We start from the raw sequence: 56,521 nt of genomic DNA on the forward strand, positions 1-56,521 counted from the left end.
GCGCCCGGCGGCCCGGCCGGCAGCGGTCCCCCGCGGCGCTCGCGGCCGGCGGCCAGCGCCACCAGCGCCCGCTCCAGCAGCGGCCGCAGCGCGGCGTGGTCGGCGGCCAGCGGCGCGCCCTCCCCCGGCCCGCTCACCGTTCGTCCCCCGCGGCGGCGAACGCCTCGGCCACGGTCTCGACCACCCGCTCGGCCTGCTCGTCGGTCAGGGTCAGCGGCGGCAGCAGCCGCAGGACGCTGCCCTCGCGGCCGCCCAGCTCGGCGATCAGGCCCCGCTCCAGGCAGGCGCCGCGCACGGCCCGCGCACGCTCCGGCGCCGGCGGACGGCTGCCGAGCCGGTCGGGCTCCACGGTCGGGTCGACCACCTCGACCCCCAGCATCAGGCCGCGGCCGCGGACCTCGCCGACCAGCGGCTGGCCGGCCAGGGCCCGCCGCAGTCCGCCGGCGATCCGGTCGCCGAGCGACGCCGCCCGCTCGGCGAGGCCGTCGCGGCGGACGATCCGCAGCGTCGTCGCCCCGGCCACCATCGCCAGCGTCGTGCCGCGGAAGGTGCCGGCGTGGGCCCCGGGCGCCCAGCCGTCGAGGTCGCCGCGGTAGACGACCGCGGCCAGCGGCAGCCCGCCGCCGACCGCCTTGCTGACCACCAGCGCGTCCGGCACCACGCCGGCGTGCTCGTGGCCCCAGAGCCGGCCGGTGCGGCCGACCCCGGTCTGGACCTCGTCGATCACCAGCGGCACGCCGTGACGATCGCAGAGCGCCCGCATCCGCCGCAGCCAGCCGTCGGGGGCAGGGACCACGCCGCCCTCCCCCTGGACCGGCTCGACCAGCATCAGCGCCGCCGGCAGCACGCCGCCCTCGGGATCGTCGAGCAGCCGCTCGGCGTAGTCGGCGGCGACCTCGCCGTCGCGGTCGCCGAGCCCGAACGGGCAGCGGTAGGGATGCGGGAAGGGCAGCCGGACGACGTCGAGCGCGGCCCGCCCGAGCGCCCGTCGCGGCGCGACCCCGCCGGACGCCGCCAGGGCGCCGCTGGTCATTCCGTGGTAGCCGCCGGTGAAGGCCAGCAGCCCGCCGCGGCCGGTCGCGGTCTGGGTCAGCTTGATCGCGGCCTCGACCGCGTCGGTGCCGGCCGGGCCGCAGAACTGGATCCGCGGATCGGTGGCGAGGAAGGCCGGCGGCAGGGTCGCGAACAGCGTCTCGACCAGTTCGTCCTTCTCGGCCGTCGCCGCGTCGAGCGCCTGCATCGGCGCGCCGCGGTCGAGCGCGTCGCGCAGCGCGGCGACGACCTCCGGGTGGTTGTGGCCCAGCGGCAGCGCGCCGGCACCGGCCAGGCAGTCCAGGTAGCGGCGGCCGTCGGCCCCCTCGACCTCGGCCCCCGCAGCCCGCACCGGGACCACGTCGAGCCAGCGGGCGTAGGTGCGGGCCGAGGACTCGCGGCGCCGCTGCCGCTCGAGGATCGCCCCCGGCTCAGACCACATCGTCGGGGGTGTCGCGGTGCCGCCAGTAGCCGATCGCGTGCAGCGTCTCCGGCGGCAGCCCGCGCTCGTCCCGCAGGTGCTCGCGGACGTCGCGGATCGCCAGCGACTCGCCGGCGGCCCAGACCTTCGCCCGGCCGCTGGGCAGCGTCGCCTGGCGGACCGCCTCGACCAGCCGCGAGCCGCCGCTGGCCGGGGCGCCGTCGCGGTGCAGCCAGCGCAGGTCGAGGTCGCAGGCGGCGTCGAACCGCTGCTGCTCGGCGCCGTCGGCGACCTCGACGATCGCGACCGTCGGATGGCCGGCCGGCAGCTGCTCGACGATCGCGCCGATCGCCGGCAGCGCGGTCTCGTCGCCGACCAGCAGCGTCCACTCGGCGTCGAGGTCGGTCACCCAGTGCATCCGCGGCCCGGCGATCCCGAGCACGTCGCCGACCTGCGCGCGGGCGGCCCAGCGCGAGGCGCGGCCGTGGTCGCCGTGGAGCACGAAGTCGACCTCCATCCGCTCGCCGTGGGCGGCGAAGCGGCGGACCGTGTAGTTGCGGCTGTGCTGGTCGCCGGCCTCGGGCGGGAACCGCCAGCCCGTCTCCGGCAGCACGACCTCCCGGCCCGCGGCCGGCCAGATGAAGGTGACGATCTCGCCCGGCTCGTCGTTGGGGAACGCCCGCAGCGCCTCGCCGGCGAAGGTGAAGCGCCGCATCCGCGGGGTGACGTCCTCGATCGCGGCGACCTCGACCAGCCCGCAGGCGAGCGGGAAGCGGACGACGCGGCGCTCGATCGCGGCCTGGATCTGCTCGGCGGTGCGGGTCGGGGTCGGGGTCGGGGTGCTCACGGCGCGGCCGGCTTCCCGTTCGGGTCGACGAGCACCAGCCGCCCGTCCGGCAGCCGGTAGACGGTGCCGACGGCCTGGCCGCGGCCCTTCGCGGTCGACGGCTGCTCGGGCGTGGTCAAGGTCCGCTCCTGTCCCTGCGTCGGGCTGGTGGTGGTCGGCCGCTTCTCGACCGCGCCGGTCTTCGGGTCGATCGCCAGCCCGAGGCCGGCGATCAGGAACGCGACCGCCAGCACGATCCCGACGTCGAAGAGGTTGACGAGCCCGTCGAGCGGATCGCCGACGTCGCTGTCGAGCTGCCCGTGGCGGCCGAGCCCGACCCGCCTCATGCCTGGTGCTCCCCGACGGCGGCGGTCACCCGCTCGTGCGGCGGGGCGGCCGGGACGGCGATCGCGACCGCCCGCTCGAGCGCGGCCAGATCCTCGGTGTAGACCCGCGTCCGCCAGAGCGTCAGCGCGAACGAGGCGGTGCCGACGAGCAGGCCGACGACGGTCGCCGCGAAGGCGGTCTTGAGGTCGGCCGCGAGCCCGGCGATGTCGCCGCGGCCGAGCGCCGCGAGCCCCGGGGCGAGCGGGATCAGCGTGCCCATCAGGCCGACGGCCGGTCCGGCGCGGACCAGCATCCGCGTCCGGTCGAGCCGCCGCTGGACGCCGAGCTCGAAGTCGGCCAGCGCCGGCTCGGCGCCGTGCGGGTCGCCGGTGCCGACCGCGGTCGACATCTGCAGCACCGCCCGGCCGGCGATCGCGGTCGGAGCCCGGCGCGACAGCTCGCGGCCCTGGCGGGGGTCGCGGAGCGCGTTCAGCGCCAGGTCGACCAGCCGCTCGCGGCCGGGCCGCATCCGCCGCCAGGCCTCGACCGCGCCGCGGCCGGCCTCGAGCGCCAGCGCCAGCAGCAGCAGCAGCGCCAGCACGTGGACCGGGACCTCGAGCGCCTCGGCGAACCCGGAGAGCGCGTCGTTGACGATCTCGAGCTCGGCGACCGGCACGATCATGCGACCAGCTCCTGGCGGGCGGGGCGCCGCTCCAGCGCGCCGCCGACGACCAGCAGCAGCACCATCGCGCCGCCGAGGATCAGCGGCGCGTCGGGCCCGCCCTCGTCGCGGCCGCGCAGCGAGGGCGCGGCGCCGCCGGCCGCGGTCGGATCGCCGGAGGCGGCCTCGGTCGCGCCGACGACGGTGCCGGAGACGTCGCCGCCGCCGCTGCCCCCGTCGCCGCCGGCCGGGGTCGGCGGAGCCGCCGCGCCGCGGTCGTCGCTGCCACGGGTCTGCTGGTCGCGGGTCTCGCGGCTGCTCTGGCCGCCGTCGGCGTTGCCGTTCGACGCGGTCAGGCCGCTGCGGGGCTCGCCGCCGGTGCCGCGCGGGCCGCCGCCGGCGTCGCGATCGCCGTCCTCGCTGCCGCCGGCGGTCGAGCCGCCGCCGCCGTTGGGACGGCTGAAGACCTCTGCGTCCTCGCCGCGGTCGCTGCCGCCGTCGACATCGCCGCCGCTGCCGTTGGTCGGGCCCCGGCGGCTGCGGGCCTGGAGCGGGAAGGTCACCGCGGCCAGGCCGGGCGTCGCCTGGGCGGTCCGCCAGATCAGCGGCGAGCCGACGCTGCCGTCGTCGCGCTGGCGGCCGGCCAGGTAGTCGAGCGGGCTGCGGCCGCCGTCCGACCAGGTCAGCGGGTCCTGCCCGGCGGCCAGCGCGCCCTGGATCGCGAACGCGGTCGAGACCGGGTCGGAGGCCCCGACCGCGGAGAAGCGGATCGCCCCGTTGCGCGACTGCAGCCCGCGCAGGAACGAGACGCCGGCGTCGATCCGGGTGCGGTGGGCGGCGCGGTCGCTGACGCCGAGCGCCTGCAGCACCAGGCCGGTGACCGGCGCCTCGGAGGACGCGCCGGGCGTCAGGCCCCAGCCGTCGTCGGCCCCCTCCTGCCCGGCGAGCCAGGCGGCGCCACGGGTGGCGGCCTCACGAGCGTCGGAGCGGGCGAAGGCGAGCACGGCCCAGGCGGTCGCCTCGATCGAGGCGCCGCCGCCGGCACGGCTCGGCAGCGAGCCGTCGGCGGCCTGCCGCTCGCGCAGCGCGGCGATCAGGTCGCGGCCGCCGACGGCCTGCGGCGAGACCCCGGCGGCGACCGCGGCCAGCGCCAGCCGCGCCAGGTCGTCGCTGCCGTCGAAGTCGCGGGCGCGCCGCTCCAGGTAGGCCCAGAGGCGGGTGCCGCCGCGGACGGTCTGGTCCTGGGGGTTGATCCCGGCGGCGGCGACGGCCAGCGCCACCCAGACGCTGGTGCCCGGGTGCGAGGCGCCGCGGCGGCCGCGCGGGAAGCCGCCGTCGCGGTTCTGGGCCGCCTGCAGGTAGCCGATCGTGCGGCCGAGGGTCTTCTTCCCCTCGCTGCCGATCGCCGCGCGGCCCTGGGCGGCGGGCGCCAGCAGCGGTGGCGCGGCGACCCCGGCGAGCGCGGCGGTGCAGGTCGCCGCCAGCAGCCAACGCGGCCACGGACCGCGCGCGGGTGGCGGATCGACGCTCGTCACGGGCGCCCGACGGTACCAGAATCCGGGCCTGATCGTAGGGTGCCCAAACTCGTCCGCTGCGGGGTCGCTCACGCCGCCGCCGAACGCCCGAGCGGGATCGCCATCGGGGTCCCGGTGACCGGGTCGGGGACGATCCGGACCCGGACCCCGAGCACCCGCTCGACCAGCCCGGCGTCGACCGTCGCGGCCGGGTCGCCGGCGGCCACCACGGCGCCGTCGGCCATCGCCACCAGGTGGTCGGCGTAGCGGGCGGCCTGGTTGAGGTCGTGGAGCACCATCACCACCGTCCGGCCCTGGTCGCGGTTGAGGTCGCGCAGCAGCTCCAGCACATCCAGCTGGTGGGCCAGGTCGAGGTAGGTCGTCGGCTCGTCGAGCAGCAGGATCTCGGTGTCCTGGGCCAGCGCCATCGCGATCCACGCCCGCTGCCGCTGACCGCCGGAGAGCGCCTCCAGCGGGCGCTCGGCCAGCTCCTCGGTGGCGGTCGCGGCCAGCGCCCAGGCGACCCGCTCGCGGTCCTCGGCCGACGGCCGGCGGCCCAGCCGCAGGTGCGGGAAGCGGCCGCGGGCGACCAGCTCGCGGACGCTCAGGCCCTCGGGCGGGACCGGCGACTGGGGCAGGAAGCCGAGCCGCCGCGCCAGCGCCCGCGGGGCCAGCGCGGAGACGTCCTCCCCCGCCAGCCGCACCTCGCCCGCGCGCAGCGGCACGATCCGCGCCAGCGCCCGCAGCAGCGTCGACTTGCCGCAGGCGTTGGCGCCGACGATCGCCGTCACGCGGCCGGCCGGCAGCGCCACGTCGAGCCCGTCGAGCACGGTCCGCTCGCCGTAGGCCACGGTCGCGCCACGGGCCTCGAGGGCGGGCGTCGCGGTGGCGGGAGCGTCGTTCGGGGTCATGGCGATCGCGGGGGTCGTGGGGTCAGGCGGCGGCGCGGCTGCGCCAGAGCATGAACGCGAAGCAGGGGGCGCCGATCACGGCCACGACCAGCCCGGCCGGCAGCTCCAGCGGCGGGTCGACCGAGCGGCCGAGGACGTCGGCCAGGCCCAGCAGCAGCGCGCCGAGCGCCATCGCGACCGGGATCAGCCGCCGGTGGCTGCCGCCGGCCAGCAGCCGCGCCAGGTGCGGGGCCAGCAGGCCGAGGAAGGCGACCGCGCCGACGACCGCGACCGCGACCGCGGCGATCGCCGCGCCGAGCACCAGCACCGCGACCCGCGCGCGGCCGACCGGCAGCCCCAGCGAGCGGGCCAGCTCGTCGTCGAGCGCGAGCACGTCGAGGTGGTCGGCGACCAGCAGCGCGACGCCGGTCAGGATCGCCGTCGCCGGCGCCACGACCAGCAGGTCGGACCAGTCGGTGGCGTAGGTCGAGCCGGCCAGCCAGGTGATCGCCTGGGCCGCGGCCGGCTGGGCCTGGAGCACCATCAGGGTGGTGATCGCCGCCGTCGCCGCCGTCACCGAGAGCCCGATCAGCGCCAGCCGCTGGGGCGAGGCCCGGTGGCGGCCGGCGGCCAGCAGCACCACCAGCATCGCCGCCAGCGAGCCGGCGAAGGCGGCCGCCGGCAGCACCCAGCGCGAGGCGCCCGGGTGGACGAGCAGGACCAGGAAGGCGCCGACGCTGGCGCCGCCGGTGACCCCGATCAGCTCCGGCCCGGCGAAGGGGTTGCGGACCGCGGTCTGGAGCAGCACGCCGGAGCAGGCCAGCGCCGCCCCGGCGGCCAGCGCGACGGCCAGCCGCCCGGCGCGGCCGTCGACGATCGCCGCCGCGTCGCTGGAGCGGTCGACGATCCCCCGCAGCAGCGCGGCCGGATCCAGCACCGTCGCCCCGACGGCCAGCCCGGCCAGCAGCGCCAGCGGCGTCAGGGCGGCCAGCGCCAGCACCGCCCGCGGCCGCCAGCGGGCGATCCCGCCGGCGCGGTCGAGCGGCGGCCGGCCGCCGTCGCGCAGCCGCCGGGCGACGACGATCAGGACCGGCGCGCCGAGCAGCGCGCAGAGGATCCCGGCCGGGGTCTCCTCCTCGGTCCCCAGCAGCAGCCGCGCCAGCACGTCGGCGGCGAGCACGATCGCCGCGCCCCACGGCAGCGAGACCAGCAGCAGGCCGAGGTGGCCGCGCGGCCGGCTGAGGCGGGCGATCCCGACCGCCAGCACGCCGACGAAGGCGAACGGGCCGGCGATCCCGATCGAGACCGCGGCCAGCACCGCGGCGACCAGCACCGCCAGCGCGCGGGTACGGCCGACCCGCAGGCCGAGCGCCCGCGAGCGCTCCTCCCCGAGCACCGCCACGTCGAGCGCCCGCGTCAGCAGCAGCGCCACCAGCGCGGTGCCGGCGGCGATCAGCGCCCCGGTCCGGACCGGGCCCCAGCCGGCCTGGGCGGTGCTGCCGGCGCCCCACAGGAACAGCGAGCTGGTCTCGGTCTCGCGCAGCAGCCGGATCCCGCCGGCGATCGCGCCCAGCGCCAGCGCGATCGCCATCCCGGCCAGCACCAGCCGCACCGGGCTGCTGCCGCCGGCCAGCGCCAGCACGCCAATCAGCGCGGTCGCCAGCGCGACCCCGACGAAGGCGACGGCGATCGTCGGCGCGCCCGGCGCGACGGTGGTGAAGGCGGCGACGACGGTCACCGCCAGCGCGCCGCCGGCCGAGAGGCCGAGGGTCGCGGGCTCGGCCAGCGGGTTGCGGGTCAGCGACTGCAGCAGCACCGCCGAGCCGGCCAGGGTCGCCCCCGCCAGCGCGCCGGCCGCGGCCCGCGAGCCGCGCAGCTCGAGCGCGATGTCGACCACGAACTGCTGGTCGAGCCCGAGCCCGTCGCGGTCGCCGACCAGGCCGTGCAGGACCGCGGAGAGCGACGCGCCCTCGTTGCCCTGGGCGAGGTCGGCGAGCGCCGCCAGCAGCAGCGCGACGAGCCCGAGCGCGCCCAGCAGGACGGTCCGTGATCGCATCCCCCGGTCGCCCGCGCCGCCGCGCGGCCGGCTCAGCCGCGCCGGATGGCGCGGCTGACCTCGTCGGCGATCTGCGTGGTCGAGATCGGGCCGCCGTAGAGCCAGAGCTTGTCGGCCAGGTTGCGGTAGTGGCGCGCCCGCACGACCGGCAGCTTGGCGAACGCCGGCAGCTCGCGGAACTTCTGGATCTGGGTCCGGTACTGCTCCAGGTAGACGAAGGCCAGCCACTGCGAGGACTTGACCTTGGCCAGCGCGCCGATCCCGCTGGTGGTGAAGCCGAAGCGGGTGTTGCGGCCGCCCCAGGCGTTCCTGAGCCCGATCCGGCGGACGACCTCGGCCGCCAGCGAGTTGTTGGTCATCAGCCGCAGGGCCGGGGCGCTGGTGGTGCCGCCCGGCTCGGCGATCACGACGCCGGCGCCGTGGCGGCGCTTCTTCCGCAGCGCCTTCTTCTGGGCGGCGAAGCGCTGCTTCATCCGCCGCAGGACGGTCTCGCCCTCGCCGCTCTTGCCGACCGCGGCGGCGATCCGCCGGAAGTCGTTGACCATCGCCTGGAACTGGGCGCCGTTGCCGCCGCCGGCCGGGTACGGGGTCGTCACCAGCACGGTGGCGATCTTCCGCAGCTCGGCCAGGTTGCTGGTCGAGCGGTAGTCGGGGACGACGATCAGGTCCGGCCGCAGGGCGCGGATCTTCTCCAGGCTCGGGGCCTGGCGGAGACCGACGTCCTCGCCGCCCTTCAGCCGCGGGGCGCGGACGAACGCGTCGTAGCCGCGGGCGTCGGCGATCCCGACCGGGGTCACGCCGAGCGCCGAGAGGCCCTCGACGGCGTCCCACTCCAGCGCCACCACGCGGGTGGCGGCGGCGTTGGCGGCGGGCGCGAGGGCGAGGGTCGCGGCGAGGGTGACGAGCAGGGCGAACAGGCGGCGCACGGCGGGCTCCGGGTCGAGGGGGTGGACGGCTAGTAGCGGACGCGGCCGGAGAACCGGACCGTGGTCGAGCGCGAGCTGCTGTCGCCGCTGCCGGAGACGGTCAGCGTCGAGCGCGAGATCCCGCGGTAGCGGCCGCTGCCGCCGGTGATCCGGAGCGTGCCGCGGAAGCTGCTGCGCGAGCCGGAGGTGGAGACGGTCGCCGTGCCGCTGCCGACGACCGCGCCGGCGCGGGTCGAGAAGCGGACGGAGAAGGCCAGCTTCTTGCGGGCGGCGAGCTTCGAGCGCAGGGTCAGCGAGCCGCTGCCGAACGGGGTCCCGCGGACGCTGCCGCGCTGCTCGATCTTCTTCGTCGCCGGCTCGCGGTGGTGGAGCTTGACCGTGCCCGAGGCGTTGACCTGCTTCGACGACGCGGCCCACGCCGTGCCCGCTCCGGAGAGCAGCAGGACGGCGGTGGCGCTCGCGACCAGCGGCCGCGACGGGGGGAATCCAAACGACATTAAGGGCACCCTACCTTGTTGATCCGGGGGCCGCGCCGAGCCGTTCGGGGGCGACGTCGAGCACCACCGTGGCGGCCGCGACCGGCCCGTCGTGGCTGAGCGAGAGGTGGGCGACCGGCGGGCCGCCGTGCTCGGTCGCGAGCGCCGTCAGCGCCGCCGCGACCGCGCCGTGGAAGCGCAGCGCCGGCCGTCCGAAGCCGTCGTCGACGACCTCGATCTGGCGCAGGTCGACCGCCGCCAGCGCCGGCGGCCGGCCGCGGCGGGCGGCCGACCAGGCCTTCACGAACGCCTCCTTGGCGGCGAAGCGGGCCGCCAGCCGCAGGGCCGTCTCCCCCGCCCCCGTGGCCGCCGCCCGCTGCTCGGCGGCGGTGAAGGTGGCGGCCACGAAGCCGCTGCCGGGCAGGTCGAGCTGGGCCCGGAAGCCGGCCACGTCGACCACGTCGAGGCCGAGCCCGACGACGGTCACCGCGCCCGCTCCGGGCCGTCGTCCGCCGGCGGCCGCAGCGCGCCGTCGCGCAGGCGGGTGGCGGGATCGAGGATCGCCCGCGCCTCGGCCTCGCGCGCGCCGCCGGCGTCGTCCCCGTCGGCGGCGATCCGGCGGTCGTCGCGGCGGACCACCAGCGGCCGCCCGAAGCGCGCCGCCAGCAGCCGCTGGGCCCCGTCGGCCCGCCGCGCCGCCGCCCGCGCGCGGTAGTCCTCGCGCTGGTCGTCGGGGATCGCGGCCAGGAAGACGTCCGGGTGGGCCAGCGCCAGCAGCGCGCCGACGTGGCCGAAGCCGAGGCTCGTGACCAGCGCCGCCCGCAGCGGCTCGGCCGCCGCCCGCGCCAGCGGCCGGTCGCCGACCGCCAGGTGGGCGCTCTCGCGCAGCAGCCGGTCGGGGCTCTCCAGGTGGCGGTTGCCCGGCACCACGCCGGTCTCCATCATCCGCAGCACCCCGTCGACCTGCCAGGCGGCCGCGCCGCCCTTGCTGTGGCCGGTGACCGCCTTCTGCGAGACGACCAGCAGCGGGTTGCCGGGCGTGCGGCCGAGCGCCGTCTGGATCCGGTCGTGGAGGTCGGCCTCGTGCGGGTCGTTGATCTCGGTCGAGGTGTCGTGCTTCGAGACCACCCCGACGTCGTCGGCCCCCAACCCGAGCCGCGCCAGCGCCGTCGCCAGCGGCGAGTCGGGCCCGCCGGTGGCCGCGCCGAGCACCCCGAGGCCGGGTGCCGGGATCGACTGCTGGACGCCGTCGGCGAACGATCCGGCGTAGGCCAGCACCGCCCGCACCGGCAGCCCCAGCTCCAGCGCCACGTCGCCGCGGACGACCAGCAGCGAGCCGCCGCCCTGGGCCTCGACGAAGCCGCGCCGCCGCAGGTCGCCGGGCCGCGACGCCTCGTCCGGCTCGATCCCCATCGCCTCCAGCTCGTCGCTGTCGGCGGTCGCGCCCATGTCGCCGAAGCCGATCAGGCCCTCGGGCGTGAGGTCGTCGAAGCCGCCGGCCAGCACCGCCAGCGCCTTGCCGGCGCGGATCTTGTCGTGGGCCTCCTCCAGCGAGACCGCCGCGGTCGCGCAGGCCGCGACCGGGTGGACCATCGGCCCGTACGAGCCGACGTACGACTGGACGACGTGGGCGGCGACGACGTTGCCCAGCGACTCCTGGATCCGGTCGGGCTGGCGCTCCTCGTCGAGCAGGTGGTCGAGCAGCAGCCGCCGCAGCGACGCCATCCCGCCGAGCCCGCAGCCCTGCGTGTTGGCCACCAGCGTCGGGTGGACGTGCGCCAGCAGCTCCTCCGGCTCGAGCCCGGCGGCGGCGAACGCCTCGCTGGTGCAGGCCAGGTTGACCAGCGCCATCCGGTCGGCGCTGGCCAGCAGGTCGGCCGGCACCCCCAGCCGCGCCAGGTCGAGCCCGCGCGGCAGCTGCCCGGCGACCCGCCGCCGGTGGGGCTCGCGCCGCTCGACCCGGATCCGGGCGCCGGCCCGCAGCGTCACCCGCCAGCCGCCGTCGGCGGTCCGCGCGATCCGCGCGCCCTCGGGGTCGGCGGCCAGGAACGAGCGGGCGGTCGCCTCGTCGTCGACGGTGAAGGCGACCGGCTCGCCGGACGCGACCGGGGCCAGCACGGCGTGGCCGGCGGGGTCGATCGTGCCGTCGTCCTCCAGCGGCCGGACGCCGATCCGCTCGCGGACCGCGTCGCCGTAGCGGGCGGCCAGCTCGGCCTCGGGCACCTCGTCGCCGCTGGCGGCGTCGACCCAGCGGCCGCGGTAGCGGTCCAGCTCGTGGCGGACGAGGCCGCAGAGCCAGGCCAGCTCGGCGATCGCCGCCGGCGGCAGCGCGCCGTCGCGTTCGAGCGCGAAGCGGGTGCGGCCGCTGCCGGCCGGCCCCAGCTCGCCGCTGCCGACGATCACCACCAGCTCGCGCGGGTCGACCGCCGGGCGTGGTCCGTCGCCGCCGGCCGCGGCCGGCGCGCGGTCGGTGCCGGGCGACGGCAGCGCGTCGACGGTCGCCGGACCGGCGGCCGCGGGCGGGGCCAGCGCCCGCTCCAGCTGGCGGCGGCGGTCGCCGTCGAGCGCCCGCTGGCGCAGCTCGTCGATCAGCGGGTCGAGGCCGGCGCGGAGGTCGGCGACGGCGTCGAGCCCGCCGCTCGCCTCGACCACCACCGGCGCCCGCCGCGCGGCCGCGGCGACGGGGCCGGCGACCAGGCCCTCCAGCAGCCACCCGAGCTCGTCGGGGGTGAAGGTCCGCACGCCCAGCCGCTCCTCGACCAGCGGCGCGACCGCGTCGGCGGCGGCCATCAGCCCGGTCCCGCGGACCCAGCCGATCCGCGGCGCGACGATCGCCGTCCGCGCGCCCCAGCCGCGCTCGCTGCGCCAGCGCCGCAGCAGCACCTCGAGCCCGGCCTTGGTCTCGGCGTAGGCGCCGTCGCCGCCGAAGTCGCCGTGGTTGGGGGACAGCGGCAGCAGCACCGTCGCCGGCCGCTGCTCGCTGGCGTGGGCGGCGACCGCGGCGATCAGCCGCTCGACGCCCAGCAGCTGCAGCCGGAACGCGGCCTCGGAGCCGGCGCCGGCCTGCTCCAGCCCGCCCTCCTCGACGGCCGCGGCGAACGGCGCCACGATCGTCGGCACCAGCGGCGGCAGCGCCAGGTCGGGCCGCTGGCGCTGGACGACGACCGGCGCCGCCAGCCAGGCGACCAGCGCGTCGACGTCGGCGAACGAGGCCAGGTTGGCCGGCAGCAGGTGCAGCTCGGCCCCGGGCGCGGCGGCCTCGCGGTGCAGCTCGCGGTAGAAGGCCCGCCGCTCGCGGTCGAGGCCGGAGCTGGTGACGACCACCGTCGCCCCCGCCCGCAGCAGCCGCCGGACCAGCGCGGCGGCGATCGAGCCGGGGCTGGCGCCGGTCACCAGCGCGACCTCGCCGCGCAGGTCGGTCGGGACGCGGCGGCTCTCCTCCAGCCGCTCGGCGAGCGCGGCGGCCAGCGCCGGATCGGCGACCCGCAGCGGACCGGCGCCGGCGCGGAGGGCGGCCAGCAGGTCGTCGGGACGGACGTCGTCGGGCCGCTCCTCGGCCCGCGGCACCGCGCCGTGCGCGACGACCGCCGCCGGCCGGACGCCGGCGACCGGCAGCGCGGTCCGGCGCGGCTCCGCCAGCCCGTCGAGCAGCGTCGCCAGCTGGTCGCGGCCGTGGGCGCGGGCGCGGGCGGCCAGCCAGCGGGCGGTCGCCGCCACGGCGGGATCGCCCGCGTGCTGGGCGATCCGGTCGCCGATCGCCCGCTGCCGCTCGCCGTCGATCCGCTCGTCGAGGGCGTCGTGGAAGAGCCGGACCAGGTCCCAGCGGGCGGCGGCCCAGGCGCCGGCCAGCCGCACGTGACGGCGGGCGTCGAAGCGCGGGGCGACGGCGGCGGCGCGGTCGCGGCCCAGCTCGGCGTCGAGCGCGGCCAGCCGCTCGCCGCCGGGGTCGGGCGCGGCGGGCGGCGCGTCCTCGTCCGGGAACGGCCGGCCGAGCGCGGCGGCCAGCGTCCGCGAGGCGTCGATCAGCGCCCGCTCGACGTGCTCGGCGACGACGGCCGGGCCGGCGGCGGGGTCCTCGGCCCGTCGCTGCTCCAGCCGCAGGCCGAGGTCGGCGGCGGTCAGCGCGGCGGCCCGGTCGAGCAGCTCGCGGGCCGCGGCCGGGCTGGTCGGGGCGCCGTCGCGCAGCCGCGCCAGCGCGTCGCCGCGGGCCGAGGGGCCGTCACGGGTGTCGAGCGCCAGCCGCGCCAGCACCTGGTCGGCCAGCCCCGGGGCCAGGTCCCAGGCGCCGCGCAGGTGCTCGACCGCCTGCTCGCGGGCCAGGCCGGAGCGGCCGAGCGCGCGGGCGACGCCGCTGGCCAGCGCCTCGCGCAGGTAGTCGCCGGGGAAGCGGTAGCGCTCGCCGCGCTCGCGGAGGGTCGCGACCAGCTCGCCGATCGTCTGCTGCTGGGCGCCCTCGGCCCCCGAGAGCGAGAACTCGCGGCCGAGGTCGATCAGCACCTGGTTGCGACGCGAGGAGACGCCCTGGAACAGCTCGTCGATCGTCTCGTCGTCCGGCACCTGGTCGAGCCGGATCCGGGCCTGGAGGGCGAGCACCAGCCGCAGCGCGTCGCCGGCGTCGACCGGGCGGTCGGTGGCGGGGGCAGCGGTCGCGGCGGTCGGCGGCGGGGTCGGGGCGGGCGCGGCGATCGGCGCGGGCTGCGCCGGCTCGTCGTCCACCGGCGGGGTCGGGGCCGCCTCGGCCTCGTCGCGCTCCAGCAGCCGCTCGCGGTCGTGCTCGACGTGGCGCAGGGCCACGCCCTCGGGCAGCCCCGGGCGGGCCAGGCCGGAGAGGACCGTCGCGTGGCCGGGAGCGACCTCGACCAGCTCGCCGACGCCGAGCCCGCCGACCGCGGCCGGCGCCAGCAGCGCCTCCTGGGTCGCGATCCAGCGCACCGGCGCGGCCAGCTGGTGGCTCAGCAGCAGCACCAGCAGCGCCCGCGCCCGCGCGTCGGCGTCGCCGCCGGTCGCCGGCGCGATCCCGATCTGGCGCTCGACCGCGGCCGCGAACTCCCCGTCGAGGGCGAACGGCCGCCCGACCAGGTTCGGGATCCAGCGCCCAACCAGCCGCCGGTGGTCGACCATCCCGATCGCCGCCTCGACCGCCGGCCGGAAGCGGTCGACCGCCGGCGCCAGCACGCTGGAGTGGAAGGGCACGTCGATCCCCGGCAACCGCCGCAGCGGCGTGCTGCCGCGGCCGCCGACCGCCGGCCCCAGCCGCGCGGCCAGCGCGTCGAGCGCCGCGGCCTCGCCGACGACCGCGTACTGGCGGTCGCGGGCGTTGTGGTTGACCACCTCCAGCCACGTCCCCTCCGCCCGCAGCGCGGCGACCGCGGCCAGCAGCCCGGCCTCGTCGGTGCCGGCGGCGCGCGGCGAGACGACCGCCATCCGGTAGCGCGACGCGCCGTCGGCGTCGCGTGGGACGCAGGCCTGCATCGCGCGCCCGCGGGCGTGGACCAGCGTCAGCGCCGCTTCCAGGTCGAGCACCCCGAGCGCGTGGAGGGCGGAGAACTCGCCGACGCTGTGGCCGGCGGCGACGACGCCGGGGCCGAGCCCGTCGGCCGGCAGCACGCCCTCGGCCCGCAGCTCGGCCAGTTGGGCGGCGGCCAGCGCGACCAGCGCCACCTGGGTGACCTCGGTCCGCTGGAGGACGCCGTCGGGGTGGCGCAGCGTGCGACCGTCGGCCAGCCGGACCGCGGCCGGGTCGCGGGCGACGACGTCGAGCAGCGGCAGCCCCAGCCGCTCGCGGGCGATCGCGTCGGCCTGGCGCCAGACCGCGCGGGCGGCGGCCGAGCGGCTGCGGCCCTCCTCCCCCAGACCGCGCCGCTGGATCCCCTGGCCGGGCAGCAGCAGCGCCCGCGGCCGGCGGGCGGCGGGGCGCAAGACCGCCTCGCCGAGCGCGACGTCCTGGCCGTCGACCACCACCCGCACCTCGACCAGCCGGCGGCCGTCGCGGACGCCGGTCCGGACCGCCTCCAGCTCGAGCAGCGCGCCGGGAGCGACCGGGGCCAGGAACCGCACCCTCCAGCGCTCGAGCGCGGTCGCGTCGCCGTCGGCGAGCGCGTCGACCACGAACGCCGAGGCGCGGGCCGCGGTCCACGCCCCGTGCACGATCGGGGCGTCGAGCCCGGCCAGCCGCGCGCCGAGCACGCAGCGGTGGAGCGGGTTGTGGTCACCGCCGATCCGGGCGAAGGCGCGCAGCGACTCGGGGGCGACGTCCTCGGCCCGGGCCAGGGTCCGCCGCGGGCGAGCGTAAAGCGGCGGTCCGGCGGGGGCCAGCAGCTCCAGCAGCCGCTCGACCGGGTGGATCGGCGGGGCCGCCGGGTCGGCCGCGCGGGCTTCGTCGAGGGCGATCGTGGCGACCGGCTCGCCGTCGCGCTCGACCTCGCCCGCGGCGTGAACGTGGACCGCGCCGTCGCGGGCGACCCGCAGCGCGGTCGTCGCCCACAGCCGCAGCCGCTCGCCGGCGGCCGGCACGGCGCCGTCGTGCCAGCGCAGCCAGGGCGCGGCGGCCAGCAGCTCGGCCTCGGGCGCCCCGGCCAGGCGCAGCTCGCGGTCGTGGCGACCGTCGCGGCGCAGCCGCTCGCCGCTGACGGCGTCGTGGCCGAGCAGCACCAGCTCGGCGCGGACCGTCGCCAGCGGCGGCCCGCCGGCGTCGTCGAGGATCCGCGCGGCGACCCGGATCCGGGTCGGTCCGTCGGTCGGGTCCTCGACCTCGACCACCCGCGCGTCGACCGGACCGGCCTGTCCCGGACGCGGCGGCCAGGCCTCGCCGAGCGCGACCTCGTGGCGGCCGTGGACGAGCTCGGCCAGGCGGGCGGCGATCGCCGGATCCTCGGCCAGCCGCGCGGCCACCGCCGGCCACGCCAGCGACAGCGCCAGGTCGACCGGGACGTCGCCGTGGCGGGCGCCGGTCGCCGCCGCGTAGCCGGCCGCCTGGGCGGGATCGAAGGCCCAGCGGGCGCCGCGCGCGGCGGGATCGAGCGCCCGGGCGGCGAAGGCGGCGCGGGCGGCGACGCCGTCGACCTCGGCGACCGCCCCCGGCGCGGGCAGCGTCCGGTAGCGGACGGTCAGCGCCTGTGGCTCGCCGTCGACGGCCGGCAGCAGCACCCCCAGCCGCGCGCCGTCGTCGCCGTCGCGCTCGACCACCAGCTGCTCGCCGTCGGCCCCGCGCCGCGGCCGCGCGACCACCCGCAGCAGCTCGTCGCCGTCGCGCTCGGCGTGCAGCTCGTCGCCGGTCCGCAGCAGCCGCGCCAGCGGGTTGACCGCGCTCCGGGCGCGGCCGCCGTCGGCGCCGGGCAGCGTCACCGACGGTGCGCTCAGCAGCGCCGCGACCGGCCCGCGGCAGCCGTGGGCGAGCGCCGCCGCCGGGCCGCCGAGCGGGCCGGGATCGCCCAGCCGGTCGCGGCGGACGACCGTCGCCGGATCCTCGACGGCGGCGATCGCCGCGGCCTCGAAGCGGGCCAGCAGCTCGGCCACCGGCTCGTCGGCGCGCTCGATCCCGCCGACCGACCACGGCCCCGGGATCACGAACACCGCGTCGGCGTCCCAGCGGTCGTCCTGCGCCTGCCAGAGCCCGTCGGCCATGTACCAGCGGCGGACCTCGGCGTCGAGCACCGGCACGAACGGCACCGGCTTGCCGGGCCGGTCGCAGACCTCCAGCACGTGCTGGGCGTCGGCCGGGTGCAGCAGCGTAGTCGCCGCGGCCGGGTAGCGGTCGCCGAAGTGGGCCAACGCCGCGGCCGGGTCGTCGAGGTCGGCGGCGACGGCGACCGGCGGCACGATCGCCCCCGCCTCGGCCGGATCGAGCCGGGCGGCGGCGCGGCGGAAGACGGCCAGCGCCCGCGCCCGCCAGCTCGGATGGCCCCAGGCGCCGTCGTCGTAGCGGCCGTGACGGCCGGTGGCCAGCAGCTCCACCAGCCGCTCCAGCACGGCCAGGTAGGGCATCCGCTCGAGGTCGCCGAAGTAGGGCTTCGCCGTCCGCGCCAGCGCGGCCACGATCTCGTCCCGCCGCTCCCAGACCGCCCGCTCGTCGCCGGCGACCTCCTGCAGCAGCTTGCCGGCGCGGGCGGCGCTGTTCTCCAGCAGGTGGATGTCGGCGTTGAGGTTGCTGGTGGCCGAGGTGACGCCGCCGGCGACCGCGGTCCGCGGGATCCAGCGGTCGGCGCCGGGCGCGTCGACCAGCGCCTGCTTGACCTGCGGCGAGGCGGCGGCCTCGCGGACGGCCATCGCCGCCGTCCCGACCAGCACCGCGTCGACCGGCATCGGCCGCTGGCCGTGGCGCCGCGACCACTCCCCCAGCAGCAGCTCGCGGGCCCGCTCGGGGGTGCCGATCCCGCCGCCGGCCACGACCAGCACGTTCTCGCGCCGGCGCAGCTCGTGGTAGGTCTCCAGCAGCAGCTCCTCGAGGTCCTCCCACGAGTGGTGGCCGCCGCCCTGGCCGCCCTCGATCTGGACGCAGAGGACGTGGTGCGGGGCGGCGTCGGCGATCGCCAGCGTCCGCCGCACCTGCTCGACGGTGCCCGGCTTGAAGGCGTTGAGCCGCATCCCGTGGGCGGCCAGCCGGTCGAGCAGCGCGATCGCCTCGTCGACCTCGGGGATCCCGGCCGAGACGGTCAGGCCGGCCAGCGGCGCCCCGCCGTCGCGGGCCTCCAGCAGCAGCCCCTCGCGCTCGACGTGCAGGCTCCACAGATGGCGGTCGAGCAGCAGCGTGTTGAAGCCGACCTCGCGGCCCGGCTCCAGCAGCTCGCCGAGCTCGGCGATCCGCCGCTCGAAGGTCCGGCGGTCGGGCTGGCCGCCGCCGGCCAGCTCGGCCGCGTAGCCGGCGTTGGCCGCCGCCGCGACGATCGGCGCGTCGCTGGTGGTCGGCGTCATCCCGGCCAGGATCACCGGCGGGCGGCCGGTCAGGCGGGTGTAGCGGGTGTCGAGGTGACGGCGGCCGTCGGCCAGCTCGACCACGCCCGGCGCCAGCTCGTCGTAGCGGACGCCCGGGCCGGCCGGCGCGCTGGCCGGGGTCGCCAGCACCCGCCGCCCGTCGGGCGAGGCGAGCCCGACGACGTGGACCCCGCTGCCGCGCAGGCTGGCCCCGGCCAGCCGCGCGACCGCCGTACCGGGACCGAGGTCGAGCAGCCAGTCGGCGCCGCGCTCGGCCAGCGCCGCGACCGTCCGGTCCCAGCGCAGCGGGGCGTCGAACTGGGCGGCCAGGACCGCCGCGGTCAGGTCGTCGGCCGCCCGCAGGTCGTGGCCGTCGCGCGGCGAGAGGACCGGCAGGGCCAGCCGCTCGGCGGGCGCCAGCAGCCCGGCGCCGTCGCTCGCCAGCCAGCCGGCGAAGCGCTCGCGGGCGGCGCTCAGGCGCGGGGTGTGGAAGGCGACGTCGACCGGCAGCGGGTTCCAGGCGACGTGCAGCGGCGCGCCACCGCGGGCGCCCCGCCGGCGAGCCTCCTGCTCCGCCTCGGTCTGCTCGGCGATCGTCCGCCGCAGCTCGGCGAGGCCGGCGCGGGTGCCGCCGACGACGGTCGTGGTCGGGCCGTTGACCAGCGCCACGTGGACCTGGTCGTCGGCGCCCAAGCGCGCGTTGGCGGCGTCGAGGAGCGGCCCGATCCGCTGCGGCCGCGGACCGTCGAGGGCGACCAGCGGCGCCAGCTCGGGGTCGTCGCCGCCCGGCTCGGCGGTGGCGGCCATCGCCAGCCCCTGGGCGAAGGCGTAGCGCAGGTGGCGCTCCAGCAGCGCGTCGTCGATCCGGAAGCGGTCCTCCCCCGCGCGGCCGCCGGCCTCGGCCACCAGCAGCGCCGCCAGCAGCCCCTGCGAGTGGCCGGCGACGGCGACCGGACGGGCGGCGGGCGCGGCCAGTGCGGCGGCCAGGCCGTCGGCGGCCAGCTGCTCCCAGAGCAGCGCCTGGGTCAGCAGGATCAGCGGGTAGGAGACCGCCGCCTGAACCCGGTACTCGCGCGGCGGCGCGGCCTCGGGGTCGAGCACCCAGTCCTGCAGCGCCAGCCCGTGACGGAAGCGGCCCGAGGCCTCGCCGGCGGGGCTCGCGGCCAGCGCGCCGAGCAGCCGCTCGGCCGCCGCCAGCCGGTCGAGCAGCAGCGGGTTGGCCGCGACCAGCGCCGCCAGCTCCTCCAGCACGTCGCTGCCCTGGCCGGCGAAGGTCAGGGCCACGGCGACGTCGCCGTCGGCGATCCGCGCCAGCAGCGGCTCGGGCGCGAGCGCCCCCGCTGAACGCGACGCCGCCGGCGCGCTGGCCGGCGGCCGGGGACCGTCGATCGGGGAGGACACGGCAGGCACGGCGCGCGGGCCTAGCGGCGGACGGTGGCCTTGCGGGTGACGGTCTTCTGGGTCGCGGCCCGGGTCGGCACGACCCGGATCACGACCGCCAGGCTGCGGCGGGTCCGCAGCAGCGCCGCGCCGTCGCGGCCGACCTTCAGCCGCAGCGAGGCGGTCTTGCCCTTCTTCAAGCTGAAGCGGGTCGCGGGCGCCACGGTCACGATCCGCTTGGCCTTGCGGCCGCCGACCCGGTAGCGCGAGCGGGTGACGACCGAGACCCGGCCGCTGGTGGCGGCCTTCTTGGCCAGGTTGGTCAGCCTGACCGTCACCCGGCCCTTGCGGTCGCGGCGGAGCGCGCTGCTGCGGATCCGGACGGTCGTCGCCTTGGCCGTCTTCGGCGGCGGCGCGAACCCGCCGCCGTCGATCGGCGGCGGGGTCTGGCCGCCCGGCTTGTCGTCGTTGTCGATCCGCTGCAGCGGGTCGGGTCCGAGCACGTAGGCGAAGGGGTACGGGTCGCCGGCGTGGATCCGCTGCAGCTGCAGCACCCGGCCGTTGCTGGCCGTCAGGGTGATCGTGCGGTCGCCGCGCAGGTCGATCCCGTCGCCGCCGGCGGCGGTCCAGGTGCTGGCGGCCAGCGGCAGCGCGATCTCGCCGCTGCCGGAGCCGTCGACGTCGGTGGCGACGATCGCGACCGGCTGCGAGCCGTTGCTGCTGCGGGCGCCGTGGACGACGACGCTGCCGCTGACCCGGACCGTCCCGCCGCCGAGCCAGGCGGCCCGCTGGGCCGGCGTCAGCCGCAGCCGCAGGCGGGCGTCGCCGACGGTCGTCGACTGGCCGGCGGCGGCGCGGGCGGGCATCGAGGAGACGAGCAGGTCGGCCTGCACCGGGTCGGTCAGCGGCGTGGCGTCGACCGTCCCGCCGAAGCCGGCGACGGCGACGGTCTGGCCGCCGAGCGGCGGCGGCACCGCGTCGTTGTGGGTCAGGCCGGCCTGCGGGTGCGGCGAGGGCGGGTCCTGGCGGCCCGGGGTGCAGTCCAGGTCGAGCCGGGTCAGCGAGTCGACCTGGGCCCGGATGTAGGCCGTGCCGTTGACCCGCAGGTCGCCGTTGCGGCCGACCGGGATCGGGGCCATCTTCGTGCCCGGCGCCTGGCGGACGACGACCTCGCCGCCGGTCGCGGTCCAGGTCTGCTCGGGCAGCGGCGCCCGGTCGACGGTCAGCGACGAGCGCGACTCGTCGACCTGGCCGTTGCCGTCGAGCACCACGTGGGTCCGGACCGTGGTGGTGGTGTGGATCGGCGCGGTGATGCCCTCGGCGGTGTTGGTCGCCTCCAGCGCCACCCACGCCTCGACCGGGAACGACCCGTCGCCGAGCGGCACCATCCCGCTGTCGTAGGCGAACGGCAGCACCCACTGCGGCAGCGCCGCGGTGATCGCGCCGCCGCGCAGCCGCAGCGGCTGGCCGACGGCCAGCGAGCCGCCGAGCGGGTTGCCGGCACCGTCGACCAGCTCGCCGCCGATCGTGGCGTCGATGTCGCGCCAGTTCTGGTCGAAGCTGTAGCGGCAGACCTCGGCGACGGCGGTCGTGAACGGCGCCGCCGGTGCGGCGGCGGCCGCGGGACCCAGCAGGACGACCGCCGAGGCGGCGGTCACGGTGGCGAGGCGGGCGGTGCGGCGAGCGGGTGCGAAGGTCATGGCGGTCCGGTCGAGGGAGGAAGGACGGCGGGCCGGCCGCGACGCCGTGGCGTCGCGACCGGCCCGTGCGGGGCGCGCGCTAGCGCTTGAGGGTCAGCGTCTTGCTGACCTTCTTGGCGCGCTTGCCGTCGGTCGGGGTGATGGTCACCTTGACCTTGATGCTCTTGCGCGACTTGAGCAGCGTCTTGGCGGCGCTCGAGAGCGCGGGCGACACGCTCTTCGACTTGCCGGCGCCGACGGTCACCGCGCTGGTGGTCTTCGTCACCGTCTGGAGCTTCTTGCCGCCCTTGCCGACCTTGTACTTCGCGGTCGTCTTGATCGAGACCTTGTAGCTGGCCGACTGGCTGTTGGGGTTCGTCACCTTGACCGTGACGCGGCCCTTCGTGCTCCGCTTCAGCGAGCCGCTGGCGATCTTGAACGGCTTCGCGACCGCGACCGCGTCGGGGACCTTCAGCGGCGCGGTGGCGATCGCCGGCTGGGCGGCGAAGGTCAGCGCGTAGCGGCCGGTCGCGCCCTTGGCGGCGGTCAGGCTGCCGTTGTTGCTGGTCACGAAGCCCGGCGTCGCCGGGTCGCCGAGGGCCGGGTCGCCGTTCGGATCGCCGGCCCCGAAGAAGGTGTTGGCGATCGTGTTGTTGGCCAGCGCGATCGTCCCCGGGATGCAGTCGTTGCTGGCCCCGTAGGCCTCGGTCTCGGCACGCACGTAGACGCTGCCGAACGGCCGCACGTTGAGCGGCTTGTTGCGGTCGGGGAAGTCGTAGCCCTTGCCCTCGACCTGGATGATCGCCGAGTTGCCCGGGGGCGCCACGCGGAACTCGACCGGACCATCGCCGGTCGGCGTCCAGTTGCTGCGCGGGAGGTCGAACACCAGGTCCGGGACCGAGACGGTGTCGCCGCCGTTGTTGTAGCCGGCCGGGTTGGTCGGCGAGCCGGGCGTCGTGTCCTGGATGTTGACCGTCCAGAAGCCCTTCACCCGCAGCGTCTGGTACTTCTCGACGGTGTTGGTCGCCTCGATCGTGACCCAGTTGTCGATCGGGAAGTTGTTGTTGCCGGTGTGCGACAGGTAGCGGTGGCCGAGGGCCCCGGCCGGCTGGATGTAGCCGCCGCCGTAGGCCGACGGCGGGGCCCACGGCGAGGCCAGCTTCTCGACGTAGTAGACGGTCGCGCTGCCGCCGCTGCCGACGCTGAACGACCAGGCGCTGTCGCCGTCGGCGACGCCGCCGGCCTTCTGCCCGGCGGGGGTGCCGGCCGGCACGGTGCGGACGGTCAGCGTGCGGTTGGTGGCGTGGGTCGGGTCGGCCGGGTCCTCGGCCGGCTTGCCGTTCCAGTTGATGCTGACGCCGGCGGTCCGGCGGTACATCTCGAGCGCGGGACGGGTGTCCTTGAACGCCAGCGACAGCTGCAGGTCGCGGAGCGTGAGCTTCTTGCCCTTCTCGGCGCTGATCGCCTCGCCGTCCGGGCGCGCGACGGCGACGGCCAGCGAGTCGAGGATCCGGTCCGGCGCGGGCGGGTCGTCCGGGTAGGTGCCGTTCGTGAAGTTCGCGAACGGGCTGATGCACTGCCAGCCGGTGGCGTACTGCGAGGCCGTGGCCGGAGCGGCGGCGGCGCCGATCCCGGCGGCGACCATCGCGGCCGAGGCGCCGAGCGCCCCGGCGGTCTTCGCCGCGCGGCGTGGGAGGTTGCTCATCTGCGGTTCTGCTCCTGTCGGTGGTCACCTTCGGGCACCCTTATCAGGGTGCCCTTAGACGGGTACCCTAACTCTTGCGCGTCAAATCCGTCCGCCGGCTCAGCCCCAGGTCCGCTTGGGCCGGTCCGGACGCAGGAAGACGAGCGCGATCAGGCCCAGCAGCAGGGCGAATCCGAGCAGCACCGCGCACGGCACCAGCACGTCGCTCAGCGGCCGGCAGCCGGCGTCGGGACCGCAGTAGCGGCCGCCGACGCCGTCGAGGATCACCGCCCGGTAGGCGTCCATCGCCCAGTCGACCGGCGAGGCCGGCGCGATCGGCCGCACCCACTCCGGCAGCGTCCGCACCGGCACGAAGCCGCCGCCGAGCCCGCCGAGCACCATCGCCCCCAGGTTGGTGACCGCGTTGACCTGCTGGACGGTCGAGAGCAGCGCCGTCACCGCCAGCCCGGCGGTCAGCACCACCAGGCTGAAGCAGGTGGCGACCAGGCCCACCAGCCACCACGAGCCGGCGTTGTCGAGGTCGAGCAGCAGCACCCCGAAGCCGAACAGCACCACGTGCTGGAGCGCCAGCAGCCCGGCCGGGACGACCAGCTTGCCGACCAGCAGCGTCGTCCGCGAGAGGCCGGCCGCGCGCAGCCGCGGCCAGGTCGTCCAGCCGTGCTCGCGGAAGACGGCGAAGGCCAGGATCCCGGAGGCGAAGAAGGCGAAGACGCAGGCCATCCCCGGGACCGTCTGGGCCGAGCCGGTGACCCCCAGGTAGCCCTCGTCGGCGACCGTCAGGTTCATCGCGTTGCTGAGCAGCGTCATCAGCACGATCGGCATCGCCACCAGCACCACCGCCGGCACCGGGTCGTGGCGGAGGATCCGCAGCTCGTTGCGGACGAGAGCGCCGACGCCGGTCACCGGACCGCCTCCGCCGCCGCCCGCCGGCCGGTCAGCGCCAGGTAGGCCGCCTCCAGCGACGGCCGCACGATCTCGACCCCGTCGAGCGCGGTCGCCTCCGGCCCGAGCGCCACCAGCAGCTCGCGCAGCGCGGTCCCGGGATCGGCCGCCGGCGCCCGCACCAGCGCGCCGCCGTCCGCCTCCTCCACCGCCGCCCCCGCGAGCGCCCGCGCGGCCGCCGGCGCCGGGCCGACGAAGCGCAGCTCCAGGACCGGCTCGGCGTGGGCGGCGACGATCGTCGCCAGCGGCCCGGCGGCGACCACCCGACCGCCCTCCAGCAGCGCCACGTCGGCGTCCAGCCGCTCGACCTCGGGCAGGTAGTGGGTGGTGTAGAGGACCGCCGCGCCCTCGCCGGCGACGTCGCGGACGACCCCGAGGATCGCGTCGCGGGTCCGCGGGTCGGCGCCGGCGGTCGGCTCGTCGAGCAGCACCAGCCGCGGGCGGTTGACCAGCGCGCCGGCCGCGTGGACCCGCCGCCGCTGGCCGCCCGACAGCTCGACCGTCGGCCGGCCCGCCAGCTCCTCGAGCCCGAAGCGGACCAGCAGCTCGTCGGCGCGGGCGCGGGCCGCGCGGGCCCGCAGGCCGTACAGCTCGCCGAGCGCGCGCAGGTTCTGGCGCACGGTCAGGGCCGGGTAGAGGGCGATCTCCTGGGCCGCCACGCCGACCGCCCGGCGGACCACCCGCCGCTGGCGGTGGGGGTCCTCGCCGAGCACCGTCACCCGGCCGCTGTCGGCGGCCAGCATCCCCGACGCCAGGCCGACGATCGTGCTCTTGCCGGCGCCGTTGGGGCCCAGCAGCGCGACCACCTGGCCGGGGTCGAGGGTCAGGTCGACGCCGTGCAGCGCCGTCCGCTCGCCGTAGCGCTTGACGACCGCCTCCAGCCGCAGCACCGCGCTCATCGCGTCACCCGCCGGCGGCGGCTGGCCAGCCGCTCGAAGTCCTCGCGCTCGCAGACCATGAACGCGGCGCGCTTGTCCGGCAGGTCGATCTCGGTCTGCTTGCGGAAGCCGAGGAAGGCCAGCAGCGAGAGGAAGTTCTGGTTGCGGACGTCGGGCTCGCCGACCAGCCGCAGGACCCCCGGGCGGGCGAAGAGGAAGCGGGCGACGGCGCGGCCGACGGCGACGCTGTAGCGGCCCAGGTGCTCCTCCTCGCCGATCAGGACGTGGGCCCCGAGGTCGCCCTCGCGGACCGGCGCGTGGTTGCCGAGCACGTCGCGGAAGGGGTCGTAGACCTCGATGTAGCCGACCGGCACGTCGTCGACGAAGCCCAGGTACGGCTGCCGGCCGGGGTCCTCGACCTGGCGCACCAGGTAGTCGTGGATCCAGTCCTGCGGCCACGCCATCGCCCAGAACTCGACCACGTGCGGCTTGTTCATCCAGGCCGTCATCAGCGGCGCGTCGTGCTCGGGCACCACCGGCCGCGACCACAGCCGGCGGTCGAGCGCCGGGTCGTGCTCGGCGTAGGCCACCAGCTCGGGCAGCAGCGGGGTCGGCGGATCGGTCACGGCGCGAGCGGGTTGGGGACGAAGCCGCTGGCGGCGGCGATCGGGCGCTCGGGGTCGTCGGCGTAGCCGCGGCCGACGATCCGGACCCGGTTCAGGCAGAGCTTCACGAACGCCGGCGCCTCGAAGTCGAAGAGCCCGAAGCGGTCGCCCAGCTCGTCGGCGAACCGCTCCTGGTAGCCGGCCACGGCCCGCTCGGCGGCGGCCCAGAAGGCGGCCTCGTCGTAGCCCAGCCGGTCGGCCAGGATCTCGGCCACGTAGCGGTAGACGCAGACCAGCAGCCCCGACTGGATCCACTGGCTGGCGATCATCGACTCGACGCCGTCGCCGAGCGCCCGCCGGACCGCGGCCGGCATCGTCCGAAGCTCCGGCAGCGGGTCGCTGGTGATCGTGGCGTCGTCGACCACGTCCTTGACCGCCAGCCGCGCCGGGACCCCGTCGCGCAGCAGCAGCAGGCAGTTCTGGGCGTGGGGCGAGAAGGTCGCCCCGAAGCGGTAGAGCACGTGCAGCAGCGGCGGCAGCACCACCTGGTGCAGCCGCGCCACCCACTCGCCGACCGTCAGCCCGCTGCGGGCGATCAGCGGCTCGACCAGCGCCGTCCCGGCCGGGTCGCGGTGCAGCAGCGCGGCCATCGTCATCGCCCGCTCGCCGGGCCGCAGCCGCGGCTCCAGCGGCGCGCGCCAGAGCGCCCCGAGCATCTCCGTGTGCTGGTACGGGACCCCGGCGATCCGCTCGAAGGCGCGGTGGGCGACGCTGATCGAGGCCTCCTCGGCCAGCACCACCAGCCCCTGCTCGCGGAGGAACGGATCGCCGTCGACCAGCCCGCCGAACCAGGCGCTGAGGGCCGGCGCGGCGAGCGTCGCGTCGCGCGGGAGCCCGCGGTGGACCGAGGTGTTGAGGATCGAGAGCGGCAGCTTGATCGCCCGCCGCGCCGGGTCGTCGGCGTCGGTCAGGGTCCGGATCGAGATCTGCGGCCGGTAACGGCGGTCGAGCGGCCCGAGCACGGCCAGGTCGCGACGGGCGAGGTCGCCGGCGTGCAGCGCCAGCACCCGCTCCGACAGCTGCCAGGGGTGGACCGGCAGGAACCGCGCGGCGTCGGGATCGAGGCCGGCGGCGGCCGCCCGCTGGCGCAGCTCGGCCAGGCCCTCCTCCCCCACCTGCTCCGCGATCACCGACTCGTGATCGAGCCCGTCGAGGGCCGCCGTCTGCGCGCGCTCGGCCCGGACCGCCAGCCACGGCAGCGCCAGCCGCGGCTGCGACTCGGGGGCGTAGGCCAGCAGGTCGTGGCCGTCGAAGCCCATCCGGCCCTTGTTGGCGACGATCCACGGGTGGCCGCGCATCTCGCCCTCCAGCTCGTCGGCGGGCAGGTCGACCAGCTCCGCCGCCGGCCGCGCGACCGCCGCCCCCCAGACGTCGGCGAGGACCGTGTTCGACAGCTCCTGGACCAGCCCGGCCGTGGTCTCGGCGCTGGCCCCGATCGCCGGCGCCCCGAGCGCCACCAGGTCGACCGCGTCGAGCTCGGCCAGCGGCGCCCCGTCGAGCGCGTAGTCCAGCGACGCCGGGTCGACCCGCCAGACGCCGAGCGAGCGGCGACGGGCGCGGAAGCCGACGGTCAGCCGCTCGCCGAGCGCGAGCCGGAAGCCGTGCTCGTGGCCGAGCGGCGGGTCGTCCGGCAGCGGCGCGACCGGCTCCGGCGCCAGCAGCTCCTCGTAGGCCAGCTCGGTCAGCAGCTTCGCGGTCAGCTCGCGGTTGGCCGTCGCCCAGCGCTCGGGCGTCAGCGCCCCGAGCAGCGGATCGAGCCCGCTCATCCGCGCGGCGCGCGGTCGGCGGCGGGCGCGGCCAGCGGCGTCGCGGCGGCGGCGTCGGCCGGGTCGCCGTCGTCGAGCCCGAACGACTGGAAGACGTTGCGCGAGCGGACCGCGTAGACGTCGCGGCCGGCGATCGCGTTGACGATCGTCGCGTTGCGGTGGGCGGCCAGCCCCAGGTCGGGCGTGCCGACGCCGTGGGCGTGCAGCTCGGCGTTCTGGACGAACAGCCGCGACGGGGCGCCGTCGGCCCGCCGCAGTCGGTAGTCGCGCTCGACCTGCGGCCGGCCGCGGCCGTCGCGGGCCACCAGGTCGGCGGCCAGCGGCAGCGGCGCCGCCCCGTAGCCGGTCGCCAGCACCACCGCCGCCGCCCGCCGCTCGCCGGCCCGCTCCTGGTCGAGGTGCTGGACGGTCAGCCGCCAGCCGTCGCCGTCGCGCTCCAGGCCCCGCAGCTCGGTGCGGGCGCGGTAGGCGACCGGCGGGTCGTCGCCGTCGACCCCGCGCTCGTAGAGGAGGTCGAAGATCCGGGCGCTGGTCTCGGCCGAGATCCCCTTGTAGAGCAGGTCCTGCTGGGCCCGCAGCTCGTCCCGGCGCGACTCGTCGAGGGCGTGGAAGTGGTCGACGTACTCGGGCGTGAAGTGCTCCAGCCCGAGCTTCGAGTACTCCATCGCCAGGAACCCGCGGCTGCGGGTCAGCCACTCCAGCGCCGGTCCGCCGGCGGCCGGCCCACGGGCGGCGGCGCCGTGCTGGAGCAGGTCGAGGAAGACCTCGGCCGCGCTCTGCCCCGATCCGACCACCACCACCGACGGCGCGGCCAGCAGCCGCTCGCGGTGGTCGAGGTAGGCCGCCGAGTGCAGCACGCTGCCGTCGGCGGCGGCCGGGCGGGCGCTGGCCCAGCCGGCGGCGTCGGGCTGGTCGACCCGGCCGACGTCGCCGGGCCGGGCCAGGTGACGGGCCGCGCACTCGGGCACGATCGGCGACATCCCGACCCCGAGCACCACTTGGCGGGCGCGGACGACCTCGATCCCCTGCGGCCCGCGGACGTGGACCTCCCAGAGCCCGTCGGCGGCCTCGGCCACGTCGACCACGCGATGGCCGAAGCGGCAGCTCTCCAGCTGCTCGGCGACCCACCGGCAGTAGGCCTGGAACTCCCGCCGCAGCAGGTGGAACCGCTCGCGGAAGTAGAACCGGTACAGGCGGCCGTGCTGGTGCAGGTAGTTGAGGAACGAGTGGCGGCTGGTCGGGTCGGCCAGCGTCACCAGGTCGGCCAGGAACGGGACCTGGATCTCGGCGTCCTCCAGCAGCAGGCCGGGGTGCCAGGAGAACGCGTCGCGGGCGTCGTAGAACCGCGCCCGCAGGCCCGGGACCGGATCGAGCAGGGCGGCGAGCCCCAGGTTGAACGGCCCCAGCCCGACCCCGACGACGTCGAGCGGCTGCTCCTGCGTGGTGCTCACCGCGTCCCCTCTCCCAGTGCGTCCCAGCGGCGGCCGGCCGCCTCGGCGGCGGCCAGCGCTCGCGGCCAGCGCTCGGCGACCGCCCGGCGCGTCCACCGCACCAGCACCGCCGGCTTGCCGTCGAAGGGGAAGCGGCCGGCCTCCTCGCCGCCGAGCGCGGCGCAGAAGCGGCGCATCCGGCCGTTGCGCTCGTCCGGCTCGCAGACCGCCTGGGCGACCCCCGGCTCGGCCAGCAGGCCGCAGAGCAGGTCGCGGCCGAGCCGCCGGGCGGTGCCGTCGCCGAGCCGCTCGCGCTCGCCCAGCAGCACGTGCCAGCCGCGGTCGTCGGGCCCGGCGGCGTAGGCGGCGGCGAGCGGATCGTCGGCCACCCGGTAGCTCTGGACGAACCCGACCGGAGCGCCGTCGGCCTCGACCACCCACGAGCGGACGTGGTCGCGGGCCAGCTCCGCCCGCAGGTACCGCTCGCTCGCGTCCCGCGGGCCGCGCAGGTTCCACCACGGCGCGACGTGGTCCTGCTGCATCCAGCCGTGGACCAGGTCGAGGTCGCCGTCGAGCGCCAGCGGCCGGAAGCGGACGCGGTCGCTCACGCCGCTACCTCCGCCGCCGCCGCGACGGCGGTCCGCAGCGGGTTGGCGATCGTGACGTAGACCGACTGCTCGGCGATGTCGCCGACCAGCTCGTCGAGGTCCTCGACCCGGGTCCGCAGGTTCGCCTTGCAGGGCCAGCGGTCGTCGTCGAGCAGCCGGTCGAGCAGCGTCGCCGGGTAGCGCCCGCCGCGCTCGCGCTCGCGCTCGATCAGCGCCCGTAGGTCGGCCAGCAGCAGCCGCTCGTCGACCAGGCCGGCGGCGCCGAGCGCCCCGATCACGCCGAGCGCGTTGTTGACGAACGGGTAGTAGACGAGCCGCTGGTCGGCCAGCGCCTCGGGGAAGATCGACTCGGTCGCCTCGCCGAGCCCGGGCACGATCGCCGTCAGGTCGGCGTGGGCCGCCTCGCGGTGGAAGTAGCCCTGGCTGTCGCGGTGGACGGCCCGCACCGGCCAGCCGTCCTCCAGCTCCAGCACGACGTTCTGCTGGTGCGGCTCGAAGGTCAGGCCGACGTCCAGGTAGATCCGCAGGATCGAGCCGATCAGGACCTCGCCGTAGCGGGCGAACCAGCGACGGGCGACCGTCGCCGGGGGCTCGCCGTCGGCCGCGGCCCGCTGCTCGACGATCCGCGCCAGCCGGCTGCGGCCGCTGCGCGGGTCGTCCTGGCAGAGGGTGGTGACCGCCGCCGCGTCGATCCCGCAGCCGACCGGCCAGCGGTTCTCGCGCAGCAGCACCGAGAGCCCGTCGATCAGGCCGTCGCCGTCGCGGATCGTCAGGTAGGCCGGGTCGTGGACCACCCGCCAGTCGGGCGCCGCCGCGGCCATCCGCGCGCCGACGACGGTCCGCGCCAGCCGCGCCGCCTCGACCGCCCGGTCCAGCTCCCGCGGCAGCGTCACGCGGACCGAGTTGGTGACGCTGAGGTCGAGCGAGAACTTCAGCTGGAAGGGCCAGTGGTCGCCGTAGACCGTCCGGACCGAGGTCGTCGCCGCCAGCGGCGGGCCGGCGGGGCCGGCGTCGACCAGCCGCCCGTCGCGCAGCAGCCCGCCGACGTCGTCGCGCTCGCGCAGCCGCGCCAGCTGCCAGGGATGGGCGGGCACGATCAGCGCGCCGCGGTCGTCGGCCCGCTCGAGGATCGCCGCCGCCGCCTGGTCGCCGTCGGCGGCGGCCGCCGCCAGCAGGTCGCGGACCAGGGCCGGCGCCGGGCGCTCGCCGGGGCCGTCGGGCTCGCGCACGGCGCTGTCGTGGGCGACCAGCGCGGGGTCGGCCAGCAGCCAGCGGAGCGCGAAGCGGCCGCGCGACTCGGGCGAGTGCCGGCGACGCTCGTCGGCGCGCATCTCGCGGCGGCTCTTGGGGGTCGGGTGGAAGGGGTGGCCGAGGGTCAGCGACTGCTCGGCGGGCAGGAAGGCGCCGCCGATCGCGGGCTGCTCGTCCTCCGGCAGCTCGGCCAGGAAGCCGGCGACCGCCTCGCGGCTCTGGGCGATCCGCTCCAGCACCGACAGCCGCGCCCCGACGCCGCCGCGGGCGCCGCCGAGCGCGTCGACCACCAGCGCGGCCAGCAGCGGCAGCTCGACCGCGACCGGCGGGCCGTCGCCGAGCTGCAGCCGCGGCGGCAGCTGGTAGCGGTGGCGGCCGGTCGGCGAGCGGTAGCGGAGGGCGACCAGCACCCGCGCGGCCCCCTCGCGGACCGGCAGCACGGCGGTCGCGGCGCCGGCGGGATGGTCCTCGCCCGTCAGCGGCTCGTCGACGACCACGGCCCCCGGGGCCTCGCGCAGGGCGCAGTTCAGCAGCACCTCGACGTGCCACGCCGCGGCCCGGGCGTCGGGGTCCCAGCGGGGTGGTCGGATGTCGGACGAGAGCGGCAAGGCGCGGCGGTGCGGCGGGTGGCGGGACCAGAGTTAGGGTTGCCACTGTTAGGGTGGCATAAGCCGCACGGTCGTGCGGGCTCCCATCCGCGGTCCACGCGGGCGCTCCCGCCCCCGTCGGGCCCCGTCACAGCGAGGTTCTCCGCCATGCCCCCACGCCGTCGTGCGGCCGCCCGCCGCGCGCTGATCACGCTCGCCCTGCCGGGGCTGCTGCTGGTGCCCGCCGGTTCGGCGTCGGCCGCCGACAGCGTGACGCCGAACGCCTGCCACTACGCGATCGACGGCTACTGGCGCAACCTCGACCTGCGGTTCGCCGGCGGCGCACAGCCCTCGGCCTACGCCCCGCCCGGGGCCGGCTTCCGGCTCGCCGGGACCGCGGTCGCGGCGACGCTGCCGGAGTGGATCAGCGAGTACGGCTTCAACCTCGGCCACCTCAACGCCGGTCCCAACCGGATCGGCGCCGAGGTCTGGGTGGCGGTCGCCGGCCGCGGCAGCGCCCAGGGCGTGCAGGTGCTGAAGGCCAACGTCAACGCCGAGACGACGATCACCACCGACGGCAGCGGCGAGGTCTACGCCGGCTCGACGCCGCTGAACGTGACGGTGCCGCTGCCCGACAGCGTCTGGACCGCGCCCGGCCGCCACGGCGAGCAGGTGACCTTCGAGCAGGCGCCGCCCGGCACGCTGCCGACGATCGCGGGCCGCAACGACCGCGGGCCGATCACGCCCAAGGGCAGCGTCTTCATCCGCGCCAAGCTGACCAACGGCACGCTCTTCGACGTCGACTGCCAGCCGGGCCGCTTCATCCAGGCCGGCGACGCCTTCACCGCCGGCCGCGCCCAGCCGTTCGAGCTGGCCTACGCCGACGAGAACGCGCCGCCGACCGGGATCGCCGCCCCGCCCGTGCCCTCGCCCCCGGTCACCACCGCCGCCGCCAAGCTGACGGCCAAGCGCGGGCGGGTGGTGGTGAAGGTCGCCAACGGCGGACTGATCGAGGCCAGCGGCCAGATCCGGATCGTGACCGCCGGCAAGCAGCGGGTCGGCCGCCGCAGCCGGGTGGTGACGGCGGTGCCGTGGACCGGCTACCGGGTCGGCGCGCGCAAGAGCCGGACCCTGACGCTGAAGCTCGGCCGCGACGCCCGCGCGCTGCTGGCCGCCAAGCGGAGCGTGAAGGTGAAGCTCTCGCTGCGGGCGGCCAGCGGCCAGAAGGGCAAGTACCAGAAGGCGACCACGCTGACCGTCAGCCTCCGCCGTGGCTGATCGCCGTCGCGGGCGGCGGGTCGCGGCCGGGCTGGTGGCGGCGCTGGCGCTGACGGCGGCGTCGGCCGCGCCCGCCGCGGCCGCCGCCGAGACCACCGTCCCCAGCGCCTGCCGCTACAGCTTCGACGGCTTCTGGCGCAACCTCGACCTGCGCTGGAGCGGCGACTGGACCCCGGCGCCGGTCGCCCCCGGCGGGACGGCGACCCTGCGCGGGGCCTCGTTCACCGCCGAGCTGCCGGCCTGGATGCCCCAGTACGGCTACAACGCCGGGCTGCTGAAGGCCGGCGACAACGAGGTCCCGGTGCGGGCCTGGGCGGCGCTGGCCACCGCCGGCGCGACCCGCGCGACGACGGTGGTCGAGGCCCGGGCGGCGGCCCGGACCCGGATCGCGGTCGGCGGGCTCGGCGAGTTCCGCAGCGCGACCCCGTTCGAGGCGGTCGTGCGGCTGCCGGCGACGACGGTCACCGCCGGCGCCGGTCCGCGGCTGCAGGCGGCCCAGGCCGCGCCGGCCAGCCTGCCCCGGATCCCCGGCGGCGACGGCGCGGCGGCGGTCACCCCGGCCGGCAGCGTCTTCCTCCGCGCGCTGCTGGAGAACGAGACCCGCTTCGACCTCGACTGCCAGCCGGGCCGCTTCGCCGACAGCGGCAACGCGATGACCCCCGGCCCGGCGGCGCCGGCCTTCGCCCAGGTCGCCGTCGACCCGAGCGCGAAGCCGGAGCCGGCGGCGGCCCCGATCGTCAGCCGCCGCGCCGTGCGGGCCCGCGGCGGCGTGGTGCGGGTGGCGATCCGCAACCCGGGCGCCGCGCCGGCGACGGTCGCCGTCAGCGGCCAGGCCCAGAGCGGCGGACGCTGGCGGACGGTCGCCCGCGGCCGCGCCACGATCGCCCCCGCGACCACCACCCGGGTGCGGCTGCGCCTGACCACGACCGGCCGCGCCCTGCTCCGCCGCCACGGCCGCCTGCGGCTGCGGGTGACCGCGCGGACGGCCGAGGCGAGCGGCCGCCGCACGATCAGCGTCCGCGGCTGACCCCCACCATCCTCGCGTGGCGGTTGACCCCCGGCGTTCGGGGCGCATCCGCCACGCGAGCCGGGTGGGCGGGGGCGAACCGCCACGCGAGCGGCGGGCAGGGACTACGCTGGCGGCCGTGTCCCCCCGCACGCCCGTCGTCGCCATCGCCGTCGCCGCGGTCGTCGGCCTGACCGCCGTCCCGGCCGCCCACGCCAGCTACGTCGCCACCGCGGCCGACCCGGCCGGCGACGCCGCCGACCCGGCCCGTGACCTGACCGCGATCGGGCTCTCCTACGACCGCCGCCGCGGCGAGCTGGTCGGGGCCGTCCGCTTCCGGGCCGCGCCGAGCGAGCCGACGCGGTCGTTCCTGACCCTCTTCGCCGGCCAGCGCACCGCCAGCGGCTGCAACGGCTACCCGGCCGCCGGCTTCGGGTCCTACAGCGACGAGTTCGGAGCCAGCTGGCTGCGCTACGACGCCGCCGGCGCGCCCGCCGCGGCCAAGGGCGAGGCCGACAAGCGCGACGAGGGCACCGTCCAGCGGTTCGCGATCGCCAGCCGCCAGCTGACCGGCCGCCGCTACGACTGCGTGATCGCCACCCTCACCGAGGCCGGCAACCCGGCCAACGTCTTCGACGCCGTCGGCCCGCTCGACCTCGCCGCCCAGCCGAGCCTGGCCGTGAAGCTGCGCGGCGTGCCGAAGGTCCTGACCCCCGGCCAGCGGCGGACGATCACCGTCACCGTCGGCAACGACGGCGACGCCCCCACCGGCCGCGTGCGGCTGCGGCTGGCCGCGGCCCGCGGGCTGACCGCGTCGCCGCGCGCGACGACGATCAAGTCGGTCGCGGCCGGCGGCCGGCGGACGGCGCGGATCCGGGTCTCGCTCAGCCGCCGCGCCCGCAGCGCCACCCCGCTGAAGCTGACCGCCAGCGCCGGCCGCCTGAAGGCCCGCGACGAGGCCCAGCTGTACCTGCGCCGCCCCAGTCGCGGCGGGGGCGGCGGCCGCGGGCCGACCGGCAGCTGCGTCCGCTACCAGGCCGACCTCTCCGGCCAGACCGGCGGCTCGCTGATCCTGGTGCCCTGCTAGGCCGGCTAGGCCGGCGCCGCCCGCAGCGCGCGCAGGATCCGCAGCACCCGCTGCTCCATCGCCGCCGCGCTGGTCCCCGGGTGGACCAGCCACCACTCGACGGCCGCCGTCACGATCGCGATCCAGGCGGCGGTCGCGGCGTCGCGGTCGTCGGCGTCCTCCAGCCCGGCGGCGCCGAGCAGCTCGCCGATCCCCTCCCCGGCCAGCTCGCGCAGGCGGCCGACGTAGCGCAGCGCGCCCGCCCCGACCGGGCCGTCGAGCGGGATCGTGCGATCGGTCAGGATCGCCCACCGGCGCGGGTCCGGCTCGAGCGCGGCCAGCACCGCCCCGACCACTCGCGCCGGCAGCTCGAGCGAGCGCGGGGCGGCGGCCATCGCCCCCTCGACCGCGGTCACCAGCGCCTCGCCGACCTCCTGCTGGCAGGCAGCGAAGAGCCCGTCCTTGGAGTCGAAGTGGCGGTAGAGCAGCGGCTTCGTGATCCCCGCCCGCTCGGCGATCGCGTTCATCGAGGCGGCCGCGTAGCCGCGCTCGGCGAACTCGGCCAGCGCCGCGTCGAGCAGCTGGCGACGGCGGTCGGCCCGGGGCAGGCGGCGGCGGGGGGCGCTCGGTTCGCTCACGCGAACGCCCACCCTAGCCCGTCAGGCGCCGACGTCGACGTACTCCAGGTAGCCCGGCCGCTCCAGCTCGCGTCCCTGCCAGCGGACCCGCGCGTCGAAGCCGCCGGTGTAGCCGCGGCCGTGGCCGAAGTGGAGCGGGGTCGCGAGCGTGGCGTCGAGCTCCAGCAGCGTCCGGCCGCCGTCGCGGACCGTCCAGCGAAACCGCTCGGGGACGTCCATCGGCCGCCCGAGCGGATCGGTCAGCGTCCGCGGCGGGACGTCGGGCGCGGGCGTGAAGTCGACGTCGTCGTAGGCCCGCGAGGAGCCGTCGAGGCTGCGGATCCAGGCGCCGCGGCGGAGCGTGCCGGCGATCGTGCGGGTGTCGACCAGCAGCAGCTGGGTGGTCGGGTCGAGGTTGACGATCTGGTAGGTGAAGAGGGTCAGCGGCAGCTTCCAGCGGGGCGGGATCGGCGCCCGCCGGCGGACGCTGTGGAGCCCGAACGAGGCCGCGTGCTCGTAGGTGCAGAGCCCCGCCACCGCCTGCCGCTCGCCGCGGTGGCGGATCTCGCCCTCGTACGTGCTCAGCAGGCTCAGGTGGTCGTAGAAGGGCGAGCGGGTGAACCACGAGACCCGGTCGCTGACCTCCAGCCGCAGGTCGAGCTCGACGTCGGCGTAGCGGGCCCGCAGGTCGACCCGCGGGTAGCGGCCGCGCAGCTCCAGGTCGTCGCCGAAGCGCACCAGCGAGCCGTCGGCGGCGGCCTCGACGTCGCGGCCGATCCGGTAGCCGCGGTAGTGGTGCGGAGTGGCGGCGGCGGTCCCCGAGTGGAGCGTGGCCAGCGCGCGGGCGTCGCCGTCGACCAGGTGGTCGTTGTCGAACGCCCGGATGCCGGTGGCGCCGAGGAACGACATCACCATGAAGAACCGGTGCGGGTCGGGCAGGTCGGGGATCATCACCCCGTAGTGGGTCCAGCCGTAGCGGCGCCCGCCGACGTGCGGCCGCAGCCGCTCGGGCCGGTCGAAGGGCCGCCGCGAGGCGGAGCGCCAGCGGTCCAGCCGCGAGGCGACCTGGTGCAGGGCCGGGGTCAGGAGCCGGATCGGCGCCGCGGTCGGCGCCTCCGGCGGGGCGGTGGGCGTCGTCATGGAGGCTATGTTACCGCACGGTAACTACTTCAGCCGCGGCCCCAGGAACGCGACCATCCGCTGCTCGACCGCCGCCGGCGCGTCGCCGTGCGGCCAGTGGCCGCTGTCGGCCAGCACGTGGACCTCGGCCGACGGGAACGCCGCCCGCTGGCGCTCGGCGTAGGCCACCGGCAGGTAGCGGTCCCCGGCGCCCCACAGCACCAGCGCCGGAATGTCGAGCGCGGCCAGGGCGGCCAGCTCCTCCGGCGGCACGTCGGGCACGTCGGTGGCGCGGTAGAGCCGCAGCACCGCCCGCTTCGTCCGCCGGTCGTAGTGGGCCGCCATCCGCTCGACGAAGGCCGGCGGCAGCCCGCGCGGCTCGCGGCGGCCGATCGCCGCCCGGAACCCGCGGCGGGTGGTCAGGGCCTGGAACAGCTCGCCGAGGACCGGCGTCCGCCAGACCCGGGCCAGCGCGTGCCAGCGGTAGCCCGGCAGGATCCCGGTGTCGATCAGGGTGACGCTGGCCAGGTCGGCGACGTGATCGCGCGCCCAGGCCAGCCCGAACGGCCCGCCGAAGTCGTGCAGCACCAGGTGGACGCGGTCGATCCCCAGCGCCCGCCGGGCCTCGTCGAGGAACCCGGCGTAGGCCTCGACGGTGTGCGGGAAGCCGGCCGGCGCGTCGGTGCGGCCGAAGTCGGGCAGGTCGAGCGCGACCGCCCGCCCGTGGTCGCCGAGCGCCGCGGCCAGCGCCGTCCAGTCGTCGGCCGTGCCGGGGTTGCCGTGGACGAAGAGCACCGCCTCGCGAGCGTCGGCCGGCCCGGCTTGGGCGCAGTGGACCGCGGTCCCGGCGACGGTCAGCGGGACGGGGACCACGGCGCTCACGCGATCGCCCCCGCCCGGCCCGCCGCCCGACCCCGGGCCCGTTCCGCCGCCCGCCGGATCCGGCCGGCGGCGATCGTCGGGACCGCGGCCACCAGCGACCGCTGCGGGTTCGACCAGCGGCTGGCGACCCGTTCGAAGACCCGCGCCGCCCGCGGATCGCCGGCCGCGGCGGCGAACAGCGCCCGCTCGGGGGCGTTCAGCGGCCGGCCGCTCGACTGGTCGCGAATCAACGCGTCGTGCGGCAGCAGCCCGCGGCGGTGGCGGCGGCGGTAGCGGTGGAGGGCCGGGGCCAACTCCTGCTCGCCGCGCAGCGCCGGGGCGACCGCGTCGGCCAGCCACTCGGCCGACTGGAAGGCCCAGCCGCAGCCGACGCCCATCAGCGGGTCGGCGGCCAGCGCCGCGTCGCCGATCAGGGCCAGGCCGGGCGCGATCGGTCCCCGCCGCAGGTTCGGCATGTCGAGCTTGCCGAGCACCGGCGAGACGATCCGGGCGCCGGCGATCGGCGGCGCGTCGGGCAGTCCGGCGATCGCCGCCCGCAGCGCGCTGGCGGGGTCGCGGCGGAAGGCCGGCAGCTCGCGGTGCGGCGCCATGAAGGCGTAGAGCGTGGTGCCGTCGTCGGTCGGGAAGGCCGCCGCCCAGCGCGGGTCGAGGAACCAGATCGTGCCGTCGGGCGCGGTCTCCGGGCCTGGTCCCTCGAAGTACGCGCCGTAGACGAACCGCCCGTGGGGCCGGACCTGCGGCAGCAGCCCGGCCAGCTCGGCCGTCCGCGACCCGCGGCCGTCGGCGCCGATCACCAGCGGCGCCCGCAGCCGGTACCGCCGGCCGCCGCGCTCACGGGCCTCGACGCCGGCGACCGCCCCGTCCCGCTCGACCAGCCGGTCGGCGGTCAGGCCGGTCAGCAGCGTCACACCCGGGGTCTCGGCGGCGATCGTGCGCAGCAGCGGGTCGAGCCGCTCGCGGCGGAGGTTGACCCCGGCCGGCAGCGACGAGTCGGGCGGCGGCTCGATCCACCCCCAGCGGGTCCAGGCGCGGGTCCGAGGCCGCAGCGCGCCGGCCCGCTCGATCGGCTCCAGCAGACCGCCGCGCTCGAGCGCCGGGACCGCCGAGGCCTGGATGAAGTGGGAGCAGAGGCGCTTGAACGCCGCGGGGTCCGGCTGCCGCTCGACGAGGGCCACCCGCAGGCCCTGGCGACCGAGCAGCGTCGCCGCGGTGCAGCCGGCGAGGCTGCCCCCGACGATCACCACGTCGTGCTCCGATGCGATGCTGCTGGCGTCCATCTCGCCCTCCCGATCTCGGTACGAGTAGAATCGTTCGGACCGAACTGTACGAGCCGTACCATGACACGTCAAGACATACGCCTGACCGGGACCTCCTACGCCGTGCTCGGCCTCGTCCGGCACCTCGGCCGGGCGACGCCGTACGACCTCAAGCAGCTGCTGACGGAGACGATCGAGAACTTCTGGCCGGTCCCCCACACGACCTTCTACGCCGAGCCGGCGCGGCTGGCCGGCGCCGGCTACCTGCACGAGGACCAGGAGCAGGGCGGCCGCCGGCGCAAGCGCTACGAGCTGACCGACCGCGGCCGGGCCGCGCTCGAGGCGTGGGCCGCCGAGCCGTCGACGACGCCCCCTCAGGTCCACGACGAGGGACTGCTGAAGGTCTTCCTCGGGGCCGATCCCGAGCGGGCGTTCGCCGAGCGGCGGAGCTGGCACGAGGCGAAGGTCGCCGAGCTGGAGGGCTACCGCGCCCTCGCCGACGAGGCGCTGGCCGCGCTCGCCGACGACGCCCCGGAGCGGGCGCCGGTGGTCGCGATGCGCAACTCGCTGGACGCCGGGATCGCCTTCCACCGGACCTACCTGCAGCTCTTCGCGGTCGAGCGCGAGCGCGGCTGAGCGGCGCCGCGCCAAGGCCCCGTCGACGGCGTCCGCGGCACGGCGCGACGGCGGCCAAAACGTTGTAGAACCGTCGCCATGCGTGTTCCCCCCACCGCTCTCCTGCCCCTCGCCGCCACCGGCGCGCTGCTGCTGCCCGCCGCGGCCTCGGCGGCCGACGTCCCGTTCGCCCCCGGCGAGGGCACCTACGTGACCGACGGCCGGGTCGCCTGCATCGTCGGCGTCCAGGACGACGGCGAAGGCACCGTCACCTGCGCCGGCCCGAACGTCTACCGCCAGCTGTGGAGCGGCACCCGCTGCCAGAGCTGGACCCTGCGCGGCTGCGTCGGCGAGCGCGGCCTGCTCTCGGTCGGCCTCGGCGACCGCGGCCGCTCGCGCCGCGACGTGATCGACGGCGTCGGCGGCGCCAAGGACCTGGCCCGCGGCGACAGCGCCCAGCTCGGCCGGATCCGCGCCTACCACCTGCGCGACGGCGGCTTCAGCTTCCGCAACCGCAGCGGCCACGGCTTCACCCTCACGGCCAACCGCCTGCGCCGCTTCTGAGCCGGTCGCGGCCGCCGTCGCCGGCGGCGGCCGCGACCGAGGACGGCGTCCGCCCGCCGGCCCGCTAGGGTTGGCCGTCGCCGATGCCGAAGCGACCAGCGATCGCTCGCGGCCTCGCCCTCGCCGGGCTGCTGGCCGTCGCCGTCACCGCGCTCGAACCGGGCGCCGGGCACGTGCTGCTGATGCTGGCGCCGGCGCTGGTGGCGTTCGCGCTGCTGGCCAGCGGCCGCTACGTCGGCGAGCAGCGGCTGGCCCGCTGGGCGCGCGCCCACCGCGCGCGCCGCCGCCGTCCCCAGCGGCGACTGGCCGCGCCGGTCGTCCGCCATCGCGTCGTCCTCCCCCGCGGCGGCCGCCTGATCGCCGCCGCGCTCGCGGTCCGACCGCCACCGGCGGTCCTCGCCCTCGCCTAGCCGTCGCGCCCGGCCCCGCCGGTCCGCGACCCCGTTCCCGATCCGTGCCCGCGCCGCGGGTGCGCCCGCCGTGGCGGTCCCGACCGCCGACGGCCACCGCACCGCGGGCCCGCGCCGCGGATCGACCGTCCCGGGCGCCCCGGCGCGCCCGCGGCCCCGCCGCCGGCCCCGCCCGCGGCGGCGGCCCCACGCACCCGCGCACCACCCGCGCACCCCACGAGGACCACTGCCATGACCCCCTTCACCCGTTCGCTCCTCGCCACCGGCGCCGCCGCCGCGCTGGCCACCGCCGTCGGCGGCTGCGGCGGCGACGAGCCCGCCGTCCGCGGCTCCGGCACCACCGCCGCCCACCCGACCACCACCGGCGGCGGCCACGGCGGCCACGGCGACGGCCAGATGTCGTCGGTCCGCCTCGGCAGCGCCCAGCGCGACGACCTCCGGGTCGAGGTCGCCGCGATGCGCGAGGCGGTCACCTTCACCGTCTCCGAGGGCGGCCGGATGCGCAAGCACCCGCCCGCGCCCGGCGACAACGCCCACGTGATGGTGCTCGTCTCCGACGCCGACAGCCGCGACCGGCTGCCCGACGCCGCCGTCACCGCCCAGATCACCGGCCCCGGCGGCGTGGCCGTCCACAACGGCCCGCTCTACCCGATGGTCGGGATGGGCGTCGGGCTCCACTACGGCGACAACATGCGGCTGGCCCGCAGCGGCCGCTACCGGGCCTCGATCGTCGTCGGCCCGCCCCAGATCGGCCGCCACCCGGAGGTCGCCGACCGCTACCGCAAGCCGGTCCGGCTCGACGTCCCGTTCACCTGGGACGCCCGGTGAGGATCACCCGCCGCCGCGCCGTCGCCGGCTCCGCCGCCCTCGCGGCCGGGGCCGGCGCGGCCGGGCTGCTGGTCGGCCGCGGGGCGACGCCGACCGACGCCGGCGCCGCGCCGCTGCCGCCCGCCCCCGACCGCGACCCGCGCCAGCACGCCTGGGACGCGGTCCTGCGCCGCGACGAGCGCGACGAGCCGCTGCCGCCGCGCCACCAGCGGTTGCTGCTCTGCCGGCTGGCCGCCGACCCGACCGCGGCCCGCGCCGCGACCGCCGAGGCCGCGCTGCGGCGGGTCGAGCGGGCGCTGCCCGCCAGCCCCGACGGGCTGCTGCTGACGGTCGGCTGGGGCCACGCGTGGTTCCGCCGGATTGGGATCGCGGCGCCGATCCCGCGGCCGGCCGCGCTCAACGACGCCGAGGTCCCGCGGCTCGACGACCCGGTCTGCGTGCTGCACCTGGCCAGCGACCGGGTGGCGGTGCTGGACGCGGTCGAGCGGGCGCTGCTCGGCGGCGGCGCGCTGGCCGGGGCCGGCGGGGCGACCGACCTCCGCGGGCTGCTGCGGCTGAGCGACCGCCGGACCGGCTTCGTCGGCGCCGGCCTGCCCGAGCGCCACCGCCGGGGCACGGTCGGCCTGCCGCCCGACCGGCCGCTGCCGCCGCGGACGCCGCTCTACATGGGCTTCCAGTCGGGCTTCCGCCGCAACCAGGCGCGCGAGGAGGACGTCACGATCGCCGACGGTCCCTGGGCCGGCGGGACGACGATGCACCTGAGCACGATCGCGCTGGCGCTCGACAGCTGGTACCGCAGCGTCGACGCCGACGGCCGCGCGCGGCGGATGTTCACCGCCACCACCACCGCCGCCGACCTGCGGCGCGATCCGCGCGGGCCCGAGCTGCGGCCGGTCGACGTGGCGCGGGTCGCGCGGCGGCACGCGGTGGTCGGCCACGCCGAGGCCGCCGCCGGGGCCCGCCGCGACGGCCGCCCGCGGATCATCCGCCGCGACTTCGACAGCGCCGACGGCGGCGCGGCGCGCGTCCACTTCGTCGCCCTCGCGCGCTCGATCGAGGACTTCGTCGTCACCCGCCAGGCGATGGACGCCCGCGTGGCCGTCGGCGCCCACCCGGCGGTCGGGGTCCAGGTCAACAACGGGATCAACGAGTGGATGACCGTCGAGGCGCGGACCAACCTGCTGCTGCCGCCGCGGGCGCGGCGGGTCTGCCCGGGCCTTCCGGGGTGGTCGGCGTGAGGGTCCGGCGGTCCGGCGCGGCCACGGCCGCGGCCACGCTGGCGGTGGTCGCGGCGACGCTGCTCGCCCCGGCGCTGGCGGCCGGCCACGGCGGCACCCTGCTCGGCTCGGCCCAGGCCGGGCCCTACCGGGTCCAGCTGATGGCGACCGCGGCCCGCGCCGACCACGGCGGGGCGGCGATCGACTACACCGCCTACGTCCAGGAGCAGGCCAGCGGCCGCCCGGTCGAGGACGCGCGGGTGACGATCGCCGTCACCGTCGACGGCCGCCGCCTGCGCCGCGCGGCCGCGCGGATCGGCAACGGCTACGAGGTCGTCGTCCCCGTCCCCGACGCGTCCGACGTCTCGCGCTACGCGGTGCAGACCGACGTGCGGGCGCCGGGCGGGAGCGGCACGCTGGCGATCGCCGGCCGCCGCGATGGCGGCCCGCCGCTGCCGCTGCTGGTCGGCAGCGGCGTGCTGCTGGCGGCGCTCGTCGCCCTCGCTCTCCGCCGCCGGCGGGCGCTCGCCGGCGGCGGAGGCTGAGCGGCGGTCCTCAGCCCGGCTCGACCTCGGGGGTCCGGATCACGTCGCGGCGCGAGATCGTCAGGTAGACCACCAGCGCCAGGATCGCGCCCAGGAACAGGTAGCTGGTGCCGGTCGTCCCGAGCCCGAGCCCGCCGTAGCGGTGGCTGTTCTGCGACATCTCGTCGCCGATCGAGGCCCCCAGCGGCCGGGTCAGGATGTAGGCCAGCCAGAAGGTCAGGACCGGGTTCAGCCGCAGCGCCCAGTGGCCGATCGCCACCAGCCCGATCGCGCCGCCGAAGAGGCCGATCGAGGTCGCGTAGCCGAGGTTCGCCTGCTCCGCCACCAGGTCGCCGGCGGCGGTCCCGAGCGCGAAGGTGAAGAGGATCGCCAGCCAGTAGAAGAGCTCGCGACGGCGGGTGGTGATCGCGTGGATCGAGAGCGTCCGCTCGACCCGCCACCAGGCGGCGAAGACGACGGCGAGCAGGATCGAGAAGCCGATCGTGCTGGTCGTCAGCGGGACCGCGTAGCGGTCGCTCATGTTGTCGGTGATCAGGGTGCCGAAGACGCTGATCACCACCACCACCGCCCAGTAGACGGCCGGCACGTAGCGCCGCAGCCGCAGCTGGACCGCCAGCAGCGCCAGCAGCAGCGCGCCGGCGACGTAGGTGGTGCGGGTCAGGCCGAAGCCCAGGTTGACGTTGAGGTAGTCGGCGGCGGTCTCGCCGACGGTCGTGCACATGATCTTGATGACCCAGAACCAGAGGGTCACCTCGGGGACCTTGTTCAGCATCCGCCGGGCCGTGGTCGGCGCGGACGCGGTCGTCGTGGTGCTCATGCCCGCGACCGTGACGAAGCCGGATGAGACGACGCTGAGGACGGCCGCTCAGGCGCCGGTCGTCCCGCCGTCCGGCCGCAGCCGGTAGCCGACCCCGCGGACCGTCTCGATCGAGGTCACGTCGAACGGCCGGTCGACCTTCTCGCGCAGGTAGCGGACGTAGACCTCGACGATGTTCGAGCGGTTCTCGTAGGCGTCGTCCCAGGCGTGCTCGAGCAGCGTGTAGCGGTCGAGCACCTCGCCGGGCCGGCGCATGAAGGTCTCAAGCAGCGCGAACTCGCGCGGCGAGAGCCGGATCTCGACGTCGTCGCGCCAGACCTGCCGCGCCGCCGGGTCGAGCCGCAGCCCGCCGACCGTCGTCACCGCCGGGCGCATGTGGGGGCCGCGCCGGACCAGCGCCCGCAGCCGCGCGCCCAGCTCGACGAACGAGAACGGCTTGACCAGGTAGTCGTCGGCGCCGGTGTCGAGCCCGCGCACGCGATCCTCGACCCCGTCGCGGGCGGTCAGCATCAGCACCGGCGACGAGATCCCCTGCTCGCGCAGCCGCCGGCAGACCGCGAAGCCGTCCTGCCCGGGCAGCATCACGTCGAGCACGATCGCGTCGTAGGCGGTCGCCGCCGCCATCCAGAGCGCGTCCTCGCCGCGGTCGGCGACGTCGACGGCGAGCCCGTCGGCGCTCAGGCCCCGGCGCAGGAGGCCACTCATCTTGGCGTCGTCCTCGACGACCAGCACGCGCATGGCGAAGAGGATCCTCCCCGATCCTGAGCGGTCGATGAGAACCGATCAGCGGCGCGGCAGCCGCAGGCCGACGTCGGCGCCGCCGTCCGGGCCGTCGCCGGCGAACGCCTCGCCGCCGTGGGCGCGGGCGATCGCCCGCACGATCGCCAGCCCGAGCCCGGTGCCGCCGCGCCCGCGGGCCGCGTCGGCGCGCGAGAAGCGGTCGAAGGCGCGAGCGGCGAAGCCGGGCGGGAAGCCGGGTCCGTCGTCGACCACGTGCAGCTCGCGGTCGCCGCCGACGTCGCGGACGCCGATCCGGACCCGCCCCGCGCCGGCCGCGTGGGCGTTGTCGAGCAGGTTGGAGAGCGCCCGCGCCAGCGCCGGCGCGTCGCCCAGCAGCTCGGCCTCGCGGGCCTCGTCGTCGATCGCCACGACCAGCCCGGGGTCGGCCCGCGCGGCCCCCACCAGCTCGGCGACGGTCAGCGGCCGCTTCTCCGGTCCGCGGCCGCCGGCGGCGCTGCGGGCCAGCACCAGCAGGTCCTCGGCCAGCCGCACCAGCCGCTCGTTCTCCTCGGCGACCGAGACCAGCGCCGCCCGCCGCTCGTCGTCGCCCGCCCCCGGCCGCAGCGCCAGCTCCAGCTCGGCCTTGATCAGCGCCAGCGGCGACCGCAGCTCGTGGCTGGCGTCGTCGACGAAGGTCCGCTCGCGACGGAAGCCCTCCTCGATCCGGTCGAGCATCGCGTTGAGCGTCCGCGCCAGCCGCGCGACCTCGTCGTCGGCCGCCGGCTCGGGCAGCCGCGGGGCCAGGTCGTCGACGTGGATCGCGTCGGCCCGCCGCCGGATCCGGTCGATCGGGCGCAGCGCCGCCGAGGCCGCGCCGTAGCCGGCCAGCGAGGCCAGCAGCAGCGCGATCGGGCCGACCACCAGCAGCAGCGCGCCGAGCTCGTGCTGGGCCTCCTCGACCGGGTCGAGCGAGGCCCCGACGACGACGATCCCCGGCCGCCCGCCGACCGACCGCGGCGCCGCCAGCAGCCGGTCGGCGCCGTCGGGGTCGGCGGGGGTCGGGCGCGGACGGTCGACCCGGACCGTCCGCGTGCGGGCCTCGGCCAGCCGCGCCGGGGTCAGCAGCGGCCCGCCGCGGGCGCCCGACGAGGCGGCGACGATCCTGCCGTCCGGCCGCAGCAGCTGGGCCAGCGCCTCGCGCTCCAGCAGCCCGCGGTCGCGGTCCTCGGGAGCGTCGCGGGCCAGCGCGGCGACGTCCTCCAGCCGGGTCCGGAGGCCGTCGTCGATGTTCTCCCGCAGCGTGCTGCCGAGCCGCAGGTAGAGCAGCAGCCCGACCAGCCCCAGCAGCAGCGCCATCGCGAGCACGAAGGCGAGGGTCACGCGCAGCCGCAGCGGCAGCCGCTCGATCCTCGCCGTCAGCCCGCGCACGGCCGCCACCCTACGCCACCGGCCGCCCGCCGCTCAGCGCGGCTCGGCCGGCGGATCGTCGCCGTCGCCGAGCGACCGCTGGACCCAGGCCACGTCGTGCCAGGCGCCGTGCTTCCAGCCGACCCGGCGGTAGACCCCGGCGGGCGCGAAGCCGAGCGCCCGGTGAAGCCCGGCGCTGGCGTCGTTCGGCAGCGTCATCCCGGCCAGCGCCTGGCGGAGGCCGCGCGCGGCCAGCCGCTCCAGCAGCGCCGCGTAGAGCGCCCGGCCGCCGCCGCGGCCGCGGTGCTCGCGGTCCAGGTAGACGCTGACCTCGCAGGCCCAGCGGTAGGCCGGGCGGCCGGCGAAGGGACCGCCGTAGGCGTAGCCGACCACCCGCCCGCCGGCGCGGTCGTCGGTCAGCACCAGCCAGGCGTGGCGGGCCTGGGCGGCGGCGATCCGCTCCGCCATCGCCGCGGCCGAGGGCGGATCCTGCTCGAAGCTGACGACCGTCTCGCGGACGTAGGGCGCGTAGATCGCCGCGCAGGCCGCGGCGTCGGCGGCGGTCGCGTCGCGGATCGTGCCGAGGGCGGGCGGCTCAGGCACGGAGGTGGACCCGCTCGCCGTGGACGCCGAAGATCGCGATCAGCTCGACCGGCTCCTCGATCGCGCCGAACCAGTGCGGCGTCCAGGTGCTGAACTCGACCGCCTCCCCCGGGTCGATCGTCAGGTCGTCCTCCCCCAGCAGCAGCCGCATCCGGCCGGTCAGGACGTACATCCACTCGTGGCCCTCGTGGACCGGCAGCGGGTCGGGCGGGTGGCGGCGGTCGGCGTCGATCCGGATCTTGAACGCGTGCAGCCCGCCGCCGGCCGGGCCCTGGCGGGTCAGCGGCCAGCGGGTCAGGCCGTCGTGGCGGTGGGCGCGGCCGCGGACCCGCGGGTCGTGGCGCTCGGGCGCCCGCAGCAGCTCGTCGATCGAGACGCCGAGCGCCGCCGCCAGTCCCGGCAGGTGGTCGAGCGCCAGCCGCCGCTTGCCCGCCTCCAGCCGGCTGAGGGTCGAGACGTCGATCGCGGCGCGGCCGGCGACCGCCTCCAGGGTCAGGCCGCGCTCCAGCCGCAGCTCCCGCAGCCGCCGCCGGACGCGCTCGGCGACCGCCTCGTCCCCGCTGGTGCTCACGCCGCCACGGTACCCGCGGCGAGCGCCCGCCGCACGTCCTCGTCGACCAGGTCCTGGTTGATCGCGGCGGCGGCGCGGACGCCCTGGTCGGCGGCGCTGACCACCTGCGCCATCGGGTCGTGGACGTTGCCCGCCACCCAGACGCCGGCCGCGGCGGTGCGGCCGCTCGGGTCGGCCTCGATCCGCTCGCCGATCCCGTGCGGGTCGGCGACCGGGCGCAGGCCGAGGCCGTCCAGCAGCCCGGCCCGGGCGACCATCCGCGGCGCCACCACCAGCGCCCGCAGCGGCACCACGTTGCCGTCGGCCAGCAGCACGCCGCTCAGGCGGTCGTCGGCGACCTCGATCGCGGCCACCGGGCCGGCCACGACCCGGACGCCGCGCGCGGCCAGCTGCTCGGCCTCCTCGTCGGTCGGGTCGGGGGCCGTGTGGACCAGGTAGGTCAGGTCGTCGGTCCACTGGCGGACGAGCAGCGCCTTGCGGGCGCTCCAGGGAGCCGAGCCGAGCACGGCGAGCGGCTGGTCGCGCACCTCCCAGCCGTGGCAGTAGGGGCAGTGGAGGACGTCGCGGCCCCAGCGCTCGGCCAGCCCCGGCAGGTCCGGCAGCTCGTCGCGGAGACCGGTGGCGACGAGCAGCCGGCGGGCGCGGATCCGGCGCCCGTCCTCGAGCGTGACCGCCAGCGCCTCGCCGTCGCGGCCGGCGGCGGTCGCCCGGGCCCGCTCGACCCGGACCCCGTAGGGCGCCAGGTCGGCGCGGGCGGCGTCGAGCAGCGCGGCCGGCGCGATCCCGTCCCGGCCCAGCAGCCCGTGGACGCCGGCGGCCGGCGCGTTGCGGGGATCGCCGGCGTCGAGGACGAGCACCGAGCGCCGCGCCCGGCCGAGGATCAGCGCCCCGCTCAGCCCGGCCGCCCCGCCGCCGACCACCACCACGTCGTAGTCCGTCTCGTGCATGAGGAGGACGGTGGCGGACCAGCGCTCCGAGTGGCAAGCGTTATTGCCGATTCGGCAAGGGGGCGAACGTCACACGCCGGCCGCCGCCGCGGCGCCGTGCGACGTTCGCCGTCGCCGGCGGGGGTGAACGTCGCACGGCGCCGAGCGCGGTCGAGGCATGTGACGTTTGCTCCGCCCCCGCCGCCGCCACTACATCTGCACAGATGCGCATACGTGCTAGCGTCGACGGCGTGCCGCATCCCTCCGCCCACGTGCCGGTCGGCGACCCGCTCGATCCCGAGGAGAGCGAGCGGATCGCCGAGGCGATGTCCGCCTTCACCGCCCCCAGCCGGGTGCGGCTGCTCTACGCGCTGGTCGACGGCGAGCGAACGGTCGACGAGCTGGCCGTCCGCGCGGCGGTCTCGGCGACGGTCGCCTCGCAGCAGCTGCGGGTGCTGCGGCAGCTGGGCGCGGTGGCGGTCCGCCGCGACGGGCGCCACGCCCACTACCGCCTGCGTGACCACCACATGGCCGACCTGCTGGCCGCCGTCCGCCACCACGGCGAGCACGACCGGATCGAGGGGGCGTCCGAAGGCCCGGAGCCGCCGGCATGAGCCACACCGCCACCTGCGGCCCGGGCCACCACCACCACGGCCCCGCCGCCCACGACCACGACCACGACCACGGCCACCCGGCCCACGGCCACAGCCACGGCCTGGTCGACCGCTCGATCACCCGCTCGCGGGCGGGGCTGCGGGCGGTGGCGATCAGCCTCGCCGTGCTGCTGGCGACGGCCGCGGTCCAGGTGACGCTGTTCGCGGTCACCGACAGCCTGGCGCTGCTGGCCGACCTGATCCACAACGCCGGCGACGCGCTGACGGCGATCCCGCTCGGGGTCGCGTTCCTGCTGCGGTCGCGGACGGCCGAGGTCCGCGCCGGCTACCTGGTGGTGGCGGCGATCCTGATCAGCGCCCTGGTGGCCGGCGGCGAGGCGATCCACCGGCTGATCGACCCGCGCGAGGTCAGTCACCTGACGGCCCTCGCCCTCGCCGGCGCGATCGGCTTCCTGGGCAACGAGCTGGCCGCCCAGGTGCGGCTGCGGGCCGGTCGCCGGCTGGGCAGCGCGGCGCTGGTCGCCGACGGTCACCACGCCCGCGCCGACGGCTGGGTCAGCCTCTCGGTGGTGGCCAGCGCGCTCGCTCTCGCGCTCGGCGCGCCGATCGCCGACCCGCTGATCGGCCTGCTCACCTCGCTGGCGATCCTGCGGATCACCTGGCACTCCTGGACCACGATCCGCGCCGAGCGCCCCCGTCCACCCGCACCTTCCGGTCGCTGAGCGACCGGAACGTCGCAGCGGGCCGGCGGGCGGGGGCGCTACGCGTTCACGCCGAGGTTGATCACGCCCAGGTAGCCCGCCCCGCGGCGGTGGACGGCAAGCATCGCGCTGCGGTCGAAGATCCCGTCGTCGGCGTTGGTCGTGTCGCGCCCACCGCGCCAGTCGTAGGGCGCGCGGCCGAGGACGGCGCGGTTGACCTGCTCGTCGAAGTAGAGCTGCGAGGTCAGCAGCGTCCGCCGGCCGAGGTGGACCTTCAGGTGGATGTGGACCGTGCGGCCCGTGTACCAGCCGGGGTAGATCGTGGTGAACTGAGCGATCCCGTCGCCGCCGGTGGCCTGGGCGCCGCGCAGGTAGCTGCCGTCGTCGGTGGTCGCCGCCTGCTGGTCGCCGCGGGCGTAGGAGCCGCGGGCCGGACCGCCGGTCGAGCCGCCGTCGCCCTCGCCCCCGGCCGGCGGCGAGGCGCTGGCGGGCGGGTTGCCGCCGTTGGCCCCCGACGAGCCGGACTCGTAGCCGGAGTAGCGGCCGCCGGCGTCGCAGTGCCAGATCTCGACCACCGCGTCGCGGATCGGCGCCGCCTCGCCGCCGCTGCGGCAGGCCGAGAGGTCGTGGACCCGCAGCGCCAGGTCCAGCCGCGTCCCCGGCCGGTCCTCGCGCACGTCGCTGCGGATCGCGTCGACGTCGAACCAGTACGGCCCCTGGGTCTGCTCCGGCATCAGCGTGCAGGTCGGCGCCCGGTCGAGCAGCGCCGCGACCCCCGCGGCGGCCGTCGTCCGCGGCTGGACCGTCGCGGTGGTGCCGGTGGTGGTCTCGACCGTGGTGGCGGCGGTCGACGCCGCGTCGGCCCCGCCGCCGGCGCCGCCGTCCGAGCCGCAGGCCGCCAGCAGTCCGCCGAGCCCGACCGTCCCGAGCGAGAGCGCCCGTCGCCGCGTCACCTGCAACCGGCTGCGCCGGATCTCGTCGTCCATCGCGGCGACGATAGGGCCGGCGGCTGGGAGTTGGCTGGGAAACCGTCAGTCGTCGTCCTGGCCGGGGTCGGCGGCGCCCTCGCGCTCGTCCCGCGCCGCCCACTCCAGCAGCGGCTCGATCGACCAGACCGCCTCGTCGATCCCGGCGTGCAGGTCGCCCAGCCGCGCGAACCGCTCGGGCACGGTGGCGATCGTCAGCTCCCGCGGCTCGACGTCGTCGACCTCGTCCCAGCGGATCGGGGTCGAGACGGTCGCCTCGGGCACCCCTCGCACCGAGTACGCCGAGGCGATCGTGTGGTCGCGGGCGTTCTGGTTGTAGTCGAGGAACAGCTTCGCCGGATCGCGGTCCTTGCGCCACCAGGTGGTGGTGACGTCGTCCGGCGCCCGTCGCTCGACCTCGCGGGCGAAGGCCAGCGCCGCCCGCCGGACGTCGGCGAAGCCCCACGACGGCGCGATCCGCACGTAGACGTGGAGCCCGTTGCCGCCCGAGGTCTTCGGCCAGCCGACCGCCCCCAGCTCGTCCAGCAGCTCCTCGACCACGTGCGCCACCCGGCGGACCGTCGCGAAGTCGCACTGCGGCCCCGGGTCGAGGTCGATCCGCCACTCGTCGGGCCGCTCGGTGTCGGCCCGCCGCGAGTTCCAGGGGTGGAACTCGACCGTCGACATCTGGACCGCCCAAGCGACGCTGGCCAGCTCGGTCACGCACAGCTCGTCGGCGTAGCGGTCGTAGCGCGGGAAGTGCAGGCGGACGGTCTCCAGCCACGGCGGCGCGCCCGACGGCACCCGCTTCTGGTGGACCTTCTTGCCGTCGAGCCCCTTCGGGAACCGGTGCAGCATGCAGGGCCGCTCGCGCAGCGCCCGCACGATCCCGTCGCCGACGCTCAGGTAGTACTCGACCAGGTCGAGCTTGGTGGCCCCGATCGCCGGGAAGTAGACCCGGTCGGGGCTCGACACGCGCAGCGTCCGCTCGCCGACCGACAGCTCGACCGCGGGAGCGCTGGATCCGGACCCGGCCATGGCCGCCATCGTACGGTCGCGACGGGCGGCGCGGAGCGGTTCGCCATAGTTGGTGACGTGACCGAGCCCAGCGACGAGCGCCGCGACATCGAGGACCGGGCCGACTGCGAGCGGCTGGTGCGGGCCTTCTACGGCCGCGCGCTGGCCGACCCGTTCATCGGCTGGATCTTCACCGACGTCGCGCACCTGGACCTGGAGTCGCACGTCCCCCGGATCACCTCGTTCTGGGAGACGATCCTGCTCGGCGCCCAGAGCTACGGCGGCGGCGCCTTCCACCCCCACGCCACGCTGCACGCGAAGGTCGAGCTGCGGGCCGGCCACTTCGACCGCTGGCTGGCGCTCTGGACGACGACCGTCGACGAGCTGTTCGCCGGCGAGCGGGCCGAGCAGGCCAAGGCCCACGCCCACCGGGTCGGCCGCGCCTTCCACCGGCGGCTGAACGGGCTGCCGCCGGACTTCCTCTCGATCCGCCCGCGCGAGCCGGCCGGCGACGGCCTGGCCGTCACCCAGCACGGCCCGCCGTCGGTCCTCGACCTGCCCGAGTAGCCCGCGGCCGCGCCGCCGGTCAGACGCTGATCAGCAGCCCGGTGGCGAACATCACCCCGACGCCGGTCAGCAGCCCGGCGACCGCCCCCGGGTGCAGCGTCCGCCCCTCGTCGTCGCGCAGCGCCGGCGCCAGCTGCACGATCACCTGGACGATCGCCCCGGCCCCGAAGCCGAAGAGGAACGCGGCCAGGCTGGCGTTGAAGGCCGCCGCCCCGATCCACGCCCCGAGCACCGCCGGCGCGCCGGCCACCGCCCCCAGCGCGGCCAACCGCGCCAGGCCCGGCCGGCGGTCGGCCAGCGGGGCGACGATCGCCAGTCCCTCGGTGGTGTTGTGGAGCGCGAAGCCGACCACCAGGAACGCCCCCAGCGCCAGCGATCCGGCCGCGTAGGCCGAGCCGATCGCCACCCCCTCGCCGAGGTTGTGGAGCCCGATCCCGACCGCCACCAGCAGCGCCAGCGTGCTGCCCGAGGCGCCGGCCGCCCGCGCTCGCCGGCCGCGCGCCCGCAGGTGCTCGGAGATCCCCGTCAGCAGCAGGAACGAGACCAGCGCGCCGATCAGCACCAGCCCCTGGCCGCCGAACGCCGGCGAGCCCGCGGCCGCCAGCTCGAAGCCCTCGAGCGTCGCGTCGATCGCCAGGAACGCGAGCAGGCCGACGGTCAGCGCCATCAGCCCCCGCAGCCAGCGCGGCGGGACCCGCCGCAGCCACGGCAGCCACAGCATCCCGAGCGCGACCGGGATCACCCCGACGTAGACGCCGAGCAGCGCCATCAGGCCCAGGAACGAGGCGCCGTCGGTCGGCGTCGCGACGGCGACCGGGATCTCGTGCGCGAAGGTGCCGCCGGTCGACGTCAGCAGCGCGACCTCGTAGGCCTCGCCCTCGACCCACGGCTGGCGCAGCCGCAGCGTCGCCAGCCCGAGCCGGCCGATCGGCTGCTCGGCGCCCGCGAACTGGACGAAGGCGTCGTTGACCTGGGCCTGGGCGATCCGGACCGCGTCCGGCCCGTCGTTGCGGACGGTCAGCTCGATCAGGCCCGGCTTCAGCACCGTCCGCTCGACCGACAGCTCCTCGACCGGTGGGCCGACCCGGTCGCCGAGCCCGGGCCCGTCGAGGGCCACGAAGCCGCCGATCGCGACCGCGATCAGCAGCAGCGGCACCAGCCCGAGCAGCCACGAGGGCAGGCCGGCGGTGCGGCTGCGGGGCGTCTCGCTCGCCATCAGACGACCTCGAAGAAGCCCTGCCAGCCGAGCTCGGTGAACTCCGACTGGTGGGCGTGGAACATGAACTTGCCGGCGTACGGGAACCGCCACTCGGCGATCCCCCGCTGGCCCTGGCAGAGCATCACCGTGTCGGTCAGCTCGGCCGCCCGCCGGCCGGTGCCGGTCGGGAAGTACTCGAACAGGTTCCCGTGCAGGTGGAAGCTGTTGATCAGGTCGTACTCGAGCACGTTGACCAGGTACAGCCGCACCAGCTCGCCGCGGCGGACCCGGATCGGCCGGTTCATGTAGGCGAAGGGCACGGTGTTGGCCGCGTAGAGCTCGTTGGCGCGGTCGAAGTTGGTGTCGAAGCCGTTCATCACCATCACCAGCTCGTCGGCCGGCTCGCGGCCGTCGCGCGGATCGACGACGAACGTGCCGTAGAGGCCCTTGGCGATGTGCTCGGCCAGCGGCCGGACGTGGCAGTGGTACAGGTGGAGCCCGACCGGCAGCGCGTCGAACTCGTAGACGGTGCGGCCGCCGGGCGCGATCTCGCCGGCCCCGACCCCGGCGACGCCGTCCATCTCCGCCGGGTGGATCCCGTGGAAGTGGATCGTGTGCGGGTGGCGGGAGCCGTTGACGAACCGGATCCGCAGCCGGTCGCCCTCGCGGCAGCGCAGCGTCGGGCCCGGCACCCGCCCGTTGTAGCTCCAGGCGGCGAAGCGGACCCCCGGCGCGACCTCGATCTCCTGCTCGCCGGCGATCAGCGTCCACTCGCGGAGGGTGCGGCCGTTCGGCAGCCGGCGGGTGGTCCCCCAGTCGAAGTCGCGGACCAGCTGGTGGGGGTCGAAGCCGTTGCCGCGGTGGTCGACCTCGGCGCCGTCGCGGAAGTTGGCGTGGCCGCCGTGGGTGCCGGTGGCGGCGTTGCTGCCGTGGCCGCCGTGCGCCCCCTCGCTGGCCGCGGCGGCCTCGGTCTCCCATGGGTGCGCGTGCGGCACCTGGCTGTGGAGCAGCGCCGCCCCGGCGCCGACCACCGGCACCGACCCGGCCAGCAGCGTCCGTCTCGTGAGATCGACCACGAGATAGATTATGGCATGGCAAAACTCATCTTCGCCATCGACTCATCTTGCGGCCGCGTGGCACGCCGCCGCTTGGCCTGCCACCGTGGGGGACGTGACCGCGCGGTCCCGCCCCGCGATGAGCCCGCTCTCGATCCGCCGCCGCCTGCGGCGCGGACGGCGGCTGCTCGCGCTGGTGCTGGTCGTGCTCGGGCTCGGCGGCGCCGTCGCCGTCCACCACGGGATGCCGATGGCCGGCGACGGCCACGGCCACCAGATGGCGATGACCTGCCTGGCCGTGCTCCAGGTCGGTGCGGCGCTGACGATCGTCGCCGCCGCGCTCCACCGCGCGGCCCGCCGCCGGCGCTGGCCGTGGTCGCGCTGGATCGGCCCGCTGGTCGCCACCCCGCTCCCGGCTCCGCCGCCTCCCCGCGCCCGTGCGGGACCACCGCCGGAGCCCCGCTTCCTGCGGCTGGCCGTGATTCGACGGTGAGCGGCGGCGCGCCCATCGGGGCGCGACCGATCCGCGAACCACGAAATCACCAAGGAGCACCGATGACGCAGTTCCCCACCCCGCGCACGGCCGCGCTCGTCGCGCTGGCCCTCGGCGGCAGCCTGCTGGTCAGCGGCTGCGGCTCGTCCGACGACGGCGGCGGCGGTCACGACGGCCACGGCGGCGCGCCGGCGGCGACGACGGCCCCCGCGCCGCCGGCCGCCGACGCCCGCGCGCTGGCCGTCGACCGCGCGTTCGTCCGCCAGATGGTCCCCCACCACGAGATGGCCGTGGCGATGGCCCGGACCGCGCGCGAGCGCAGCCGCCGGCCGCAGGTCGACGAGCTGGCCGACGCGATCATCCGCGCCCAGGAGGGCGAGATCGCCCAGCTGCGGCGGATCGCCGTCGACCTCGACCTGACGATCCCCGCCGCCGGCGCCGCGGGCGGCGGCCACGGCCAGCACGGCGGCGGCGCCGCCGGCATGGAGACGATGGCGCAGGACGCCCGCGCGCTCGGCCTGACCATGGACGAGCTGGGGATGTCGATGGCGATGGACGCGCTCGACACGGCCGATCCGGTCGACCGCGCGTTCATCGACCTGATGATCCCCCACCACCAGGGAGCGATCCGGATGGCCCGCGCCCAGCTGGCCGGCGGCCGCGACCCGCGGCTGCGGCGGATCTCGCGGGCGATCGTCGACGCCCAGCGGGCCGAGATCGCGCAGCTCAACCGCTGGCGGCGCGCGTGGTACGGCGCGCCGTCGCCGGCCGGCGGCGTCCCGCCCGCCTGAGCCGTCGTCCCCCGCGGGCCGGGCCCGGTGCCCGGCCCGCGCGGGCGGCCGCTCAGTCCCCGTCGGCCAGCCGGTAGGCGATCTCCGTCCGCCACCGCTGGACGTCGGGCTCGCTGCGGGGATCGGTCAGGTACTGCTCGACCATCGCGCCCCAGGCGAGCCCGTCACGATCGTCGCGGCGGTCGAGCCTCAGCCCGTTCTCGCCCGTCCACCGCTCCAGCTCGGCGTGGCTCGCCTGCAGCCCGCCGAACGGCCCGACGTGGACCAGCACCGCGTAGCGGCCGGCCGGCAGCGTCCCGGCGCTGATCCGCTCGTCGCCCGCGACCGGCGCCGCCAGCGGCACGGCCAGCTCGAAGGCCAGCTCGCCGGGACCGGTCGTGCGGTAGCGGATCAGCGGCGCGGCGGCGGGGGCGATCCCGCGCTCGGCCAGCCAGCCGAACAGCTCGGGGAAGCCGGGATCGACGATCGCGGGCAGGCCGGCGGGCGTCGCGCGGGCGGCGATCGCCACGTAGGGCTGGTCGGGGCGGGTCTCGATCTGGGGCGTCGGCACGGGTGGTCCTCCGGTCGTTGCGGGTCGGCGGGGGAAGAGACCGGCGGTGGCCGCCGAACTCATCGCCGCCGCGCCGCGGTGGCCCGGGCACTGGCCGCGGCGGCCGTCCGCCGGTAGCGTCGCAGCCGCCGTTCCCTTCCGACCGAGGACCGTCCCATGCATCCGTTCCGCGCCGCCGTCGAGGCCGGCGGCTTCACCCAGCTCGGCGACCTGCTCGCCGAGGACGTCGTCTTCCACAGCCCGGTGGCGCACAAGCCCTACGTCGGCCGCGAGCTGGTCGGCGCGATCCTGCTCGGCGTCTCGCGGGTCTTCGAGGACTTCGAGTACGACCGCGAGATCGGCGGCGAGGGCGACGCCGACCACGCGCTCGTCTTCCGGGCCCGGGTCGGCGAGCTGGAGCTGGAGGGCTGTGACTTCCTGCACCACCGCGAGGACGGCCTGATCGACCGCTTCACGGTGATGGTCCGGCCGCTGTCGGCGGCCAAGGCGCTGGCCGACGCGATGGCGATCCAGTTCGCCGCCGCCCAGAAGGAGCTCGGCCTCTCGGCCTGACCGCTCAGCCCGCGGCGGTCGCCGTCGCGGGCGTGCCGTCGCCGGCGGCCGCCGCGCCGTCGGCGAAGGCGTAGTCCTCGAGCGGGAAGCTGCGCGCCGCCCGCCACGCCTCGGCGGCGGTCGTCGGCCGCAGGAACGGCGTGTCGCCGTGGTGGTCGAAGTAGTAGCTGTTGGCCGTCGCGCAGGTGCCCTGGCTCCAGAGCGAGCGGCCCAGCCGCTCGGTCGCGAAGCGGGTCCAGCGGGCGGCCGCCTCGGGCCGCACCTCGACCGTCGCCGCGCCCCGTCGGCGGGCCTCCTGGAGCACCCGCACGATGTGGGCCGAGGCGGTCTCGACCAGCTGGTGCCAGGTGCCGCCGGTCCAGCCGTAGGGCCCGAAGATCATGAAGTGGTTGGGCAGCCCGGGGATGCTGATGCTCTCGTAGGAGCTGGCGTGCTGCTCGGCGTAGAAGGTCGCCAGGTCGAAGCCGTCGCGGCCGCGGACCGGCGTCCGGCGGTAGTTCTCGGGGTCGGTGGCGAGCCGGAAGCCGGTCGCCAGGATCAGCACGTCGACCGGCCGCTCGCGACCGTCGGCGGTGCGGACGCCGCCGGCGGTGATCCGCTCGATCGGGTCGGTGACCAGCTCGACGTGGTCGCGGGTGAAG

At 77.3% G+C, this 56,521-nt stretch carries 51 protein-coding genes (1 of these 51 cut by a window edge); 15 read left to right on the forward strand and 36 right to left on the reverse strand.

Annotation, left to right across the window (positions count from 1 at the left end; all coding sequences use genetic code 11):
* Positions 1-133: 133 nt before the first annotated feature.
* From SH587_RS11960 to SH587_RS12055, 20 genes are all read right to left on the reverse strand, one after another.
* The gene (locus tag SH587_RS11960) at positions 134-1,474 is read right to left on the reverse strand and encodes a diaminobutyrate--2-oxoglutarate transaminase family protein (protein ID WP_320670845.1); all 1,341 of its coding nucleotides are present in this window, start codon (positions 1,472-1,474) and stop codon (positions 134-136) included.
* Complete coding sequence (locus SH587_RS11965; protein WP_320670846.1) at positions 1,464-2,300, reverse strand: siderophore-interacting protein; 837 nt, start codon at positions 2,298-2,300, stop codon at positions 1,464-1,466. Before SH587_RS11965 ends, SH587_RS11960 begins: the two co-directional genes overlap by 11 nt.
* Complete coding sequence (locus SH587_RS11970) at positions 2,297-2,626, reverse strand: DUF2149 domain-containing protein (protein ID WP_320670847.1); 330 nt, start codon at positions 2,624-2,626, stop codon at positions 2,297-2,299. Before SH587_RS11970 ends, SH587_RS11965 begins: the two co-directional genes overlap by 4 nt.
* Entirely contained in the window at positions 2,623-3,288 is a 666-nt protein-coding gene (locus SH587_RS11975) for a MotA/TolQ/ExbB proton channel family protein (RefSeq protein ID WP_320670848.1), read from the reverse strand. Before SH587_RS11975 ends, SH587_RS11970 begins: the two co-directional genes overlap by 4 nt.
* On the reverse strand, positions 3,285-4,802 hold the full coding sequence (locus SH587_RS11980) for a hypothetical protein (RefSeq protein ID WP_320670849.1): 1,518 nt from the start codon (positions 4,800-4,802) through the stop codon (positions 3,285-3,287). The genes SH587_RS11975 and SH587_RS11980 overlap by 4 nt, the downstream gene beginning before the upstream one ends.
* 68 nt (positions 4,803-4,870) lie before the next feature.
* The gene (locus tag SH587_RS11985) at positions 4,871-5,692 is read right to left on the reverse strand and encodes an ABC transporter ATP-binding protein (protein WP_320670850.1); all 822 of its coding nucleotides are present in this window, start codon (positions 5,690-5,692) and stop codon (positions 4,871-4,873) included.
* 22 nt (positions 5,693-5,714) lie between these two features.
* Positions 5,715-7,727 carry an iron ABC transporter permease gene (locus SH587_RS11990; protein WP_320670851.1) on the reverse strand — a complete coding sequence of 671 codons (2,013 nt, stop codon included), beginning with the start codon at positions 7,725-7,727 and terminating at the stop codon, positions 5,715-5,717.
* A gap of 32 nt (positions 7,728-7,759) precedes the next feature.
* Entirely contained in the window at positions 7,760-8,653 is an 894-nt protein-coding gene (locus SH587_RS11995; protein WP_320670852.1) for an ABC transporter substrate-binding protein, read from the reverse strand.
* A 29-nt stretch (positions 8,654-8,682) separates the two neighbouring features.
* On the reverse strand, positions 8,683-9,150 hold the full coding sequence (locus tag SH587_RS12000) for a hypothetical protein (RefSeq protein WP_320670853.1): 468 nt from the start codon (positions 9,148-9,150) through the stop codon (positions 8,683-8,685).
* A 10-nt stretch (positions 9,151-9,160) separates the two neighbouring features.
* Positions 9,161-9,616 carry a holo-ACP synthase AcpS gene (gene acpS, locus SH587_RS12005; protein WP_320670854.1) on the reverse strand — a complete coding sequence of 152 codons (456 nt, stop codon included), beginning with the start codon at positions 9,614-9,616 and terminating at the stop codon, positions 9,161-9,163.
* Positions 9,613-19,440, reverse strand: a complete 9,828-nt coding sequence (locus SH587_RS12010) for a polyketide synthase (protein WP_320670855.1) — start codon at positions 19,438-19,440, stop codon at positions 9,613-9,615. The genes acpS and SH587_RS12010 overlap by 4 nt, the downstream gene beginning before the upstream one ends.
* A 20-nt stretch (positions 19,441-19,460) precedes the next feature.
* Positions 19,461-21,119, reverse strand: coding sequence for a hypothetical protein (locus SH587_RS12015; protein ID WP_320670856.1), 1,659 nt, complete (start codon positions 21,117-21,119; stop codon positions 19,461-19,463).
* 79 nt (positions 21,120-21,198) lie between these two features.
* Positions 21,199-22,803 carry a hypothetical protein gene (locus SH587_RS12020; RefSeq protein ID WP_320670857.1) on the reverse strand — a complete coding sequence of 535 codons (1,605 nt, stop codon included), beginning with the start codon at positions 22,801-22,803 and terminating at the stop codon, positions 21,199-21,201.
* Positions 22,804-22,902: 99 nt separating this feature from the next.
* A complete protein-coding gene (locus tag SH587_RS12025) occupies positions 22,903-23,706 on the reverse strand; it encodes an ABC transporter permease (RefSeq protein ID WP_320670858.1) in 804 nt (267 codons plus the stop codon).
* Positions 23,703-24,644 (reverse strand): ABC transporter ATP-binding protein, encoded by a 942-nt coding sequence (locus tag SH587_RS12030; RefSeq protein ID WP_320670859.1) that lies wholly within the window; start codon positions 24,642-24,644, stop codon positions 23,703-23,705. The genes SH587_RS12025 and SH587_RS12030 overlap by 4 nt, the downstream gene beginning before the upstream one ends.
* Entirely contained in the window at positions 24,641-25,249 is a 609-nt protein-coding gene (locus tag SH587_RS12035; protein WP_320670860.1) for a GNAT family N-acetyltransferase, read from the reverse strand. Before SH587_RS12035 ends, SH587_RS12030 begins: the two co-directional genes overlap by 4 nt.
* Complete coding sequence (locus tag SH587_RS12040) at positions 25,246-27,054, reverse strand: IucA/IucC family protein (protein ID WP_320670861.1); 1,809 nt, start codon at positions 27,052-27,054, stop codon at positions 25,246-25,248. Before SH587_RS12040 ends, SH587_RS12035 begins: the two co-directional genes overlap by 4 nt.
* Entirely contained in the window at positions 27,051-28,505 is a 1,455-nt protein-coding gene (locus tag SH587_RS12045) for a lysine N(6)-hydroxylase/L-ornithine N(5)-oxygenase family protein (protein ID WP_320670862.1), read from the reverse strand. The genes SH587_RS12040 and SH587_RS12045 overlap by 4 nt, the downstream gene beginning before the upstream one ends.
* Positions 28,502-29,092: a GNAT family N-acetyltransferase gene (locus SH587_RS12050; protein WP_320670863.1), complete on the reverse strand. Its 591-nt coding sequence runs from the start codon at positions 29,090-29,092 to the stop codon at positions 28,502-28,504. The genes SH587_RS12045 and SH587_RS12050 overlap by 4 nt, the downstream gene beginning before the upstream one ends.
* A complete protein-coding gene (locus SH587_RS12055; protein ID WP_320670864.1) occupies positions 29,089-30,951 on the reverse strand; it encodes an IucA/IucC family protein in 1,863 nt (620 codons plus the stop codon). The genes SH587_RS12050 and SH587_RS12055 overlap by 4 nt, the downstream gene beginning before the upstream one ends.
* A gap of 147 nt (positions 30,952-31,098) precedes the next feature.
* Between SH587_RS12055 and SH587_RS12060 the strand changes: the two genes are divergently transcribed.
* The 3 genes from SH587_RS12060 to SH587_RS12070 all read left to right on the forward strand — a co-directional run bounded on the left by SH587_RS12060 (position 31,099) and on the right by SH587_RS12070 (position 34,301).
* Complete coding sequence (locus tag SH587_RS12060) at positions 31,099-32,208, forward strand: hypothetical protein (RefSeq protein WP_320670865.1); 1,110 nt, start codon at positions 31,099-31,101, stop codon at positions 32,206-32,208.
* Positions 32,201-33,235, forward strand: coding sequence for a hypothetical protein (locus SH587_RS12065; protein WP_320670866.1), 1,035 nt, complete (start codon positions 32,201-32,203; stop codon positions 33,233-33,235). Before SH587_RS12060 ends, SH587_RS12065 begins: the two co-directional genes overlap by 8 nt.
* Before the next feature lie 118 nt (positions 33,236-33,353).
* Positions 33,354-34,301, forward strand: a complete 948-nt coding sequence (locus SH587_RS12070; RefSeq protein WP_320670867.1) for an NEW3 domain-containing protein — start codon at positions 33,354-33,356, stop codon at positions 34,299-34,301.
* Between the two features lie 5 nt (positions 34,302-34,306).
* Here SH587_RS12070 and SH587_RS12075 read toward each other — a convergent pair whose 3' ends face one another.
* The 4 genes from SH587_RS12075 to SH587_RS12090 are packed head-to-tail and all read right to left on the reverse strand — an operon-like array spanning position 34,307 to position 38,175.
* A complete protein-coding gene (locus tag SH587_RS12075) occupies positions 34,307-34,918 on the reverse strand; it encodes a TetR/AcrR family transcriptional regulator (RefSeq protein WP_320670868.1) in 612 nt (203 codons plus the stop codon).
* A 21-nt stretch (positions 34,919-34,939) separates the two neighbouring features.
* Positions 34,940-36,037 (reverse strand): DUF6670 family protein, encoded by a 1,098-nt coding sequence (locus tag SH587_RS12080; protein WP_320670869.1) that lies wholly within the window; start codon positions 36,035-36,037, stop codon positions 34,940-34,942.
* A gap of 24 nt (positions 36,038-36,061) precedes the next feature.
* Positions 36,062-36,898 carry an alpha/beta fold hydrolase gene (locus tag SH587_RS12085; RefSeq protein ID WP_320670870.1) on the reverse strand — a complete coding sequence of 279 codons (837 nt, stop codon included), beginning with the start codon at positions 36,896-36,898 and terminating at the stop codon, positions 36,062-36,064.
* The gene (locus SH587_RS12090; protein WP_320670871.1) at positions 36,895-38,175 is read right to left on the reverse strand and encodes an NAD(P)/FAD-dependent oxidoreductase; all 1,281 of its coding nucleotides are present in this window, start codon (positions 38,173-38,175) and stop codon (positions 36,895-36,897) included. Before SH587_RS12090 ends, SH587_RS12085 begins: the two co-directional genes overlap by 4 nt.
* Positions 38,176-38,235: 60 nt before the next feature.
* Between SH587_RS12090 and SH587_RS12095 the strand changes: the two genes are divergently transcribed.
* From SH587_RS12095 to SH587_RS12120, 6 genes are all read left to right on the forward strand, one after another.
* The gene (locus SH587_RS12095) at positions 38,236-38,790 is read left to right on the forward strand and encodes a PadR family transcriptional regulator (RefSeq protein WP_320670872.1); all 555 of its coding nucleotides are present in this window, start codon (positions 38,236-38,238) and stop codon (positions 38,788-38,790) included.
* A 78-nt stretch (positions 38,791-38,868) separates the two neighbouring features.
* Entirely contained in the window at positions 38,869-39,333 is a 465-nt protein-coding gene (locus SH587_RS12100) for a hypothetical protein (RefSeq protein ID WP_320670873.1), read from the forward strand.
* Positions 39,334-39,416: 83 nt separating this feature from the next.
* Positions 39,417-39,743, forward strand: a complete 327-nt coding sequence (locus tag SH587_RS12105) for a hypothetical protein (protein ID WP_320670874.1) — start codon at positions 39,417-39,419, stop codon at positions 39,741-39,743.
* A 231-nt stretch (positions 39,744-39,974) separates the two neighbouring features.
* Positions 39,975-40,571, forward strand: coding sequence for an iron transporter (locus SH587_RS12110; protein ID WP_320670875.1), 597 nt, complete (start codon positions 39,975-39,977; stop codon positions 40,569-40,571).
* Positions 40,568-41,809 carry a DUF7405 family protein gene (locus SH587_RS12115; RefSeq protein WP_320670876.1) on the forward strand — a complete coding sequence of 414 codons (1,242 nt, stop codon included), beginning with the start codon at positions 40,568-40,570 and terminating at the stop codon, positions 41,807-41,809. Before SH587_RS12110 ends, SH587_RS12115 begins: the two co-directional genes overlap by 4 nt.
* Positions 41,806-42,333 carry a hypothetical protein gene (locus tag SH587_RS12120; RefSeq protein WP_320670877.1) on the forward strand — a complete coding sequence of 176 codons (528 nt, stop codon included), beginning with the start codon at positions 41,806-41,808 and terminating at the stop codon, positions 42,331-42,333. The genes SH587_RS12115 and SH587_RS12120 overlap by 4 nt, the downstream gene beginning before the upstream one ends.
* A 10-nt stretch (positions 42,334-42,343) precedes the next feature.
* Here SH587_RS12120 and SH587_RS12125 read toward each other — a convergent pair whose 3' ends face one another.
* From SH587_RS12125 to SH587_RS12150, 6 genes are read right to left on the reverse strand one after another with little or no spacing between them, the layout of a single operon-like run.
* Positions 42,344-43,150, reverse strand: coding sequence for a COG4705 family protein (locus SH587_RS12125; RefSeq protein WP_320670878.1), 807 nt, complete (start codon positions 43,148-43,150; stop codon positions 42,344-42,346).
* A gap of 48 nt (positions 43,151-43,198) precedes the next feature.
* Complete coding sequence (locus tag SH587_RS12130) at positions 43,199-43,888, reverse strand: response regulator transcription factor (RefSeq protein ID WP_320670879.1); 690 nt, start codon at positions 43,886-43,888, stop codon at positions 43,199-43,201.
* A 45-nt stretch (positions 43,889-43,933) separates the two neighbouring features.
* Entirely contained in the window at positions 43,934-45,298 is a 1,365-nt protein-coding gene (locus SH587_RS12135) for an ATP-binding protein (RefSeq protein ID WP_320670880.1), read from the reverse strand.
* 33 nt (positions 45,299-45,331) lie between these two features.
* Positions 45,332-45,880: a GNAT family N-acetyltransferase gene (locus tag SH587_RS12140; RefSeq protein WP_320670881.1), complete on the reverse strand. Its 549-nt coding sequence runs from the start codon at positions 45,878-45,880 to the stop codon at positions 45,332-45,334.
* On the reverse strand, positions 45,873-46,451 hold the full coding sequence (locus tag SH587_RS12145) for a helix-turn-helix domain-containing protein (RefSeq protein ID WP_320670882.1): 579 nt from the start codon (positions 46,449-46,451) through the stop codon (positions 45,873-45,875). The genes SH587_RS12140 and SH587_RS12145 overlap by 8 nt, the downstream gene beginning before the upstream one ends.
* Positions 46,448-47,398 carry an NAD(P)/FAD-dependent oxidoreductase gene (locus SH587_RS12150; protein ID WP_320670883.1) on the reverse strand — a complete coding sequence of 317 codons (951 nt, stop codon included), beginning with the start codon at positions 47,396-47,398 and terminating at the stop codon, positions 46,448-46,450. Before SH587_RS12150 ends, SH587_RS12145 begins: the two co-directional genes overlap by 4 nt.
* 230 nt (positions 47,399-47,628) lie before the next feature.
* On the opposite strand from SH587_RS12150, the gene SH587_RS12155 reads away from it, so the two are divergent.
* Complete coding sequence (locus SH587_RS12155) at positions 47,629-47,991, forward strand: ArsR/SmtB family transcription factor (RefSeq protein WP_320670884.1); 363 nt, start codon at positions 47,629-47,631, stop codon at positions 47,989-47,991.
* Positions 47,988-48,713, forward strand: coding sequence for a cation diffusion facilitator family transporter (locus SH587_RS12160; RefSeq protein WP_320670885.1), 726 nt, complete (start codon positions 47,988-47,990; stop codon positions 48,711-48,713). The genes SH587_RS12155 and SH587_RS12160 overlap by 4 nt, the downstream gene beginning before the upstream one ends.
* Positions 48,714-48,751: 38 nt before the next feature.
* On the opposite strand, the gene SH587_RS12165 is transcribed toward SH587_RS12160, so the two are convergent.
* Both SH587_RS12165 and ligD read right to left on the reverse strand, forming a co-directional pair.
* Positions 48,752-49,678, reverse strand: a complete 927-nt coding sequence (locus SH587_RS12165; RefSeq protein ID WP_320670886.1) for a peptidase associated/transthyretin-like domain-containing protein — start codon at positions 49,676-49,678, stop codon at positions 48,752-48,754.
* Positions 49,679-49,723: 45 nt separating this feature from the next.
* Positions 49,724-50,695 (reverse strand): non-homologous end-joining DNA ligase, encoded by a 972-nt coding sequence (ligD, locus tag SH587_RS12170; protein ID WP_320670887.1) that lies wholly within the window; start codon positions 50,693-50,695, stop codon positions 49,724-49,726.
* A 57-nt stretch (positions 50,696-50,752) separates the two neighbouring features.
* Between ligD and SH587_RS12175 the strand changes: the two genes are divergently transcribed.
* Positions 50,753-51,241, forward strand: a complete 489-nt coding sequence (locus tag SH587_RS12175; RefSeq protein ID WP_320670888.1) for a group III truncated hemoglobin — start codon at positions 50,753-50,755, stop codon at positions 51,239-51,241.
* Between the two features lie 19 nt (positions 51,242-51,260).
* On the opposite strand, the gene SH587_RS12180 is transcribed toward SH587_RS12175, so the two are convergent.
* Both SH587_RS12180 and SH587_RS12185 read right to left on the reverse strand, forming a co-directional pair.
* Positions 51,261-52,457 (reverse strand): ZIP family metal transporter, encoded by a 1,197-nt coding sequence (locus tag SH587_RS12180; protein ID WP_320670889.1) that lies wholly within the window; start codon positions 52,455-52,457, stop codon positions 51,261-51,263.
* Positions 52,457-53,515, reverse strand: a complete 1,059-nt coding sequence (locus SH587_RS12185) for a multicopper oxidase domain-containing protein (RefSeq protein ID WP_320670890.1) — start codon at positions 53,513-53,515, stop codon at positions 52,457-52,459. Before SH587_RS12185 ends, SH587_RS12180 begins: the two co-directional genes overlap by 1 nt.
* Before the next feature lie 118 nt (positions 53,516-53,633).
* Here SH587_RS12185 and SH587_RS12190 point away from each other — a divergent pair, with 118 nt between their 5' ends.
* Positions 53,634-53,987 (forward strand): hypothetical protein, encoded by a 354-nt coding sequence (locus SH587_RS12190; RefSeq protein WP_320670891.1) that lies wholly within the window; start codon positions 53,634-53,636, stop codon positions 53,985-53,987.
* 62 nt (positions 53,988-54,049) lie between these two features.
* Positions 54,050-54,778: a DUF305 domain-containing protein gene (locus tag SH587_RS12195; protein WP_320670892.1), complete on the forward strand. Its 729-nt coding sequence runs from the start codon at positions 54,050-54,052 to the stop codon at positions 54,776-54,778.
* Between the two features lie 52 nt (positions 54,779-54,830).
* Here the strand turns inward: SH587_RS12195 and SH587_RS12200 are convergent, their stop codons facing one another.
* Complete coding sequence (locus SH587_RS12200; protein WP_320670893.1) at positions 54,831-55,328, reverse strand: GyrI-like domain-containing protein; 498 nt, start codon at positions 55,326-55,328, stop codon at positions 54,831-54,833.
* A 156-nt stretch (positions 55,329-55,484) separates the two neighbouring features.
* Here SH587_RS12200 and SH587_RS12205 point away from each other — a divergent pair, with 156 nt between their 5' ends.
* Positions 55,485-55,880 (forward strand): nuclear transport factor 2 family protein, encoded by a 396-nt coding sequence (locus tag SH587_RS12205; RefSeq protein ID WP_320670894.1) that lies wholly within the window; start codon positions 55,485-55,487, stop codon positions 55,878-55,880.
* Positions 55,881-55,884: 4 nt separating this feature from the next.
* Here SH587_RS12205 and SH587_RS12210 read toward each other — a convergent pair whose 3' ends face one another.
* Positions 55,885-56,521: the 3' portion of a flavin-containing monooxygenase gene (locus SH587_RS12210; protein ID WP_320670895.1), read on the reverse strand. It continues 923 nt past the right edge of the window; the window shows 637 of its 1,560 coding nt (coding positions 924-1,560); its start codon lies beyond the right edge, outside the window; its stop codon occupies positions 55,885-55,887.

This window comes from Patulibacter defluvii (assembly GCF_034096925.1).
Taxonomy (GTDB): domain Bacteria; phylum Actinomycetota; class Thermoleophilia; order Solirubrobacterales; family Solirubrobacteraceae; genus Patulibacter; species Patulibacter defluvii.

Excerpts from the sequence above, each read along its gene's own strand:
- SH587_RS11960 (WP_320670845.1), bottom strand. The coding sequence starts at position 1,474 with ATGTGGTCTGAGCCGGGGGCGATCCTCGAGCGGCAGCGGCGCCGCGAG.
- SH587_RS11970 (WP_320670847.1), bottom strand. The coding sequence starts at position 2,626 with ATGAGGCGGGTCGGGCTCGGCCGCCACGGGCAGCTCGACAGCGACGTC.
- SH587_RS11975 (WP_320670848.1), bottom strand. The coding sequence starts at position 3,288 with ATGATCGTGCCGGTCGCCGAGCTCGAGATCGTCAACGACGCGCTCTCC.
- SH587_RS11985 (WP_320670850.1), bottom strand. The coding sequence starts at position 5,692 with ATGACCCCGAACGACGCTCCCGCCACCGCGACGCCCGCCCTCGAGGCC.
- SH587_RS11990 (WP_320670851.1), bottom strand. The coding sequence starts at position 7,727 with ATGCGATCACGGACCGTCCTGCTGGGCGCGCTCGGGCTCGTCGCGCTG.
- SH587_RS12000 (WP_320670853.1), bottom strand. The coding sequence starts at position 9,150 with ATGTCGTTTGGATTCCCCCCGTCGCGGCCGCTGGTCGCGAGCGCCACC.
- SH587_RS12015 (WP_320670856.1), bottom strand. The coding sequence starts at position 21,119 with ATGACCTTCGCACCCGCTCGCCGCACCGCCCGCCTCGCCACCGTGACC.
- SH587_RS12020 (WP_320670857.1), bottom strand. The coding sequence starts at position 22,803 with ATGAGCAACCTCCCACGCCGCGCGGCGAAGACCGCCGGGGCGCTCGGC.
- SH587_RS12030 (WP_320670859.1), bottom strand. The coding sequence starts at position 24,644 with ATGAGCGCGGTGCTGCGGCTGGAGGCGGTCGTCAAGCGCTACGGCGAG.
- SH587_RS12040 (WP_320670861.1), bottom strand. The coding sequence starts at position 27,054 with ATGAGCGGGCTCGATCCGCTGCTCGGGGCGCTGACGCCCGAGCGCTGG.
- SH587_RS12060 (WP_320670865.1), top strand. The coding sequence starts at position 31,099 with ATGCCCCCACGCCGTCGTGCGGCCGCCCGCCGCGCGCTGATCACGCTC.
- SH587_RS12080 (WP_320670869.1), bottom strand. The coding sequence starts at position 36,037 with ATGACGACGCCCACCGCCCCGCCGGAGGCGCCGACCGCGGCGCCGATC.
- SH587_RS12090 (WP_320670871.1), bottom strand. The coding sequence starts at position 38,175 with ATGGACGCCAGCAGCATCGCATCGGAGCACGACGTGGTGATCGTCGGG.
- SH587_RS12095 (WP_320670872.1), top strand. The coding sequence starts at position 38,236 with ATGACACGTCAAGACATACGCCTGACCGGGACCTCCTACGCCGTGCTC.
- SH587_RS12100 (WP_320670873.1), top strand. The coding sequence starts at position 38,869 with ATGCGTGTTCCCCCCACCGCTCTCCTGCCCCTCGCCGCCACCGGCGCG.
- SH587_RS12105 (WP_320670874.1), top strand. The coding sequence starts at position 39,417 with ATGCCGAAGCGACCAGCGATCGCTCGCGGCCTCGCCCTCGCCGGGCTG.
- SH587_RS12110 (WP_320670875.1), top strand. The coding sequence starts at position 39,975 with ATGACCCCCTTCACCCGTTCGCTCCTCGCCACCGGCGCCGCCGCCGCG.
- SH587_RS12125 (WP_320670878.1), bottom strand. The coding sequence starts at position 43,150 with ATGAGCACCACGACGACCGCGTCCGCGCCGACCACGGCCCGGCGGATG.
- SH587_RS12130 (WP_320670879.1), bottom strand. The coding sequence starts at position 43,888 with ATGCGCGTGCTGGTCGTCGAGGACGACGCCAAGATGAGTGGCCTCCTG.
- SH587_RS12150 (WP_320670883.1), bottom strand. The coding sequence starts at position 47,398 with ATGCACGAGACGGACTACGACGTGGTGGTGGTCGGCGGCGGGGCGGCC.
- SH587_RS12160 (WP_320670885.1), top strand. The coding sequence starts at position 47,988 with ATGAGCCACACCGCCACCTGCGGCCCGGGCCACCACCACCACGGCCCC.
- SH587_RS12165 (WP_320670886.1), bottom strand. The coding sequence starts at position 49,678 with ATGGACGACGAGATCCGGCGCAGCCGGTTGCAGGTGACGCGGCGACGG.
- ligD (WP_320670887.1), bottom strand. The coding sequence starts at position 50,695 with ATGGCCGGGTCCGGATCCAGCGCTCCCGCGGTCGAGCTGTCGGTCGGC.
- SH587_RS12180 (WP_320670889.1), bottom strand. The coding sequence starts at position 52,457 with ATGGCGAGCGAGACGCCCCGCAGCCGCACCGCCGGCCTGCCCTCGTGG.
- SH587_RS12190 (WP_320670891.1), top strand. The coding sequence starts at position 53,634 with ATGAGCCCGCTCTCGATCCGCCGCCGCCTGCGGCGCGGACGGCGGCTG.
- SH587_RS12195 (WP_320670892.1), top strand. The coding sequence starts at position 54,050 with ATGACGCAGTTCCCCACCCCGCGCACGGCCGCGCTCGTCGCGCTGGCC.
- SH587_RS12205 (WP_320670894.1), top strand. The coding sequence starts at position 55,485 with ATGCATCCGTTCCGCGCCGCCGTCGAGGCCGGCGGCTTCACCCAGCTC.